The organism is Glycomyces sp. NPDC049804, from assembly GCF_040674615.1.
Lineage (GTDB): Bacteria > Actinomycetota > Actinomycetes > Mycobacteriales > Micromonosporaceae > Glycomyces > Glycomyces niveus.
On the sequence record NZ_JBFAMQ010000021.1, the window covers coordinates 1 to 54,112 of the forward strand.

General features: G+C 70.4%; 50 protein-coding genes and 3 pseudogenes. 30 read left to right on the forward strand and 23 right to left on the reverse strand.

The features are described 5' to 3' along the window. Nucleotides 1-552 (forward strand): annotated as a pseudogene (locus tag AB0K52_RS23155) (hypothetical protein); the annotation flags it as partial. A 477-nt stretch (nt 553-1,029) separates the two neighbouring features. On the opposite strand, the pseudogene AB0K52_RS23160 reads toward AB0K52_RS23155, so the two are convergent. After that, a pseudogene (locus tag AB0K52_RS23160) lies at nt 1,030-1,173 on the reverse strand (DUF397 domain-containing protein); the annotation flags it as partial. Nucleotides 1,174-1,259: 86 nt separating this feature from the next. Between AB0K52_RS23160 and AB0K52_RS23165 the strand changes: the two are divergent. Continuing rightward, the gene (locus AB0K52_RS23165; RefSeq protein WP_363536028.1) at nt 1,260-1,688 is read left to right on the forward strand and encodes a hypothetical protein; all 429 of its coding nucleotides are present in this window, start codon (nt 1,260-1,262) and stop codon (nt 1,686-1,688) included. Continuing rightward, nucleotides 1,688-2,146: a hypothetical protein gene (locus tag AB0K52_RS23170; RefSeq protein ID WP_363536030.1), complete on the forward strand. Its 459-nt coding sequence runs from the start codon at nt 1,688-1,690 to the stop codon at nt 2,144-2,146. The genes AB0K52_RS23165 and AB0K52_RS23170 overlap by 1 nt, the downstream gene beginning before the upstream one ends. A 233-nt stretch (nt 2,147-2,379) precedes the next feature. Here AB0K52_RS23170 and AB0K52_RS23175 read toward each other — a convergent pair whose 3' ends face one another. Further along, nucleotides 2,380-3,495: a hypothetical protein gene (locus tag AB0K52_RS23175; RefSeq protein WP_363536033.1), complete on the reverse strand. Its 1,116-nt coding sequence runs from the start codon at nt 3,493-3,495 to the stop codon at nt 2,380-2,382. A 278-nt stretch (nt 3,496-3,773) separates the two neighbouring features. Between AB0K52_RS23175 and AB0K52_RS23180 the strand changes: the two genes are divergently transcribed. From AB0K52_RS23180 to AB0K52_RS23190, 3 genes are read left to right on the forward strand one after another with little or no spacing between them, the layout of a single operon-like run. Next, nucleotides 3,774-4,751, forward strand: coding sequence for an MBL fold metallo-hydrolase (locus AB0K52_RS23180; RefSeq protein ID WP_363536036.1), 978 nt, complete (start codon nt 3,774-3,776; stop codon nt 4,749-4,751). A 44-nt stretch (nt 4,752-4,795) separates the two neighbouring features. Then, nucleotides 4,796-5,710 carry a hypothetical protein gene (locus AB0K52_RS23185; protein ID WP_363536039.1) on the forward strand — a complete coding sequence of 305 codons (915 nt, stop codon included), beginning with the start codon at nt 4,796-4,798 and terminating at the stop codon, nt 5,708-5,710. A gap of 47 nt (nt 5,711-5,757) precedes the next feature. Continuing rightward, a complete protein-coding gene (locus AB0K52_RS23190; RefSeq protein ID WP_363536041.1) occupies nt 5,758-6,981 on the forward strand; it encodes a hypothetical protein in 1,224 nt (407 codons plus the stop codon). A 48-nt stretch (nt 6,982-7,029) separates the two neighbouring features. Here the strand turns inward: AB0K52_RS23190 and AB0K52_RS23195 are convergent, their stop codons facing one another. Continuing rightward, entirely contained in the window at nt 7,030-7,884 is an 855-nt protein-coding gene (locus AB0K52_RS23195) for an NAD(P)-dependent oxidoreductase (RefSeq protein WP_363536044.1), read from the reverse strand. A gap of 98 nt (nt 7,885-7,982) precedes the next feature. On the opposite strand from AB0K52_RS23195, the gene AB0K52_RS23200 reads away from it, so the two are divergent. The 4 genes from AB0K52_RS23200 to AB0K52_RS23215 all read left to right on the forward strand — a co-directional run bounded on the left by AB0K52_RS23200 (nt 7,983) and on the right by AB0K52_RS23215 (nt 11,536). Then, nucleotides 7,983-8,822 (forward strand): MBL fold metallo-hydrolase, encoded by an 840-nt coding sequence (locus AB0K52_RS23200; protein WP_363536046.1) that lies wholly within the window; start codon nt 7,983-7,985, stop codon nt 8,820-8,822. A gap of 15 nt (nt 8,823-8,837) precedes the next feature. Next, entirely contained in the window at nt 8,838-9,494 is a 657-nt protein-coding gene (locus tag AB0K52_RS23205) for a nucleoside/nucleotide kinase family protein (RefSeq protein WP_363536157.1), read from the forward strand. 303 nt (nt 9,495-9,797) lie between these two features. Beyond that, on the forward strand, nt 9,798-10,166 hold the full coding sequence (locus AB0K52_RS23210) for a helix-turn-helix transcriptional regulator (RefSeq protein WP_363536049.1): 369 nt from the start codon (nt 9,798-9,800) through the stop codon (nt 10,164-10,166). A gap of 2 nt (nt 10,167-10,168) precedes the next feature. Then, nucleotides 10,169-11,536 (forward strand): permease prefix domain 1-containing protein, encoded by a 1,368-nt coding sequence (locus AB0K52_RS23215; RefSeq protein ID WP_363536052.1) that lies wholly within the window; start codon nt 10,169-10,171, stop codon nt 11,534-11,536. Nucleotides 11,537-11,575: 39 nt separating this feature from the next. Here AB0K52_RS23215 and AB0K52_RS23220 read toward each other — a convergent pair whose 3' ends face one another. The 7 genes from AB0K52_RS23220 to AB0K52_RS23250 are packed head-to-tail and all read right to left on the reverse strand — an operon-like array spanning nt 11,576 to nt 19,218. After that, the gene (locus tag AB0K52_RS23220; protein ID WP_363536055.1) at nt 11,576-12,577 is read right to left on the reverse strand and encodes a sugar phosphate isomerase/epimerase family protein; all 1,002 of its coding nucleotides are present in this window, start codon (nt 12,575-12,577) and stop codon (nt 11,576-11,578) included. Further along, nucleotides 12,570-13,415 carry a sugar phosphate isomerase/epimerase gene (locus tag AB0K52_RS23225; RefSeq protein ID WP_363536058.1) on the reverse strand — a complete coding sequence of 282 codons (846 nt, stop codon included), beginning with the start codon at nt 13,413-13,415 and terminating at the stop codon, nt 12,570-12,572. Before AB0K52_RS23225 ends, AB0K52_RS23220 begins: the two co-directional genes overlap by 8 nt. Further along, entirely contained in the window at nt 13,412-14,608 is a 1,197-nt protein-coding gene (locus AB0K52_RS23230) for a substrate-binding domain-containing protein (RefSeq protein WP_363536060.1), read from the reverse strand. Before AB0K52_RS23230 ends, AB0K52_RS23225 begins: the two co-directional genes overlap by 4 nt. A 17-nt stretch (nt 14,609-14,625) precedes the next feature. Continuing rightward, entirely contained in the window at nt 14,626-15,615 is a 990-nt protein-coding gene (locus tag AB0K52_RS23235; RefSeq protein ID WP_363536063.1) for an ABC transporter permease, read from the reverse strand. Continuing rightward, on the reverse strand, nt 15,612-16,628 hold the full coding sequence (locus tag AB0K52_RS23240) for an ABC transporter permease (RefSeq protein ID WP_363536066.1): 1,017 nt from the start codon (nt 16,626-16,628) through the stop codon (nt 15,612-15,614). The genes AB0K52_RS23235 and AB0K52_RS23240 overlap by 4 nt, the downstream gene beginning before the upstream one ends. Then, nucleotides 16,625-18,124, reverse strand: coding sequence for a sugar ABC transporter ATP-binding protein (locus AB0K52_RS23245; RefSeq protein WP_363536068.1), 1,500 nt, complete (start codon nt 18,122-18,124; stop codon nt 16,625-16,627). The genes AB0K52_RS23240 and AB0K52_RS23245 overlap by 4 nt, the downstream gene beginning before the upstream one ends. Beyond that, nucleotides 18,121-19,218, reverse strand: a complete 1,098-nt coding sequence (locus AB0K52_RS23250; RefSeq protein WP_363536071.1) for a Gfo/Idh/MocA family oxidoreductase — start codon at nt 19,216-19,218, stop codon at nt 18,121-18,123. Before AB0K52_RS23250 ends, AB0K52_RS23245 begins: the two co-directional genes overlap by 4 nt. 124 nt (nt 19,219-19,342) lie before the next feature. Between AB0K52_RS23250 and AB0K52_RS23255 the strand changes: the two genes are divergently transcribed. Both AB0K52_RS23255 and AB0K52_RS23260 read left to right on the forward strand, forming a co-directional pair. Then, nucleotides 19,343-20,536, forward strand: a complete 1,194-nt coding sequence (locus tag AB0K52_RS23255) for an ROK family transcriptional regulator (protein ID WP_363536074.1) — start codon at nt 19,343-19,345, stop codon at nt 20,534-20,536. A 2-nt stretch (nt 20,537-20,538) separates the two neighbouring features. After that, nucleotides 20,539-21,468, forward strand: a complete 930-nt coding sequence (locus AB0K52_RS23260) for an aldo/keto reductase (protein ID WP_363536077.1) — start codon at nt 20,539-20,541, stop codon at nt 21,466-21,468. 48 nt (nt 21,469-21,516) lie between these two features. On the opposite strand, the gene AB0K52_RS23265 is transcribed toward AB0K52_RS23260, so the two are convergent. Continuing rightward, entirely contained in the window at nt 21,517-24,771 is a 3,255-nt protein-coding gene (locus AB0K52_RS23265; protein WP_363536079.1) for a DUF4132 domain-containing protein, read from the reverse strand. 52 nt (nt 24,772-24,823) lie between these two features. Further along, nucleotides 24,824-25,450 (reverse strand): TetR/AcrR family transcriptional regulator, encoded by a 627-nt coding sequence (locus AB0K52_RS23270; RefSeq protein WP_363536082.1) that lies wholly within the window; start codon nt 25,448-25,450, stop codon nt 24,824-24,826. Nucleotides 25,451-25,529: 79 nt separating this feature from the next. On the opposite strand from AB0K52_RS23270, the gene AB0K52_RS23275 reads away from it, so the two are divergent. The 5 genes from AB0K52_RS23275 (at nt 25,530) to AB0K52_RS23295 (ending at nt 27,547) form a co-directional block, all read left to right on the forward strand. Continuing rightward, nucleotides 25,530-25,907 carry a DUF1761 family protein gene (locus AB0K52_RS23275; protein WP_363536085.1) on the forward strand — a complete coding sequence of 126 codons (378 nt, stop codon included), beginning with the start codon at nt 25,530-25,532 and terminating at the stop codon, nt 25,905-25,907. A gap of 20 nt (nt 25,908-25,927) precedes the next feature. Next, entirely contained in the window at nt 25,928-26,206 is a 279-nt protein-coding gene (locus tag AB0K52_RS23280) for a DUF1905 domain-containing protein (RefSeq protein ID WP_363536088.1), read from the forward strand. 276 nt (nt 26,207-26,482) lie between these two features. Continuing rightward, entirely contained in the window at nt 26,483-26,605 is a 123-nt protein-coding gene (locus tag AB0K52_RS23285; RefSeq protein ID WP_363536090.1) for a hypothetical protein, read from the forward strand. A gap of 4 nt (nt 26,606-26,609) precedes the next feature. Next, nucleotides 26,610-26,918, forward strand: coding sequence for a hypothetical protein (locus AB0K52_RS23290; RefSeq protein WP_363536093.1), 309 nt, complete (start codon nt 26,610-26,612; stop codon nt 26,916-26,918). 71 nt (nt 26,919-26,989) lie between these two features. Beyond that, complete coding sequence (locus AB0K52_RS23295) at nt 26,990-27,547, forward strand: hypothetical protein (protein WP_363536096.1); 558 nt, start codon at nt 26,990-26,992, stop codon at nt 27,545-27,547. A 140-nt stretch (nt 27,548-27,687) separates the two neighbouring features. Here AB0K52_RS23295 and AB0K52_RS23300 read toward each other — a convergent pair whose 3' ends face one another. Beyond that, a complete protein-coding gene (locus AB0K52_RS23300; protein ID WP_363536099.1) occupies nt 27,688-28,692 on the reverse strand; it encodes a hypothetical protein in 1,005 nt (334 codons plus the stop codon). Nucleotides 28,693-29,115: 423 nt separating this feature from the next. Here AB0K52_RS23300 and AB0K52_RS23305 point away from each other — a divergent pair, with 423 nt between their 5' ends. Together AB0K52_RS23305 and nucS are read left to right on the forward strand one after the other, a co-directional pair. Beyond that, a complete protein-coding gene (locus AB0K52_RS23305) occupies nt 29,116-30,651 on the forward strand; it encodes a hypothetical protein (RefSeq protein ID WP_363536101.1) in 1,536 nt (511 codons plus the stop codon). Nucleotides 30,652-30,760: 109 nt separating this feature from the next. Continuing rightward, on the forward strand, nt 30,761-31,426 hold the full coding sequence (nucS, locus tag AB0K52_RS23310) for an endonuclease NucS (RefSeq protein ID WP_363536104.1): 666 nt from the start codon (nt 30,761-30,763) through the stop codon (nt 31,424-31,426). Between the two features lie 56 nt (nt 31,427-31,482). On the opposite strand, the gene AB0K52_RS23315 is transcribed toward nucS, so the two are convergent. Continuing rightward, nucleotides 31,483-31,911 (reverse strand): hypothetical protein, encoded by a 429-nt coding sequence (locus tag AB0K52_RS23315; RefSeq protein ID WP_363536107.1) that lies wholly within the window; start codon nt 31,909-31,911, stop codon nt 31,483-31,485. A gap of 187 nt (nt 31,912-32,098) precedes the next feature. Beyond that, nucleotides 32,099-34,189 (reverse strand): alpha-galactosidase, encoded by a 2,091-nt coding sequence (locus AB0K52_RS23320; RefSeq protein WP_363536110.1) that lies wholly within the window; start codon nt 34,187-34,189, stop codon nt 32,099-32,101. 188 nt (nt 34,190-34,377) lie between these two features. On the opposite strand from AB0K52_RS23320, the gene AB0K52_RS23325 reads away from it, so the two are divergent. The 3 genes and pseudogenes from AB0K52_RS23325 to AB0K52_RS23335 all read left to right on the forward strand — a co-directional run. Then, a complete protein-coding gene (locus AB0K52_RS23325) occupies nt 34,378-35,466 on the forward strand; it encodes a sugar phosphate nucleotidyltransferase (protein ID WP_208497067.1) in 1,089 nt (362 codons plus the stop codon). A gap of 7 nt (nt 35,467-35,473) precedes the next feature. After that, nucleotides 35,474-35,995: a hypothetical protein gene (locus AB0K52_RS23330; RefSeq protein WP_363536113.1), complete on the forward strand. Its 522-nt coding sequence runs from the start codon at nt 35,474-35,476 to the stop codon at nt 35,993-35,995. A gap of 329 nt (nt 35,996-36,324) precedes the next feature. After that, nucleotides 36,325-36,576: pseudogene (locus AB0K52_RS23335) on the forward strand (WhiB family transcriptional regulator); the annotation flags it as partial. 333 nt (nt 36,577-36,909) lie between these two features. Here the strand turns inward: AB0K52_RS23335 and AB0K52_RS23340 are convergent. Continuing rightward, nucleotides 36,910-37,341: a metallopeptidase family protein gene (locus AB0K52_RS23340; RefSeq protein WP_208497065.1), complete on the reverse strand. Its 432-nt coding sequence runs from the start codon at nt 37,339-37,341 to the stop codon at nt 36,910-36,912. Between the two features lie 121 nt (nt 37,342-37,462). On the opposite strand from AB0K52_RS23340, the gene AB0K52_RS23345 reads away from it, so the two are divergent. The 5 genes from AB0K52_RS23345 (at nt 37,463) to manA (ending at nt 42,206) form a co-directional block, all read left to right on the forward strand. Further along, complete coding sequence (locus tag AB0K52_RS23345) at nt 37,463-37,891, forward strand: DUF3499 domain-containing protein (protein ID WP_363536116.1); 429 nt, start codon at nt 37,463-37,465, stop codon at nt 37,889-37,891. Between the two features lie 78 nt (nt 37,892-37,969). Next, nucleotides 37,970-39,364 (forward strand): phosphomannomutase/phosphoglucomutase, encoded by a 1,395-nt coding sequence (locus AB0K52_RS23350; RefSeq protein ID WP_363536119.1) that lies wholly within the window; start codon nt 37,970-37,972, stop codon nt 39,362-39,364. 3 nt (nt 39,365-39,367) lie between these two features. After that, on the forward strand, nt 39,368-39,541 hold the full coding sequence (locus tag AB0K52_RS23355; protein WP_205326859.1) for a Trm112 family protein: 174 nt from the start codon (nt 39,368-39,370) through the stop codon (nt 39,539-39,541). A 167-nt stretch (nt 39,542-39,708) separates the two neighbouring features. Then, nucleotides 39,709-40,905, forward strand: coding sequence for an SIS domain-containing protein (locus AB0K52_RS23360; protein ID WP_363536122.1), 1,197 nt, complete (start codon nt 39,709-39,711; stop codon nt 40,903-40,905). 152 nt (nt 40,906-41,057) lie between these two features. After that, nucleotides 41,058-42,206 carry a mannose-6-phosphate isomerase, class I gene (gene manA / locus AB0K52_RS23365; RefSeq protein ID WP_363536125.1) on the forward strand — a complete coding sequence of 383 codons (1,149 nt, stop codon included), beginning with the start codon at nt 41,058-41,060 and terminating at the stop codon, nt 42,204-42,206. Nucleotides 42,207-42,281: 75 nt separating this feature from the next. Here the strand turns inward: manA and AB0K52_RS23370 are convergent, their stop codons facing one another. Beyond that, entirely contained in the window at nt 42,282-43,316 is a 1,035-nt protein-coding gene (locus tag AB0K52_RS23370) for a GNAT family N-acetyltransferase (protein WP_363536128.1), read from the reverse strand. 353 nt (nt 43,317-43,669) lie between these two features. Here AB0K52_RS23370 and ahcY point away from each other — a divergent pair, with 353 nt between their 5' ends. Further along, nucleotides 43,670-45,118, forward strand: coding sequence for an adenosylhomocysteinase (gene ahcY, locus AB0K52_RS23375; RefSeq protein WP_363536131.1), 1,449 nt, complete (start codon nt 43,670-43,672; stop codon nt 45,116-45,118). A 133-nt stretch (nt 45,119-45,251) separates the two neighbouring features. Here ahcY and AB0K52_RS23380 read toward each other — a convergent pair whose 3' ends face one another. From AB0K52_RS23380 to AB0K52_RS23405, 6 genes are all read right to left on the reverse strand, one after another. After that, nucleotides 45,252-46,124 carry a hypothetical protein gene (locus tag AB0K52_RS23380; protein ID WP_363536134.1) on the reverse strand — a complete coding sequence of 291 codons (873 nt, stop codon included), beginning with the start codon at nt 46,122-46,124 and terminating at the stop codon, nt 45,252-45,254. A 124-nt stretch (nt 46,125-46,248) separates the two neighbouring features. Then, nucleotides 46,249-47,139, reverse strand: coding sequence for a serine hydrolase (locus AB0K52_RS23385; RefSeq protein WP_363536137.1), 891 nt, complete (start codon nt 47,137-47,139; stop codon nt 46,249-46,251). A gap of 169 nt (nt 47,140-47,308) precedes the next feature. Further along, nucleotides 47,309-48,487 carry an adenylyltransferase/sulfurtransferase MoeZ gene (moeZ, locus tag AB0K52_RS23390; RefSeq protein WP_363536140.1) on the reverse strand — a complete coding sequence of 393 codons (1,179 nt, stop codon included), beginning with the start codon at nt 48,485-48,487 and terminating at the stop codon, nt 47,309-47,311. A gap of 99 nt (nt 48,488-48,586) precedes the next feature. Beyond that, on the reverse strand, nt 48,587-49,432 hold the full coding sequence (locus AB0K52_RS23395) for a DUF3152 domain-containing protein (protein ID WP_363536143.1): 846 nt from the start codon (nt 49,430-49,432) through the stop codon (nt 48,587-48,589). Between the two features lie 68 nt (nt 49,433-49,500). Beyond that, entirely contained in the window at nt 49,501-50,487 is a 987-nt protein-coding gene (locus AB0K52_RS23400; protein WP_363536146.1) for an alpha/beta fold hydrolase, read from the reverse strand. A 5-nt stretch (nt 50,488-50,492) separates the two neighbouring features. Continuing rightward, nucleotides 50,493-52,484 (reverse strand): hypothetical protein, encoded by a 1,992-nt coding sequence (locus AB0K52_RS23405; RefSeq protein ID WP_363536148.1) that lies wholly within the window; start codon nt 52,482-52,484, stop codon nt 50,493-50,495. 173 nt (nt 52,485-52,657) lie between these two features. Between AB0K52_RS23405 and AB0K52_RS23410 the strand changes: the two genes are divergently transcribed. Together AB0K52_RS23410 and AB0K52_RS23415 are read left to right on the forward strand one after the other, a co-directional pair. Then, a complete protein-coding gene (locus AB0K52_RS23410; protein WP_363536151.1) occupies nt 52,658-53,287 on the forward strand; it encodes a TetR/AcrR family transcriptional regulator in 630 nt (209 codons plus the stop codon). Nucleotides 53,288-53,563: 276 nt separating this feature from the next. Then, entirely contained in the window at nt 53,564-53,791 is a 228-nt protein-coding gene (locus AB0K52_RS23415; protein WP_363536154.1) for a DUF3107 domain-containing protein, read from the forward strand. Nucleotides 53,792-54,112: the final 321 nt, after the last annotated feature.

A 54,112-nucleotide genomic window follows, 5' to 3' on the forward strand; every position in this document is an offset into this window, starting at 1 on the left:
GGCCGCATCCACACTGCGGGCTGGAGCGTGGAGAAGACCGGCCCCGGACAAGCGGTCATCACCCACCACGACGGCCACGACGGCCACGGCCTCGCAAGCGCCCCCGAGGAGCACTCCGGGTGCGGCTGCTCCGACTGGCGCACCGATGCCGACATGGATGCCGAGAACCAGGGCACCGAATGGGACATCTTCCCCACCGGGCTCTACCGGACCGAATGGTCCGAGGCCATGAAGCCCGACCTTGACGGCATGGCCGAGGCCATTGACCGCGATCGGGCTATTGCCGCGATGCGGGCAGCGAAGGCGAAGTGCCGAGCACGCTTCGCGGCACCAAGTCAGGCACGCCAAGCCGAAGCAGCGCTGGACCAGACGGCACCGGCCCCTGTCGACTACGGGCCGCCACCGTTCTTAACCTGCCCCAGCAGGCAGACTGCTGGGGGAAGCGCGGCAACACCAAGCAGCGCAGCCCGACCCACATGGGTTCGGGCCCCTCGGCATGCCCAAGGCCGGAATCCGGCCCCGCCACACACCCTCCCATCGCTGCCGGCTTGAACCGCAACCCGTTCCTGGCGGGGAGCCGAGGTCCGGCCCAAGCGCAATGGGACCTCGTTGTCGCTGCCCGCTTGGACCGCAAGCACCGCTTACCGGGCAGCCGATGATCCGCCCCGAGAACCCTCAGACCTCTTTGTCGCCGCCTGATTGAACCCTGGACACGCCCCGCCAGAGAGCCGGAGAGCGACCCGCGCCCTGCTGCCACCTCGTCGTCGCTGCCCGGTTGAACCCCGGACTCACCCGGCCAGGAAGCCGGGAAGCGATCCGAGCCCAACCGCCACCCTGTTGTCGCTGCCTGATTGAACCCCGTGGCCATCGCTCCGGGCAGCCGGAAATCGGCCAGGGCTGTACGAGGCCTTGTTGTCGCCCTGCGGTTCCGCACTCTCAATCGCATTCGAAGGCGCTACCTGATGGCGCCAAGAGAGAGCGGCCGTGTCGATGCACCGACACGGCCGACTCCGAACGTTGGACGCGGTCTCAGCGGGCGTGGCCCAGAAGGCTTGTCAGGTCGCCGGGCGTGAGGTCGAAGACCGGGGAGGCATTGCCGAGCTTGGAGTCACGGACATGGAACCCGTCGCCTTCCGGGCAAGCGGCCAGCTCGACGCACTCGGAGTTGTTGTCGCCACCGCTGCGCGGGCGCCATTCGCGGGGGCGCCGGGAATCCGAGTTGGAACCACCTGGTGGGCACTGCGTCCGCGTAGGAGCCCTTGCCGCTCAAAGGACCGGTCGCCTCAGTTGCGCCGAACGGCATCAGCAAGCGGCACTTCCTCGGGAAGATCCAAATGAAGAGCCCGGCCAAGGAGCAGAACACGGTCGTGCTGCCCGGCGTTGACACTGACGCGGACATCGCCGAGATCTGGAGCGGCCGGGCTACATACGTGCGTGACAATTTGTACACGATCAACGACCGTACGTACGGCGTCAAGCCCACGGGGACTGTCTATCCCGTGCGCGGCAAGGGTTTCGCAGAGCTGAACAAGCTCGAGTACACCGCACTAAAAGGGTTGAAGGAACACCAGGGAGACCGGGAAGCGGCCGAGCGAGACCCGCGAATCGCCCGATTCGCCCACCACATGACGGATAAAACATGGGAAACTGCACGAAACGTGTTCAATCAGGGACAGGAGCGGGCCTGATGCGCGACTACACGATCGTGTTCATAGAACCGGTGGACCTCGGCCTCCTTGCCGCAGAAGTCGCCGACGCCTTCGCGATTCCCCGCGATCAGATCGAGGTCTGGGACGGCAGCGCCTTCGCCGCTCCCGTGGTCGAACCAGTCCTCGCCCAGGTCGCCGCCGGTTCGGAGCAGGGCTCGTATGCGGAGTTCGTCGGCTTCGACGCGTTCGCTTCACACGCGGGCGAACCCGAGCTCCTCGATGTGGCCGTCGAGCTCGCCACGAGAACGAAGCGCCGGGTCCTGTTCGGGCCGGAGACGGCAGAGGAGTTCCGCTGGACCCTCGTCGCCGCCGACGGCAGCCACGGCAAAGTCGTGCTCGATGACGACCGTTTCGACGACGGCGAGATCGCGATCGTCGGCACCGTCGAACCCATAGACGGCGCACCCGACCTGCCGCGCGTACCTGAGTCGATCTGAGCCCTGGACCTGAGCCCTGCCACTACCCTCGGCGCTGCCTCGCATCGCCTTTCCTTAACGCGCAACGGCAACGGCAACCGCAACCGCAACCACAACCACAACCACAACCACAACCACAACCACAACCACAACCACAACCACAACCACAACCACAACCACAACCGCAACCGCAACCGCAACCGCAACGGGCCTAGTACCGGCACCGGCAGGCAACGGCATCGGCTGCGGTGCGGCTACTTGCCGGCGAGGTACTCCTGCGCGTTCGCCAGGTACCCCTCGATCTGCTGCTCCCAGGCATACACCTCGGCCTCGCGGTCGATGACCTTCGCGACGCTCATGCGCGCCCACGCCTTGTCGGCGCCCTCACGCAGGCCGGCCTCTTCGGCGCACTGCGCGAAGTCGAGGGCCATGGCGAACTCGAAGGCGACCGGGTCGTCGGCGTCCTCGGCCGCGTCGGTGAGCGGCGGCACGCCCTCCGCGCCCCCGGTGTCGTTGCCGTACAACTGGTCCATGTAGGACCCGGTCGGCAGCCACCCGAAATCGTCGAACTCCCACTCGCCGTGCCCGCGTTCGCCGACGCAGACGAGGAAGTCCTGCTCCTGATCGGCGTAGTCCGCCGAGAGCTCGGCGTACAGCTCGCCGTCGCCGATCCACGTGAGCGGGCTCTCCGTGTCGGGCCTCGCCCAGTACTCATCGCCCTCGGTCTCGTGGTGGACCGGTCCGCCGTAGACGATCTCGATCGTCTCCAGCTCGCAGCCGCCGAAGGGCGGCTGCGAGCCGACGTCGATGTCCTCGAACTCCGCGTCGGAGTCGGCCTCCTCGAACGCCTCCGACAGGGCCGCGTCATAGGCGGCGCGCTCGGCGCCGACGAAGGCCGCGGTCCACTCCTCGTGGTACTCTGCGCCCATCGCCTGCCACTCCTCATAGGACTCGTCCTCGGCCTCCGAGAGCCATCCCATGTCGTCGGCGGTGTAGGCGAGGTAGTCGACGTCCTCGCGCATCGCCAGGGCCGCATCGGAGTCCGTCGCCCACACCCAGGTGCCGAAGCCGAACTTCTCGGCCTGCGCGACCGTGGGGATGCGCGCGTACGGGGCGTCGAACCCCTCGAAGCGGTTCGGGATCATCCTGCCGTGCAGGCGGTTCGTGTCATGCACCGTGAACCCCTCGTCCTGCATGCACATGCTCGCGACCCGCGTCTCGGCCTGGGTCAGCTCCCAGGCCAGCGTCGAGCCGTTCACGAGGCTCGCCTCGATGGCGGCGATGTCCTGCTCGGTGACCTCGGTCTCCGGTTCGCTGCAGGCGGAGAGGACGAGCGCTCCGGCGAGCGCGGGAATGAGGAGGCGACGCATCGACCTGGCTTTCTGCGGGGAGGCGGGAACGCATGGAATACGCCGTTGCCGCGGGACGGGGTTGCCCGGGTTCGGGTGAAATCTGCCGCCTCGTTCCAGGCGGGTGGAGGCGCGGCTCCGACCGGGGACGGACCCGTCCTGCGACTTTGGTCGAGACTAGTTGGGGCGCAGTTCATTCCGAGAGGCGAGGTACGGCGGCGCCAGGCCGGTGAGACTGGGTTCCCGCAGCCGCGGGCCGGGACCGGCCCCGCGGCGATGCGGAGTCGATCGGAGTCGCCGTGACCGTTGCAAGCCGCCGTTCCGTGCTCGCCGCCGGGGCATTGAGTACGCTCGCCGCCGGGGCCGCCGCATTCCAGGCGGGGCCCGCGTTCGCTGAGGAGGAGACCATGTCGCATCGACCGGTGCGGTTCCGTCCGGGCGGGTGCGTGCCGGATCTGGAGGTCGACTGGCACGCGGGCTGGCCGTCGCCCAAGCACGATCCGGCCCCGGAGATCCAGTCGCACCACGCCGACGAGCACACGGTGATCATGCGCCAGAACAAGTCGGTCAACTACGAGGCGCCCTTCATGTTCCTGCTCTTCGGCAATGACGCGGCACTGCTCGTCGACACCGGGGCGACGCCGGAACCGGAGTACTTCCCGCTGCGCGCGATCGTGGACGCGCACATCGACGACTGGCTCGCGAGGCATCCGCGGAGCGGGTACCGGCTGATCGTCGCCCACACCCACGGACACGGCGACCACAAGGCCGCGGACGCGCAGTTCACGGACCGCCCGCACACCACTGTGGTCGGTCCCGGTCTCGATGCGGTCAAGGCGTTCTTCGGGTTCGCGGACTGGCCCGCGACGCCGCGCGAGCTCGACCTGGGCGGGCGCGTGGTCGACGTCGTGCCGGGGCCGGGCCACCACGCCTCGGCGACGGTGTTCTACGACCGGTGGACGCGGCTCCTGCTCACCGGCGACACCTTCTACCCCGGCCGCCTGTACGTGCAGGACTGGGACGCCTTCGCGGCCACTGTGGACCGACTGGTGGCCTGGTGCGACGAGCACCCCGTCTCGCACCTGCTCGGCTGCCACGTCGAGATGTCCGTCCAGCCGGGCGTCGACTACCCGCGCGGGTGGACGTACCAGCCCGACGAGGCGGCGCTGCCGATGCGGGTCGATCAGCTGCGGGCGCTGCAGGAGGCCGTGCGCGAGATCGGCGGGGCCCCCGGCATCCACAAGTACGACGACTTCCACGTCTGGCACCAGGTCTGACCCGCCCGCCGCACCCGCTGGAGGCGGCGTCGTAGGGTGGCCGCATGAGCGACACCCCTGCCGCACCGCTGCCGGTCCGCGGCCACGACGACCGGGACCGGCGCTTCGCGCACCCCACCGCGGACGCCCTCGCCGACCGGGTGCGCGGACTGGACGACGGGTCCGCCGAGTGGATCGTCGTCCAGCGCGTCCCCGACCTGCCGCACGACTGCATCCAGGCGGCGGGCGACGAGGGCTCCGGCCGCGTCGAAGTGTCGTTCCGCGTCGGCGACGAGCCCTGGATGGAGGCGTCGCTCGACGTGGAGGCGGCCGCTGCGGTGTTCGTGGCCTGGGCGCGCGACGAGACCGGTTGGGAGGGCGCGCATCCGTGGGAGCCCGCGAAGTGGTGGCACCCCGAGCCCGTGCCCGCGCCCGCCCCCGCGACGGCAGCGGAGACGACCGTGCTCGCGGCCCGGTACCTCTCCGAGGGCTACCTGTCGTTCGACGAGATGGTGGAGTCGCTTGTGGACATGTCGGAGGCCGATCCGCCGGTCACCAAGGCGCAGGCGCGCGAGATCCTCGCGCCGATGTGGCGCGAGCGCGTCGCCGAGCAGGCGGACTGGGGCGTGACGGACTGCGACCGGCTGACCGAGGCGTTCGCGGCGATCAGCCGCGGCGGCATCGTCGCCCGCGAGCACTTCGCGTGCTGCCAGAACTGCGGCACGGCCGAGATCTGGGCGGAGGCCGGCCCCGAGGACCGCGGCTACGTCTTCTTCCACATGCAGGACACCGAGACCGCGGGCGACGGCGTGCTGTACCTCGCGTACGGGTCCCGGTCGAACGCTCCGGAGGACACCGTCGCGATCGGTCGCGAAGTGATCGAGGCGCTCGAGGCGCACGGGTTCCGGACCTCCTGGGACGGTTCGGCGAAGACCCGGCTGCGGATCACGGACCTCGAATGGCGCAAGCGCCTCGGTTAGTCCGCGGCGCAGGCAACCGCGCCCGCGGCCCGCGGCGTCTCCGGCGTATGCGGAGAACAGAACGGAACGGCCGCCCCGCGCCGCGCTGGCGGCACGCGGCGGCGCTGATCGGGGTCCTGGCCGCCGCGGCGGCGTGCACCGATGCGGGCGGCGGCTCCGACGAGGCGACCGACAAGGCGGAGGGCGACGCGGTGGACGCGGCCGGGATGCTCGATATGGCCAACGAGAACATCCGGCTCACGAACGAGCTGGACGCGGCCGAGGACCGGGTGATCGCCGACTGCCTCGAGGAGCAGGGCTTCACCGTGCACGACCAGCGCGAACTGGGGCAGCACGAGCCGATCGAGCTCCTCTCGCTCGTCGACTACTACCCGACCCGGGACTTCCTGCCCGAGGCGGGCATCGCGGCGGAGTGGGGCTTCGGCTGGTGGGCCGAGACCGAGGAGATGTTCGACTCCCAAGAGACGCAGGACTACTACGAGGCGACGTTCCCCGACTCGTTCACGGACGACGCCCCGGAGTTCGACAACTCGGCGTTCGAGTCGCTGCCCGACGACGAGCGGCGGGCCTGGAGCGTCGCGTACCAAGGCGAGGAGGCCACTGCGGCCCTTGAGGGGACGTGGACGCCGGAAGACGGCACCGGGTCCTCAGAGGACGGTTCACTGGACTTCGGGGACGGCGTGACGCCGAGCGGGCCGAAGCCCGGCGGCTGCCAGCTCGAGATGATCGAGGCGCTGTACGGCGAGCCGCGGCAGGTCGAGATCGACATCGACGGCGGCTACCTCGCCTGGCAGTGGCGGCCCGCCGAACCGTCCGTGGACCTCGACGCGATCGAGGCCGCGTACGCGGAGCGAACGGCCGGCTCCCAAAGCGGCTTCCTCGACTGCATCGGCGAGGCCGGCTACCCCGGCTGGGAGTTCGACGACTCGGGGCGGCTCGCGATGCTGGACTACTCCGCGATGCTCTACACCGGCGAACCGTTCGACCCCGGTTTCACGCCCGAGAGCGGGACCGCCGCGGACACGCGCCCGCCGGTGCCGGACCTGCCGCGGGACGTGCCCGCCGACTTCGAGGGCAAGCGCGCGTACGAGGTCGACATGGCGATGGCCTTCGCCGCGTGCGGGGATGAGACCGGCTACCGCCGCACTGCGGACTCGACCTACGACGCGATCGTGGCCGAGCAGTACGCGGCGATCGAGACCGACACGTTCGCGTGGCAGGAGGAGATCCGCGGCTACACCGCGAAGGCGCAGGAGCTGATCGCGGGCTGAGGGAACGGGAGCGGGCGGGACCGCGGTCCCGCCCGCTCCCGTCGCCGCTCAGACGTGGTCGCGCCAGGTGTGCTTCGGGTCGTAGCCGAGGATCCGGCGGGCCTTGTCGATCGAGAGCAGCGTCTCGTGGCCCTCGACGGGGCGCTTGAGCTCGAGGCCGGGGTAGTGGGCCTGCACGAGTTCCGGTGTGGGCGTGGACATCACGGTGTCAGGGGAGGCGATCACGAAGACCTCCTTGCCGGTGCCTTCGCGTTCGAGGCCGAGCCGGATCGCCAGCGCGCCGTCGCGGGCGTCGATGTACGACCAGAGGTTCCAATTGCGCAGGGCCGGGTCGTGCTCGAAGCCGGTGAAGGCGGCGTAGTCCTCGACGTACATGACGTTGGAGAAGCGCAGGCCGGTCGCCTTGAGGGCGGGGTTCCAGCGGCAGAACTGGCCGACCATGGCCTCTTCGAGGGTCTTGACGAGCGAGTAGGTGGATTCGGGGCGCGGCTCGTACTCCTCGTCGACGGGGAGGTAGGGCGGCGGGGTCTCGAAGGGGAGGCCGAGCACGGTTTCGCTCGAGGCCCAGACGATGTTGTCGATGCCGGCGGTCTTGGCGGCGGCGAACACGTTGTAGGTGCTCAGCATGTTGTTGCGGAAGGTCGCCGAGTCGGGCCGCAGGCCCGGGGCGGGGATGGCGGCGAGGTGGACGACGGCGTCGAGGCGGTCGTAGCGGTCGTCGACGCCGGTGAGGGCGGAGGCGACCTGGCCGTAGTCGGCGAGGTCGATCTGGACGCAGGGCGCCAGGTCGTCGGGGGAGGGCGCGCGGTCGAGGTTGACGACCTCGTAGCCGTGCTCGATCAGGTCGCGGACGCAGGCGCGTCCGAGTTTGCCGCTGCCGCCGGTCACCGCCACGCGTGTCATGGCCTCGCCCCCTCTGGTTCGGTGTTACCGCTCGCAGCCTACGACCTGGAGTGGACTCCAGGGCAAACGGGCCGGTCCGGGCGTGGCAGGATCGCGGCATGACCCCTGTGATCCGCCTCGGCTCGACCGAGATCATCGCCCTCGCCGACGGCGAGGGGACCTTCCCGTTCGCTTCGAGGGACGCGGCGTTTCCCGCGGCCGAGGCCGGGCAATGGGCGGCGGCCGACAGCTTCGATCCCGGCTCGGTCAACGCAGCGGGCCGCTGGGTCCTCAATTTCCGCGCGTTCGCGATCCGCGGTCCGCAGGGGATCACGGTGGTGGACGCCGGGATCGGGCCCGCCGACAGCCTGGCCGCTTGGACGCCCCTGCCCGGCAGGCTCCCCGAGTCCTTGGCGGCGGCCGGCATCGACCGCGCCGAGGTCGACTCCGTGGTGCTCACGCACCTCCACACCGACCACGTGGGCTGGGCGGTCGTGACCGAGGAGGCCGTCACCACGGGCGGCGCCGGCCCGAGCGGTGACCGGAGCCCGTTCTTCCCGAACGCCGAGTACGTGTTGCAGCGGGCCGAGGCCGATGCCGTCGACGCTCTCAACCCCGAGTTGCGGGCGGCCCTCCTCGAACCGCTCCAGGCGGCCGGGCAGCTGCGACTCCTCGACGGCGACGCGCCGCTGCGCGACGGCGCGCGGGTCGTCGCCACGCCGGGCCACACCCCGGGGCACCAGAGCGTGCTCGTCGACTCCGGCCGCGAGTCGGCGGTGGTCACCGGCGATCTCCTGGTGCACGCGGTCCAGCTGCTCTACCTGGACCTCGCCTACGCCTATGAGATGGACCCGGACGAGGCACGGCGCTCGCGGGAGCGGGTGCTGCGGACCGATGGGCGGCTGCACGTGGCCTCCTCGCACCTGACCGAGCCGTTCGTGTCGTTCCCGGTCGGATAGGTTCGGCGCGTGGACATCGCAGACGACCCTCAGCTCCTGCTCGACCGCGTGCGGACCCTGCGCGCGGGAGGCGGGCGCGTGCTCATCGGCATCGCCGGCTGCCCCGGGGCGGGCAAGTCGACCGTCGCCGCGTGGCTCGCGCACGCGCTCGACCCGGCCGGGGAGCGCGCGGTGCAGGTGCCGATGGACGGGTTCCACCTCGCGAACGCCGAGCTCGTGCGGCTCGGCCGCCGCGCGCGGAAGGGCGCGATCGACACGTTCGACGGGCACGGATACCTGGCGCTCCTCGAACGCATTGCGGCCCACTCGGATTCGACGGTGTACGCGCCGGAGTTCGACCGCCGCGTCGGCGAGCCGGTGGCCGGGTCGATCGCGGTGCCGCCGAGCGCCGAGGTGGTGGTGACCGAGGGGAACTACCTGCTCGACGAGTCCGGCCCCTGGCCGGAGGTGCGCAAGGCGCTCACCGAGGTCTGGTACTGCGAGACGCCGGAGCCGCTGCGCCTCGCGCGGCTGGTCGCGCGGCACGAGCGGTTCGGGAAGTCGCCGGAGCACGCGCGGTCGTGGGTGGCCGAGGTCGACGAGCGCAACGCCGAGCGCATCCGCGCGGCCCGGCACCGGGCCGATCTCGTCATCGATTTCGAGCGGCTGCGGATCGGCCGGCCGGAGGCCTGAGCCGCTCCCGCGGACGCGGCCGGGCGGCCCTCGCGGCCGAGCGCGGCCCTTGGCGGGCGGCGCCGCCTTGCGCGGCGCGCTCGCGCGCGGGCGTACGGGTGGCCCCGGGTACCCGCCCGTTCCCACCTTCACCACTACCAGCGAAAAGACCACCATCCCACAGCGGTCCGACAAGAAGTCGCCGTCGCACGTGACGCGACGACGTTTCGCGTTTCCGGGCGGAGTTGACGGTCAGCGAACCCTAGCGCTACGATGCATAGAACCTCAAGGCATAGAACTACTAGGGTTAGGAGGCACCCCCTCATGCACATCGCCAAAGACCTGGTCGCCGCCTCGGCAACCCCCCTGGTCCTCGGCATCCTCGCCGAGGAGGAGAGCTACGGGTACGCGATCCTCAAGGAGATCAGCGAGCGCTCCGGCGGCCGCCTCGAATGGACCGAGGGCCTGCTCTACCCCCTCCTCCACCGCCTCGAACGGCTCGGCTACGTCGAGGCCCACTGGCGCACCCCCGAAGGCGGGCGCCGCCGCAAGTACTACGCCATCACCCCCGAAGGCCGCCGCGAACTCGCCGAGCAGCGCAAGCAGTGGGACGCCGTCACCGAAGCGCTGCAAGACATCTGGAACGCCACCCGATCGATCGGCCCGATCGCGGCGCCCGCACTGGAGGGGTGAACATGACCGAGAACGAGAACGACACCGAACTCGAGACGCAGATAGCCGAGTGGCGGACGTACATGCTCCGCCGCCGCGCCGTCACCGACTCCGATGTGGACGAACTCGAGGACCACCTCCGCGAGCGCGTCGCCGACCTCACCGCCACGGGCCTCCACCCCGACGAGGCCTTCCTCATCGCCGTCAAGCGCATGGGCCGCATGGACGAGCTCTCCCGCGAGTTCGCCCGCGAGCACTCCGACCGGCTCTGGAAGCAGCTCGTCCTCACCGACGAGGACGCGTCCGCCGCCGCCGAGCGCCGTCGCGGCCTCCTCGTCATGGTCGTCTGCGCCGCCCTCGGCGCGCTCGCCGTGAAGCTCCCGGCCCTGTTCGGCTTCGGCTTCGACGACAGCGCCGAGTTCTACGTCCGCAACCTGGGCATGCTCGTGCTCGCCCCGCTCGCGCTCTACTTCGCGCTGCGGCGGGACACCGGCCGCGGCACCGCCGCCGCGCTCATCGGGCTGTTCGCCCTCGGCGCCGTCGCCGCGAACGCCTACCCGTTCGACACCGATTCGCAGTCCATAGTGCTCACCGCGATCCACCTGCCGATCGCGCTGTGGCTCGTCGTCGGCATCGCCTACGCCGCGGGCGACTGGCGCTCCGGGCAGCGCCGCATGGACTTCATCCGCTTCACCGGCGAGTGGTTCATCTACCTCGTCCTCATCGGGCTCGGCGGCGGCGTGCTCACCGGCATCACCGTGGGCACCTTCAGCGCCATCGGGATCGACGCGGAGACCTTCATCAGCGAATGGCTCCTCCCCTGCGGCGGCGCGGCCGCCGTCGTGGTCGCCGCCTGGCTGGTCGAGGCCAAGCAGAGCGTCATCGAGAACATGGCGCCCGTGCTCACCCGCGTCTTCACACCGCTGTTCGCGGTGACGCTGGTGGCCGTGCTCGTCGCGATCGCGGTGACCACCAACGCGATCGACGTCGAGCGCGACATGCTCATCCTGTTCGACCTGCTCCTGGTGGTCGTGCTCGCCCTGGTCCTGTACTCGATCTCGGCCCGCGACCCGGGCGCGCCCGCCGGGGTCTTCGACTGGATGCAGCTCGCGCTCGTCGTCGCGGCCCTGCTCATCGACGTGCTCGTGCTCGTCGCGATCCTCGGGCGCATCACCGAGTTCGGGTTCACCCCGAACAAGAGCGCGGCGCTCGGCGAGAACCTCGTCCTGTTCGTCAACCTCGCCTGGTCGGCGTGGCTGTACTGGGCCGTCGTCAGGCGGCGCGGGCGGTTCGCGCGGCTCGAGCGCTGGCAGACCGACTACGTGCCGGTGTACGCCGCTTGGGCGTGGGTGGTCGTGCTGGTCTTCCCGCCGCTGTTCGCCTTCGCGTAGCAGTATCCCGGGCCGCCGAGGCGGCCCGGGATACTCGTCCTATTCGGAGCTGAAGGCGGCGTCGAAGGACGCCGCCGGCCGCTCGAAGTTCAGGTCCCGCACGTACGCGAGGGCTTCGGGCGCGCCGCGCAGGCGGTCCATGCCCGCGTCCTCCCACTCGATCGAGATCGGCCCTTCGTAGCCGATCGCGTTGAGGACCCGGAAGCAGTCCTCCCACGGCACGTCGCCGTGCCCGGTCGAGACGAAGTCCCAGCCGCGCCGCGGGTCGCCCCACGGCAGGTGCGATCCCATCCGCCCGTTGCGCCCGTCGAGCCGCTTCCTGGTGTCCTTGCAGTCCACGTGGTAGATCCGCTCCCGGAAGTCCCACAGGAACGCGGCCGGGTCGATGTCCTGCCACACCATGTGGCTCGGGTCCCAGTTGAGCCCGAACGCGGGCCGGTTCCCGACCGCCTCGAGGGCGCGCTGCGTCGACCAGTAGTCGTACGCGATCTCGGAGGGGTGGACCTCGTGCGCGAACCGCACGCCGACCTCGTCGAACACGTCGAGGATCGGGTTCCAGCGCGCCGCGAAGTCGTCGTAGCCCGCCTCGATCACCGCCTCGGCGACCGGCGGGAACATGGCGACGTACTTCCACACGGCCGAGCCGGTGAACCCGATGACGGTGTCCACGCCGAGCTTCGCGGCGGCGCGCGCGGTCGCCTTCATCTCCTCGGCGGCGCGGCGGCGGACCCCTTCGGGCTCGCCGTCGCCCCACACCCGGGACGGGACGATCGCGCGGTGGCGGTCGTCGATCGGGTCGTCGCAGACCGCTTGGCCCACCAGGTGGTTCGAGATCGCCCAGAGGCCCAGGCCGTGGGATTCGAGGAGCTTCTTGCGCTCGGCGACGTAGTCGTCGTCCTCGGCGGCGCGCACCACGTCGAGGTGGTCGCCCCAGCAGGCCACTTCGAGCCCGTCGTAGCCCCACTCGGCGGCGAGGCGGCACACCTCCTCGAAGGGCAGGTCGGCCCATTGGCCCGTGAACAGGGTGATCGGTCTAGTCATCGGTGAGACTCCTCAGAAAGGTCAGTCCGTCGACGGTGAGGGCGTCTTGGGTCGGCGCGAGCGGCCGCCAGATGGAGGCGGCCGTCGCGATAGTGGCATTGTGCGCGGTGAACGATTCGATGACAAGGGGTCCGGTGTACCCGGCGAGGTCGAGCGCGTGCAGGATCTCGCGCCACGGCAGGTGGTCGCGGCCCGGCGCGCCCCGGTCGTTGGCGCACACCTGGACGTGCGCGATCCGGTCCCCGGCGCGCACGATCGCGGCCGGGATGTCGGTCTCCTCGATGTTCATGTGGTAGACGTCCAGCGCCAGCGCGGTGCCGGGCAGTCCGTCCAATGCGTCCAGTGCCTGGTCGACCGTGTTGATGAGGCTGGTCTCGTAGCGGTTCAAGGGTTCCACGGCGACGGTGACGCCGCGTTCGGCGGCGTACTCGGCCACGGGTGCGAGGTTGGCGCGCAGTTCGCGGTAGGCCGCGGCGCGGTCGGGGAGGCGCCAGGCGCGGCCGACCGAGGTGTAGGCGGGTCCGGCGATCACCTTGGAGCCCACGGCGACGGCGGTGTCGACGACGCGGCGCAGGTACTCCTGGGTCTCGGCGACGACGGCGTGCGGGGCGTCCACGAGTTCGCGGCCGGGTCCCATCACGAGCACGACCGTGGCGTCGAGTCCGAGTTCCCGCAGGAGTTCACCGGCGCGGTGCGGGTCCCAGTCGCCCGGCGACTCGACGGGGAGTTCGATCGCGTCGAACCCCCAGTCGCGCACGCGGGGCGCGAGCCGGGCCAGGGCCTCGTCGTCGAGCGGCGAGACCCAGACCCAGGTGTTGACGCCGAGCGCGCGCGTCAACGGTCGCGCCAGGCGTCGGGGAAGCCTGGCAGGTCCTCGCCGCCGAACTTGGCGTAGTGGAGCGAGGGCATGTCGGCGTTGCGTGCGAGGTAGTCGTCCAAGTCAGCCTCCGTGATCGGCTCCTGCGGCAGGATCCACTCGGCCGGGACCTGCTCGCCTCTGAGGATCATGGTCGCAGCCAGGACGGGCGTGCGCCACTGGAAGTTGGAGTAGACCGGGGCGATCGCGGTCATGCCGGTCTCGTCCCACTTGCGCAGGAAGGAGAGTTCGTCCTCGCCGGCCATGACCGGGTAGGGCTTGCCGGCGTCCTCGAACGCCTCGACGGCGGCCACGGCGCCGTCGCCGGCGTCCATCCAGATGCCGTCCACGTCGCCGCGCTGGAGGTACTGGGTGACGATGTTCTTGATCTCGGCGGCGTCGCCGCCGGTGAACTCGTCGCCGAGGACTTCGAGCTCGGAGTCGCCGAAGATCTGCTGCGCGGCGGCCCAGCGGTGCTCGAGGACGTCGACGCCGGGGAGGATGCGCAGGGCGAGGACGGTCGAGCCGGGTTCGAGGTTGTCGACGAGGAACTCGGCGGCGTCGGCGCCGTACGCGTAGCCGCCGATCGGGTGGATGAAGGTGGTGGCGCAGTCGGTGTTGACGCCGCGGTCGAAGACGATCACGGGAATCCCCGAGGCGCAGGCGGTCTCGACGGCGGGCGTGAGGGTGGCGGTGGTCGAGGGCGAGATGATGAGGGCGTCGCATTCGCCGGAGTCGACGAACGCCTGGATGTCGGAGATCTGCTGGTCGTCGTCGTCGCCGGCGTCGGAGGTGCGGAACTCGCCGATCTCGCCGGCCGCTTGGAGGACCTTCACCTGCTCCTGCATGGTGATCCAGCCGGTGACGCGCCACGGGTTGGAGACGGAGGCGTTGGAGAAGCACACGGTGGCGTCGCCGCCTTCGCGGGTGAACTCGCCGGTGTCGACCCATTCGGGTTCGATCGCCTGCAGCCAGGGGGTGGCCGGGTCGCCTTCGGGCGCGATGTCGCGCTGGGCGAGCTGGGCGTCGTACTCGGCTTGGACGAACCACTCGTCGCCTGATCCTTCGGTGGTCGCGTCGTCGGCCGGTTCGGTGGGGGTGTCGGTGGTGCAGCCGGTGGCGAGGAGCAGCCCGAGGGCGGCCGCCGCGGCGAGGGCGAGGCGTGTCGTCTGCATGGTGCGGAACCTTCTTCTCATGAGGGAGCGGCAGTAGGTTGCGGTGCGGGTCGGATGCGCCGCCGGGCCGCGTAGGCGACGGCGGCGATGATGATGGCGCCCTGGACCGCGGGCCGGAGCGTCGCGGGCAGCGCCATCTGGTTGAACAGGGTGAACAGGGCTTCGATGGCGAGCGCCCCGGCCATGGCGGCGAGGGCGGTGCCGCGCCCGCCGCCGAGTGCGACGCCGCCGAGGACGACGGCGGTGATGACGGTGAACTCGAGGCCTTCGCCCACTTGGGCGCTGACGCCCGCGAACCCTCCGATGAGGATGCCCGCGATGGTGGCGGAGACACCGGAGAGGACGAACGCGGCCGTGCGGGCGGCCTCGACGCGGGCTCCGGAGAGCCGCGCGGCGAGCTCGTTGTCGCCGGAGGCCATGAGGACGCGGCCGAACCTGGTGCGCATCAGCAGGATCGCGCCCGCGCCGACGGCGAGCATGATGAGCAGCGCCCACGGGATCTGGCCGATGAGCGGCACGCCGGTGATGCCGAGCCGGCCGGGGGTGCGGAACGCCTCGGAGAGGTCGCCGGTGGGCGCGCCGCCGGTCCAGAGCCGGATCGCGCCGTACAGGACGAGGAGCATCCCGAGGGTCGTGATGAACGACTGGACCTTGAGGACGGTGGTGACGAGGCCGTTGACGAGTCCCACGCCGATGCCGAAGGCGAGCATGACGAGCATGACCGGGACCGTTCGGGACTCGACGCCGTCGATGAGCCGGGCGGCGATGACCACCTGCGCGCCCACGAGCGCGCCCACGGAGAGGTCGAAGTTCCCGGAGACGACCACGAAGTACTGCCCGGCGGCGAGGACGACGAGCGGCGCGGCCTGCTTGAGGAACGCCATGACCGAGGGGGCCTCGAAGAACCCGGGGTTGACGACGGCTATGGCCGCGAAGGTGAGCGCGAGCAGGAGGAACACGGTGCCGGCGCCGTGGAGGGCGGCGCCGAGGGCGCGGAAACGCGTCATGACCGCCTCCCTGGGGTCGCGGCGAAGCGGGGTCTGCGGGCGGTGCGGTCGAGCTGGCGGCGGGCGTAGAGGGCGACGGCGGTGATGATGACGGCGCCGCGCAGCACGTCCTTGGCGAACGGGTCGATCTGCATCACGTTGAACACCGAGTCGAGCACGGCCAGGATCGCGACGCCCGCGACGGTTCCGGCGACGCCGCCCTTGCCGCCGAGGAGGAGGGTGCCGCCGAGCACGACCGCGGCGATCGCGTCGAGCTCGTACAGGTTGGTGTAGGCCTCGGCAGAGCCGGTGCCGAACCGGGCGGCGAGCAGCAGTCCCGCGAGCCCCGCGCACATGCCGCACAGGACGTGGGCGGTGAGCAGGACGCGGGTGGTGCGGATGCCGGACATGCGGGCCACGTCGATGTCGCCGCCGACGGCGTACATGTGGTGGCCGGTGCGCGTCGAGCGCAGGAACCAGATCGCGGCGGCGGCGACCGCGAGCATCACCAGCGCCGAGACGGGCACGAACGCGATGCGCGTGTACCCGAACTGCTGGAAGACGGCGGGCACGTCCCCGGCCGGGCCCTGGTACTCGGTGTCGAGGTAGCCCTTGAGGATCAGGCCGGTGCCGAGGGTCGCGATGAACGGGTTGACTTTGAGGAAGGCGACGATCGCGCCGTTCGCGGCCCCGATGAGCCCGGAGACGAGCAGCACCAGGCCGACCGCGAGCGGGACGTTCGCGGCGCGCCCGTCCATGGTGGTGGCGGCGACCAGGCTGGAGAGGGCCGCGACGTAGCCGACGGAGAGGTCGAGGGACCGGCACAGGATCACCAGGGTCATGCCGATGGCGAGGAACCCGGTGAGGCTGGTGCGGGTGAGCATGTCGACGAGGTTCGCGGTGGCGAAGAGGTTGCCGCCGTCGAGGGCGACGGCCGCGCCGCCGACCGCGAGGACCGCCGCGAGGGCGAGGTAGATGAGGGCCGTGGTGGAAAGGCGGCGCGGGGCGAGGCGGCGAGGGGCGAAGGCGGTCATTCCTGATGCGCCCCTTCACGTCTGCCGGTCGCGTAGGCCATGACCTCCTGCTCGGTGGCGCCGCCGGGGAGCTCCCCGGCGATGCGGCCGTCGTGGAGGACCGCGATGCGGTCGGCCAGGCCGATGACCTCGATGAGCTCGGAGGCGATGAGGAGCACCGCGAGGCCTTCGGCCGCGAGCGAGCGGATCACCGAGTACAGCTTGTGCTTGGCGCCCACGTCGATCCCGCGGGTCGGTTCGTCGAGGACGATGACGCCGGGTTCGGCGGCGAGCCATTTCGCGACGACGACTTTCTGCTGGTTGCCGCCGGAGAGGAACTGGACCTCCTGGTCGCCGCCGCGCGCGACGAGGTCGAGGCTGGAGAGGATGCCGTCGACGCGGGCGAGGCGCTCCCGGGAGTGGACGCGGGCGTTCGCGTCGAGGACCATGCGGGCGTTGGCCTTCACCGACTGGCGCAGCGCGAGCCCCTGGGCCTTGCGGTCCTCGGTGACGAGCGCGATCCCGGCGGCGATGGCCTTGCGGGGCCGCGTGATCCGCACCGGTCGGCCGTCGACGGCCATGGTGCCGCGGGTGAACGGGGCGATGCCGAAGACCGCTTCGGCGATCTCGGTGCGGCCCGAGCCCTGGAGTCCGGCGAGGCCGACGATCTCGCCCGCGCGCACTTCGAGGTCGATGCCGTCCACGTAGTCGTTGCCGCCGCCGTCGATCCGCAGCCGCACCTCGCCGCGCTCGGTGCCCGGCAGCGGGGGCGGGAACTGGGCCTCGATGCGCCGCCCGACCATGCGGGTCACCAGCTCGTCGGGGGTGAGGTCGGCGGTGGCGACGCTGTCGACGAGGCGGCCGTCCTTGAGGATCGTGATCCGCTCGCACAGGTCGAAGATCTCCCGGAGCCGGTGCGAAACGTAGAGGACGGCGACGCCGCGCTCGCGCAGCCGCTCCACGAGCCGGTACAGCAGCGCCACTTCGGCGTCGGCGAGCGCGGCGGTCGGCTCGTCCATGCAGATGAGGTCCGCTCCTTGGGAGAGGGCCTTCGCGATCTCGGTGATCTGCTGGTGCGCGACCGAGAGCGAGCCCACTGCCGCGGTCGGGGCGAGGTCGGGGACGCCGAGGTCGGCGAGGGCCGCGGCGGCGGCGCCGTTCATGGCGCGGCGGTCGATGCGGCCGCGGCGGCGCGGTTCGCGTCCCAAGTGGATGTTCTCGGCGACGGTGAGCTCGGGCAGGAGGTTGAACTCCTGGAACACGGTGGCGATGCCGGCGCGCTGGGCGGCGGCGGGGTGGGCGAAGGAGGCGGCGCGGCCGTCCAGCTCGATGGTGCCGGCGTCCGGGGTGTGGACGCCCGCGAGGATCTTCATGAGCGTGGACTTGCCGGCGCCGTTCTCCCCCACCAGGGCGTGGACCTCGCCGCGGCCGACCGTGAGGTCGACCCCGGCGAGGACGGGCACGCCGAGGAAGGCTTTGCCGATGCCGCGCATGGCGAGCAGTGGCGCGTCGGTCATCGCGGCACCTCCGCCCAGTCGCGGGTGCGGGCCGAGGCGGCGACGGCTTCGGCGAGGCGGGCGGCGCGGAGGCCGTCCGCGAACGCCGGGAGGCCGTCGGGGGCCTCGCCGTCGATGGCCGCGCGGGTGTCGGCCACGAAGGCGTCGAAGCAGTCCTGGTAGCCCTGGGCGTGCCCGGCGGGGACGCGGGCGAGCCGGGCGGCGTCGGGGTGCAGGTGGTCGGGGTCGCGCATGAGGACCGCGTTCTGGTCGCGGCCGCCGACCCAGAGGGTCTCGGGCCGCTCCTGGTCGAAGGCGAGGGTGGATTCGGTGCCGGAGACCTCGAGCAGGAGCCGGTTCTTGCGACCGGCCGAGACCTGGCTGATGACGGTGGAGCCGACCGCGCCCGCGGCGGTGGCGAACTGCAGCGTCACGATGTCCTCTGTGGAGACTTCACGGCCGGAGCGTTCGCGGTTGGCGGTGGCGAGCTGGGCGTTGACGGCGGTGATGCGGTCGCCGGTGACGAACTCGAGCAGGTCGCACCAGTGGGACCCGATGTCGCCGAAGGCGCGCAGCGCCCCGCCCTTGTCGGCGTCCACGCGCCAGTTGTCGTCGTCGGGGCGCAGGAGCCAGTCCTGGAGGTAGGAGCCGTGCGCGAGGGTGACGCGCCCGATGCGTCCGCTGGCGACCCTCGCGCGGGCCTCGCGGACCATCGGGTGGAAGCGGTAGACGAACGGGACCGTGGCGACGACGCCCGCCGCGGCGGCGGCCTCGGTCATGGCGAGGGCGGTCGCGGCGTCGGTGGCGAGCGGCTTCTCGCAGACGACGTGCTTACCGGCGGCGATGGCGGCCAAGGCGATCGGGGCGTGGAGGTGGTTGGGGACGCAGACGTGGACGACGTCGGCGGCGGCGATGGCCGCGTCGGGGTCCTCGAAGACGGCGGCGGCGCGCAGGTCGGCGGCGGCCTCACGGGCCTTGTCCGGTGTGGACCCCGCGATCCCGGCGACCGATCCTCCGGCGGCGGCGATGGCGCGCGCGTGGACGCGCCCCATGAAGCCGGTGCCGATGACCGCTGCCCGATAGAGGGTCGGCGGGGTGATCGTGACGTGAGCCATATGACGACGGTAGGACAGACTTATGACAGAACACAAGCAAAAGTTGTCGGCGTTATGAAACAGTTACGTCATGACCTCGTCCAAACCCGTGTGGTTCACTAGTCCTGTGACAGATGGTTCTCCCGTGCCCCGCCGTCCCGCCCCCGGGGCCTCGGTCGGCGCCGGAGCGCTGCTCCAACTCCTGCGCGACGGCACGCCCCGGACCCGCTCCGAACTCTCGGCGATCACCGGCCTCGCCCGCTCCACCGTCACCGGCCGCGTCGACGCCCTCCTCGCCTCCGGCCTCATCGCCCCCACCGGCGAGACCGCCTCCACCGGCGGCCGGCCCCCCGCCACCTTCGCGTTCAACCCCGCCGCGCGCATCGTCCTCGGCGCCGACCTCGGCGCCACCCACGCCCGCCTCGCCGTCACCGACCTCGCCGGGAACGTCCTCGCCGCCGCCACCGCCGACCTCGACATCGCCCTGGGCCCCAAGGCCGTCCTCGACTGGACCGTCGAACACGGCCTCGCGCTCCTCACCGAGGCCGGACGCCCCGTCGGCGACCTCCTCGGCGTCGGGATCGGCCTGCCCGGACCGGTCGAGCACGACACCGGCCGCGCCGTCAACCCGCCGATCATGCCCGGCTGGGACGGCTTCGACGTCCCCTCCTACGTGCGCGAGCGCATCCCGGTGCCCGTCATGGTCGACAACGACGTCAACATCATGGCCCTCGGCGAGCACTTCACCGCCTGGCGCGAGCACGAGCACCTGCTGTTCATCAAGGCCGCCACGGGCATCGGCTGCGGCATCATCGTCGGCGGCCAGGTCTACCGCGGCGCGCAGGGCGCCGCCGGCGACATGGGGCACATCCGCGTCGCCGGCGCCGACGACGTCCACTGCCGCTGCGGCAACACCGGCTGCCTCGAAGCCGTCGCCTCCGGCGCCGCCATCGCCAAGCGCCTCACCGACCAGGGCATCCGCGCGGGCGGCTCCCTCGACGTCGTCGAACTCGCCCGCTCCGGCTCCGTCCCGGCCCTGCGCCTGGTCCGCCAGGCCGGCCGCGACATCGGCGAAGTCCTCGCCGGGGCCGTCAACTTCTTCAACCCGTCGATCATCGTCATCGGCGGCTCCCTCGCGCTCGCCGGCGACCACCTCATCGCGGGCGTCCGCGAGGTCATCTACCAGCGCTCGCTCCCGCTGGCCACCCGGCACCTGCGCATCGCCGCCGCCCGCACCGGCGAGGGCAGCGGCGCGATCGGCGCGGGCGTCATGGTCATCGAGCACGCCCTCGACCCCGCCCGCCTCGACGCGAGCACCGATTTCAAGACGAACGGATGATGATGCAGCGCAACACCCTCGGCCGCACCGGCCTCGAAGTCACGCCCCTGTGCATCGGCACCAGCACCCTCGCCGGGTTCGACGCGGTGTACGGCTACGAGGTGGACGACGAGCGGGCCGTCCAGACGATCCTCGCCGTCTTCGACAGCGACGTGAACTACCTCGACACCGGCAACAACTACGGCAAGGACGGGCTCTCCGAGCGCCGCATCGGCGAGGCCATCCGCCGCCGCGGCGGCCTCCCCGAGGGCTTCGTCCTGCAGACCAAAGTGGACGCCGACCCGGAGACCCGTGACTACTCGGGCGACCGGGTGCGCCGCTCGCTCGAGGAGAGCCTGGAGCGGCTCGGCGTCGACCGCCTGCCGATCCTCGCCCTGCACGACCCGGAGTTCATGAGCCAGGACGGCTTCGCGCCCGGCGGCGCGCTCGAGGCCCTCGTCGAGATCCGCGAGTCCGGCGTGGCCGAGCACCTCGCGGTGGCCTCGGGCGACGTGCGCCTGAGCCGGCGGTACCTCGACACCGGCGAATTCGACATCGTGCTCAACCACAACCGGTACACCCTGCTCAACCGCGAGGCCGAGGAGCTGTTCACCAAGGCCAGGGCCGACGGCCTCGGCGTCCTCAACGCCGCCCCGTACGGCGGCGGCATGCTCGCGAAAGGCCCGGCGCAGCAGCCGAAGTACTGCTACGGCGAACGCGACGAGTCCATCGCCGCCGCGGCCTTCAAGATGGCCGAGGCCTGCGAGCGCGCCGGGGTCCCGCTCATCGCGGCCGCGCTCCAGTTCTCGACCCGCTCGCCGCTCGTCGACTCCACTGTGGTCGGCATCTCCCGCCCGGAGCGCGCGGCCGAGACCATCGCGCTGCTCGACGTCGAGATCCCCGAATCCCTGTGGGAGGAGCTGGAGGCGCTGGCTCCCGACGCCCGGATCTGACCGATCTTTGGAATGAGGGCGCCCCGCGGTCGCGGGGCGCCCCTGCCGCTATGAGCGGCTGAGCCGCGCGATCACGAGCATGACCTCGGACATCAGCACCTGATCGATCCCGCTCTCAGGAAGCGAGACCTCGACGTTCTCGAGCTTGTGGTCCCCGCTGTTGTCGTACCCGTACCCGTAGCCGGGGTGGACACCCGGGCTCGCGTCGATGTAGACCCAGCCGCCCCCGGGCAGGTCGCGGTAGATGCCGTAGCCGCCGCGCCCGGCGGGACCGCCGAACTTCCAGCCGCGGTTGAGCAGGCCGAGCAGCGGCCCGCCGCCGGTCGTGGCGCCTTCGAACCGGCTCAGGCGCCCCGCCTTTCTGTCCTCTTCAGTCATTTCGAACACCGGTCGGGCGAGCTGGTCGAACGGCTGCAGGATCTCGTAGTCGGCGAACACCTCCGCCCAGGCGGTGACCTCCTCGCCGAGGGTGAGCGGGTGCGCCAGGCGCACCACGGCGTCCTCGGGCAGCGCGAACGGCTCGTCCTCGGCGTCCGCGAGCGTGCGGTCCTCGGCGATCCGGAACGACGTCCCGCCGGCCTGCCACACCAGGCGGCTCGAGAGCTGCCGCATGAGCGGGTGGTCGACCAGGAACTCCTGGAACTCCGCCCGGGACCAGGTGCGGCCCGCGGCCATGGCCGCCTCGAGCCGCTTGACCTGCTCGGCGGCGGTGGCCTTGAGGTCCTTGCGCAGCGCGGCGAACCGCTCGTACGCGGGCTGCGCGATCTCCAGGTCGTCCTTCGCGTTCGGCTTGGGGGCGCTGGCGCGCCGCTTGCCCTTGTCGTCGATCACGTAAGGCTTGAGCGCCTCGTCGAACTTGATCGTGAAGGACCGCGGCCCGTAGTCGAGGACCAGGGACTCCTCGGCCAGGCCGAAGTCGGGCACGAGCCGGTCGCCCAGCTGCTCGAGGGTGAGCTCCAGCCGCTCGGCGATGACCTCGATCTGCTCGGTCGCGGTCTTCTTGAGCGCCTTGAACTTCGCCTTCTGGGCGATGGCGTGCACCGCGCGCAGCGCCGACTCCGAGCCGACCCCGCCCAGCACCTCCACGCCGCGCACGGCCTTGCGGTTCTGGCTCTGGCCGGGCCATTCGCGGATGAGGTCGGTCAGGCGCCGCACCGCGTAGTCGTCGGCGAAGCGCCGCAGCTGGTCCATCGCCCACGCGTCCTTCGACGGCGCGCCCGTCGAGAGCCACAGTTCGAACAGGCCCCACGAGAACGCCGCGAGCGAGGCCGGGTCGCACTCGGCCGCAAGGGCGTCGACGCCCGGGTACGGCCGCTCGGGCGCGTCCATCGCGAGCGCGGTCATGAGGGTGCGCACCGCCGCGTCCGGCAGCGCCGCGGAGCGGTCGGCGAGCAGGACCTGCGGGAGCAGGTTCGGGTCGGCCCAGGCGCCGGGCTTGGGGATGCGCGGCAGCTGCGGGTCGAACGGGTCGGCGTCGAGCAGCGCCGCGACGGCGGCGGACGCCTCGTCCCCGTGCACCGCGGCCTGTGCCTCCACCACGGACCGGTCGAGGTACCGGAGCGCGTCGTTGGCGGTCTTGCGGAACTTGGGGTCCTTGCCGACCGCGTCCGGGACGAGGAGCGCGGCGGCCGCTTCCGCGTGGCGGTCGAGCCAGGCCTTGGCGGCGGTGCGCTCGTTGCGGGAACGTGAGAGCCAGCCCGCGCACAGCCGCGCTATGTCGAGGTTCACGAAGGGCGACAAGGCGTCGCGGAGCGAGGACTTGCGCTTGAGGAGCGCTGTCGAGCGCGCTTTCGCCTCGTCGCCGTAGCGGGCGATGATCGCCTGGAAGGTCTGGACGGTGAGGTAGTCGGAGTTGCCGTCCCACTTGTCGAACGCCTTGCGCGAGCGCTCTTCCGGGCCGTAGGCGACGAGCTGGTTGTAGTAGTAGTGCTTCGGGTCGTCGAGTTCGCCGTGGCGGTACCGGCTCCACACCTTCGAGTCGCGCCAGTACCCGGCGTGCTCGTTGGCGTCCAGCCACGACTGCTGTTCGTCTGCGGCCCAGCGCAGTTCGTCGATCGCGGGGGGCGTGAGGCCCAGTGCCGCCCGCTTGGACGCGGGCTTCGCGTACGGAGCCCAAGGGGGCGTGGCGAAGTGCTCGGGCAGGGACGCGGCGTCGGGGTGGCGGCGCTCCACCAGGGCGGTGACGAGCTCCCGTTCGGCCTTGCTCAAGGCCTCGGCCCGGTCGAGCAGGCCGTTCCCGCGGGCGAACCCGGCGAGGCGGACCCTGGTGGCGGCGTGGGCGTTCGGCGCGAGCGAGGCGACCGCGCGCAGGTACCGGCCCGGGAACCGGCGGGCGCCGTGGACCGCCGCCGCGGCCGCGAGCGGGTTGGTGAGGTGGTCGAGGAGGTACGCGGCGGCCGCCTCGGAGGGCAGGCGGCCGATGGTGTCGAAGAGGAGTTCGCGCACTTCCGCGTCGGGCCGGTTCTCGCCTTCGAGGGTGTTGACGAGCACGGCCAGCGAGTCCGCGCCGAGCGCGTCGACGAGCAGTGCGGCCCGCTCGGCGACCTTGCCGTAGACGCCGAGCACGCGCGCGCCCGCGAGGTCGGCCTGCTCCCGGTCCTGGGCGATCGCCCAGACGAGCCCGTATCCCCATGCGCCGTTGCGCGACCCGTAGTGGAGCTTGAGCGCTTCTTCCGCCCAGTCCGCCTGGTCGGGCATGAGCAGCGCGGCGCCGAACCGTCTCGCTTCCGAGGTGCGGTGCGCCGCGACGGCGTCGCGCACTGCCTCGTACTCGCCGTCGGGAAGGGCCGCAAGGAGGGAGCGCAGCGTGGCGATGCGCTCCACGTGGTCCATCATGAGCGCCACGCGCTCCACAGTGGGCTCCATGATCCGCACGCGGATCTGGTAGTGCCGCGCGGTCGGGTAGTGCACGTCGAAGCCGATGAGCTCGGTCATGGCCTGGCACGCGAAGGCCAAGCCGTGCATGCCGATCCACGCGTCCCAGCCGATCGCCTCGGTCGCGCGGCGGACCCCCGGCGCGATCTGCGCGAGGAACAGCAGGGCGAGCGCCGCCCCCTGCGGGTCGGCCTCGCCGGCCATGCCGGCGCGGATCGCCGCCGCGTGCCCGGCGACCTCAGGGCGGGCGGCCACCTCCTCCATCGCCTCGGCGTGCTTGGCGAAGAGCGCCTGCAACCGCTGCGGCGCATCGGGATCGACGGCGACCGGTCGGGGCGTGCCTCGCCCCCGCCGGTCGAGCGTGAGTTCGCGCCACTCGTCGGGGAAGTCGACGCGGTCTTCGGAGATCGAGGGATCAGTTCCATTCACGCACAAGAGCATAGGAACCCAGTACGACACCGCCCCCGTCGAACACCGGCGCCTAGGTCCCGTACCCGGCGAGGAAGAGGTCCACCGCGTCCGCGACGGGGGCGGCGTCCTCCCCCGCCCCCTCGGCGCCGGTGAGCAGGCACCGGTTCAGGGGTGAGCCGATCACGAGCCAGGTCAACTGGTCGGCGGCCGCGACCGGGTCGCGCAGGCGCAGCAGCCCGCGGCCTTGGAGGGCTTGGAGCGCGTCGGCCAGCGCCCTGATGTTCCGCTGCCAGCTGTCCTCGAGGTATCCGGCCGCGACCTCGGACAGGCGCTTGGCTTCGCTGGCGACCAGGCGGCGCATGTTCAGCACGTCCCGGCCGAGGACGCCGGCGCGCATGGTCTCGCCCAGGGCGATGAGGTCGGCGCGGAGGTCCTCGCCGTCGACGAGCCGCGCCAGGTGCGGGCGCATGGCGTCGCGCCCGGCCTCGGCCCAGGCGCGGACGACCGCGGCGAAGAGCGCGTCCTTGGAGGGGTGCTCACGGTAGAGCGAGGCCTTCGAGATGTGCGCGCGGGCGGCGACCTCGTCCATCGTGGTGCCGCCGTAGCCGCGTTCGAGGAGCACTTCGCGGGCGGTGTCGATGAGGTCGGCGCCGGTGCGACCGGACGGGCGGCCGCGTCGGCGGGCGGTGTCGGGCATCCCCGAATTTTAGTACTTGACCGGACTGAAAACTAGGTCTACATTTTGAGTACTACCTAGTACCGAAAAGGAGGACGCCATGGTGCTCGCCATCGCCGTCGCCGCCATCGCCTCATTCGTCTTCAGCGCGGTGCTCTACGGCGCCCCACCGGTCGCCGCATACGTCCAGCGCCACAGCAGACCCCGGCCGGGCGTGCCCGTCGCCGCCCAGATGGCCGCGGTCCTCCTCCGCAGCGTCGTCGCCGCATGCCTGATCGCCGGACTCATGCAGGTTGCCGACTGGGACGGCCTCGGCCCCGGCGCCCTCCTCGGCCTGGCCCTGGGCGCACTGCCCGCCGCGATCCTCTCGGGCGCGATCGTGCACGAAGGCGTCCCGGTGCCGCTCGCCGCACTCCACGCCTTCGACTGGATCGCGAAACTCACCCTGATCGGCGCCCTCATCGGCCTGCTCGGCTGACACTGGACCAAGGAGGCATCATGACCACACCGCTCGACATCGCGTTCACCGCCACCCTCGGCAAAGTCCGGCCCGGCGACACCTGGACCTGCGTCCAACTGCCCGATTCCGCGACGATCTTCGGCACCCGCGGCCTCGTCAAAGTCGCCGGAACCGTCGACGGCGTGCCCTTCCGAGGCGCCTTCATGGCCCTCGGGGACGGCACCCACAAACTCCCCGTCGCCGCGGCCATCCGCCGGCGACTCGGCAAGACCGACGGCGACACCGTCGAAGTCCACCTCACCGAGCGCCTCAACTAGACAGACCTCGGCAACGCGGCCGGAAAAGTGGAGGGCGGGGACACGGAATACTTTCGAGTCCCGGGCCGGCTGCCGGGGACCTTCTCTACCCGCCCTCCATGGCCGCGAGTCCCTTGCGATCTCCGTCCGGCCCAACGCCGAGAACCGTACGCGCCCCCACCGACAACACACCTGTGCAGCCACCACGAGCACCCCGAGAACCACCGCTCATCCGCACGTCTCACGCCGGCACCGGGTTCGCGGCGCGTACGAGACCGCACCTGTAGGGTGCTGGGCATGCGTTTGTTGGTGGCACGGTGCCAGGTTGATCACACGGGGCGGCTTTCGGCCCACCTGCCCATGGCTACCCGGTCGATCATTAGGAAGGCGGACGGGACCGCCACCGACATCCAGGCCTGAGACGATGCGCGAAGGCGAGGTCTGGGCCCTCCACCACGGCGACCGCATCATCGGTCGCATCACCATTGACAACGCCGACTTCCCGTGGCTCGAAGGCGAATTCGAACCCCTGCAGGGCTTCGAAGCCTTCAAGCCCCTCTTCGACCGCAGCCTTGAACTCGTCGAAGACCACCCCGAAACATGGGAAACGGTCTACACCGAAATCGAGACCCAGCTCGATCTCCACTCCGAAGACGGCCCCGCAGCCGAATTCCTCCTCCACATCGATAACGACCGCGCCTGGTTCCGCTGGAGCGACACACCCTTCGACTGAGAACCCTTGGGCCGGCCAAAGTCGACTCGGCCTACAGGCGCTTCATACAACGGGGCGGCTAGGTTTGGCCCGTGTTCCACGCCCCTCATGAAGACCGGCAGCGTTGGCTTCGTCGCGGAGTGAACGTCTGCCTGGTAGTTGCCTGGCTTGCTTCGCTGATGTGGCTCATGTCAGATGCCGCTTTGGCTTGCGTGTATCCCGACCCGCTTCCGGGCGGGTGCCCTGCCGACGAAGCCCGCGCACGAGCCCGCTTCGAGTTCTGGTTCGCGCCATTGTTGCTGATCGGTCCTGCTGTGATCCTCGGGGCATCGGCCGGGTTCAGTCCTCAAGGGCGAAGATACAAGCCGCTGTGGTACGCGCTGGCAATCCTGTTCTTCTGCGCAGCACCAGCCATGCTCGTCGAAGCCGCCACGACCGGCTTCGCCGTCGTCGACCGTGACCTCACCCAAGCCGAGCACCACATCATCATCCTGCGCCTGGCCTGCGGCGCAGCCGCCGCGATCGGGGCTCCCGCGGGTCTGGCCTACCTCGCGCACCGCCGAGGCCGCAGAACATACGCGAAAGCCTGGGCAGCGTGCTCGGTCATCACCGCAGTATTGTTGCTGGTCGTGCTTCTATCGACAATCTAGATTCGGGCCGAGGTCCGGTTCTGGAGCACGACCTCGAAATCCGAACCGTCCTCGAAGACCAGCCGGAAATACAGGCTGCCTTTCACACAACAACGCCGAGCCCCACGGTCGCGCGGGACGGTCCCGCAGCCTTGCTGCACCTAGAACATTTCCGTGCGGCCGGTGTGGTTCTCGGATTCGGGGCAGTAGTACAGCTGGAGTGTGTACCCACGTCCGATCGTCACCTCGACCGGGTCCGAGTAGCTGTAGCCGGTTCCGGCTTCCTCGATCGGCTGCCAACTTCCCGTTCCGCCATCGAACTCGCCGCTGGGGGCGGTGAACAGCGGCAGCTGCTCGGCACCGCAGTCACACAGGATCGGGTACGGGTCGATGATCCCCCAGATGCCGCCGTGCCCCATGACCTTCCAGCCGGGAGCGAAGGCGACGTTCCAGTTGTACGCCGAGGACAGGTTCTGCTTCTCCGCCCATTCCTTGATGCGCTTGGCGAGCGAATCGGGCAGGTCCGCCGCGTTCGGGTACTCGGTCACCACTTCTGGATTGACGACGCACACATTGGGCACATACTCGCCGCTGCAGACGACCGGGAGCGGCGGATCGTTCAACCTTTCGGCGACCTCTTCGGTTCGGCGCCAGCGAAGCTGGAAGACCGGGTTCCAGGGGGTGTCGCAGTCCGGGTGGTCGCGTGGGCACCAGAGCACCTGGAGAAGGTCGTATCGGTCGGGCCAAGGCAGGCCCGGCACGTCACGGTAGTACAACTGCGCGACCGAGATGAGCGGCTGCGGCGCGTCCTCGTCGTAATCGGGATGGTAGTCGCTGGAGTGCTCCAGGCGCAGCTGATGCAAGCGTTGGCGCTCGACCTCCCAGTCGAGCTTCTCCCCTTGTTCCTGCCGGCGGTCGCGGTCTCGCAGGTACTCCCGTTCCGCCCGAACGTAGTCGAAAGGCTCGTCGCTGCAGTCCTCGTGCTCGAGGTCGCATGTCGGCCAGGGCTCGTCAGCGGGCCAAAGCACGGGGCCGCCCAGCGAGCTCTCGTCGACACCGGGGTTCCCGAGGCGGGGATGGAGCCGCACCGCGGACCTGGAGTGCGCGGCGAGTTCCGGGAACGGCGCGAGGATGTCATAGGGGCGAGGCGGGGTAGTGAGAGCCATAAGCTGGGTTTCATCTATCAGTGGCGAGGATGTAAGAATCGTAGTGCCAGCCGCTGACACCCGTCGGCGTAGCTCCGGGTCTCATCTCGTGTTCTTAGGTGCCCCATTGCCAGATCGGAATGAGAGCGGCTAGATTGTCGACATGATGTTCAACGAAACGAGCACTTCAGGTTCATGACGGGGCCCGGCGAGCGCAGTGCGCTCGACGTAGACCTCGTTCCCATTCACCAGTGCATTCGTACACTCCTGCTTCGTCATCCCGACACCCCCATCCCGGACAGCGCGATCAAGGCGCTCCAAAGCGCTGCCGCACGACCGAGACCCGGCAGTCGCCAGCTCATTCCCGATCGCTCAGTACGCGGCCGGAACGACCTCAAGGCCGCCCGCAGCGATCGCCGCGCAGGACGCGCAGCGGTGAGAGACATGATCCAGGCCGCGGCGGGTGCCGTTGAGGATCTCGATCGGCTCTGCGAGCAAATGCGCACTATCCAGTACCACTGGGGCCTACGGCTCGAGAACGCCGATGGCGAACTCGGACTCGAACCGGAGACGATCCGCACCATCGCGCTCCACCTGCTCCGACGAGGTGTGACCACCCTCGAGCTCATGACCGGACTCGACCTACTGAACGCCGTCGTAGCCGACGAGGACATCGAGCTCATCCGCGAGATCGCCTTGCTTCAAGGCGATTTTGGTTACGCCGCATCGAAGCTGCTCAAGACCCGCTCGCATCCCGGGCAGTCCCTGCATTGGCTGGCCGTACGCTCCTCGTTGCCAGACCAAACCACGTACACCGACGCGCTCGCGGCGCTCTCCGCCGAGGACATCGAGTCGCTGCTTGCGGTGCTGGACGTCGCGGATCTGGTCGAGCTCCTCCGGATGATGAGTCATCGAAGCCATACTCCCACTTGGATCAAGGGCAGCAAGCAGTTCACCTCTGCTTTGGCCCTTGCCGCGAAGCGGCCGGAGCTGTTCGGTCCGGGCCCCTCCGGGCTCACGGGAATCGCGCAGGTCCGCGATGATCTCCTCTACGGGCACAGCGCCTTCCTCGACATCGAGCAGGGCTTGCGCGCCAGCATCGCGCGCGACCTTCTCGCCGCATTGCAAGCCCCTGAGGCCTGTGCACTCGTGTCAGCGGCACTGGCGCTCGATCCCCATGACAGCGACGCGATCTGGCTGCACCAGTACATCGAACGGGCCAACGACAACGAGGGCGACTTCCCCCCTGGATTGGCTATTCGCATCGCCGTACCGGCTCCAGCCACTAGGCAGCCACCTCGGACACACCTGGTTGCCGACGGCGTTCCCCTGGTCACGAGCATGTTCGACCTCGGCGTGCCGGATAACCCTCTGCGTCTGCTCCATCGGAAGCAGGGCCTGCGGGCGCTGGCCGAAGCACACGAAGTCTGGCTCTCCGAAGCCGACTGCACAGAAGGCTGCTGCGGCGTCCTGGCTGCGCAGATCCGCAGAGACGAGGCTATGGGCCAGGTGCTCTGGGAGGTGAGGGCGACGCGCAGTCGCTCAGAACCTGCGCGGTTCGCCTTCAACGCGGACGAGTACGACGCCGAGGTCGCCCGTGCCGAAGAGGACCGCTCCTGGGAATGGCCCGCTCTGCGGACGGCTCGGCTACTCAATCAGCGACTGCGCGAAGAACCCTCGCTCCTGAGTCGCTGGGACTGCCGCAATGGTGGTGCTGGCTCATCGAACTCCGACCGCTCGATCATGGGGTTGTTCCTTTGGCACCCTGAACCGCCAAGTCGTGATCGCCCATGGCTTCAGTTCGAGTACCAGGTCGAGGTCCTCGACTCGATCACTATCGACTCCGGCGCCGTCGCGGACCAGGTCGAGGAAGTCGTCGAGAATCTCCGCTCCACAGACCCGAAGTCTGTCGGCCGGGTCTGCGGCGGTTCCCAGAAGCACGCGGAAGCCCTTGGATACCCGTGGCCGCCATCCCGCTGACCTGACCGAAGCCCACGCCTTCGGGCCGCTCCGACAGCGGCCCGAAGGCCCGATCACCAAGCTGCCCGCCTTGATGGTCGACCACCACGCCGCGGGTAGGGTGCTGGGCATGCGTTTGTTGGTGGCAAGGTGCCAGGTCGATTACACGGGGCGGCTTTCGGCCCATTTGCCCATGGCTACCCGGTTGATCATTTGGAAGGCGGACGGGAGCGTGCTGGTGCACGCCGACGGGGGGTCGTACAAGCCCCTGAACTGGATGACGCCGCCGTGCACGGTGGTCGAGGCGGCCACGGAGTGGACGGTGACGTCGAAGAAGACCGGGGACCAGTTGAAGATCACGATCGAGGAGGTCTTCCACGACTCGAGCCACGAGCTCGGCGTCGACCCCGGGCTGCAGAAGGACGGCGTCGAGGCGCACCTGCAGGAGCTGCTGGCCGCCGACACCGCGCCGCTCGGGAAGGGCTGGTCGCTGGTGCGCCGCGAGTACCCGACCGCGATCGGGCCGGTGGACCTCATGTGCCGGGACTCGGATGGGAAGCACGTCGCCGTGGAGATCAAGCGGCGCGGCGAGATCGACGGCGTCGAGCAGTTGACCCGGTACCTGGAGCTGCTCAACCGCGACCCGCTGCTCGCCCCGGTCGACGGCGTCTTCGCCGCCCAGGCCATCAAGCCCCAGGCCCGCGTCCTCGCCGAGGACCGCGGCATCCGCTGCGTCGTCCTCGACTACGACGATCTGCGGGGCGCCGTGGACGAGAGCCAGCCGAGGCTGTTCTAGACGGATGACGAAGGGCCGCAGCGCAACCGCTGCGGCCCTTTTCGTGTTTGCGGGGGTTACTGCTCGAGCTCGAAGTCCTCGGCGTCGTCCCAGAGCTGCTGGCACTCCGCCTCGGTGCCGTAGCCGGAGTCGACGCAGTCCTGGATCGTGTCCTGTTCGATCTTGTCGGCCTCGTCCTTGAACGCGTTGAACACGAAGACGGTCATCGCGATCGCGCCGATGATGGCGACGAGGCCCAGGATCAAGCCGGTGCCGCCGGTGCCTTTGCCCTTGCCGCCGCGCGAGCCGGCCTTGGCCAGCGCGACGATGCCGAAGATGACGGCGAGCAGGCCGAGCGGGATGGCGGTGAACAGGTTGATCCCGGGGATCCACGAGAAGATGAGCAGGCCGACGAGGCCGAGCACGAGTGCGGTCACGCCGAAGCCGTTGCCCTGCTTGACGGGGACGGGCGGGGCGACGGGGGCCGGGGCGGGCTGGTAGGCCACGGGGTATCTCCTATTGATGTTGGTCGATCGGGTTGTTCGGGCGGAACAGCGTGGAGTCTAGGGCAATGGCGCAAATCGGCGAACAGTAGCCAACCGGCCGATACCCGAGATACTGCTCACTTCAACCCTTAGGACCAGGATCATCACCGAACGTGTGCGTCCTATTAGCAATCACGCAGAGGAGGCGTTACTCGACTCTGCGAAGTCGCAGGATCGCCGAGTCCCAGTCCGCGCCGCTCCATCGCAGTGGCAGTCCGGTCACGTTCAGTGTTGCTCCCCAGTGGACATCACCTGTGTCCTCGTCCAGCCAGCGCGAATCCGCCGCGACGCCCTCGGGCCGCAGCGGCGCCAGCGCCCGGTTGGCGTGCCAGGGGGTCTTGAACGCCAGCACCGCGATCCGGTCCCCGTGCACGTACTGCACCCCGGTGAGCGGCGAGGCCGCCGGGTCGCCGAGGCGGTACTGGACGCCGTGCTGCACGACGGGCCGCAGCCGCTTGTACAGGGCCACATGCGCAGCGGCCTCCTCCAGCTCGGCCTCCGACCACTCGGTGAGGTTGCCGCCCACCGCGAGCACGCCGGCGCTGGCGACGTGGAAGCGGAACCGGAGCGAGGTGGTGCGGCGGTTGAACTCGCTGGGCTCGTCGGTGATCCAGGTGTCCATGACCCGCGCGGGGTAGGCGTGGCTGAAGCCGTGCTGGATGCCGATGCGGTCGCCCGCGTCGGTGTTGTCCGAGGTCCACACCGAGTCGACGTGGCGGAGCATGCCGGGGTCGACGCGGCCGCCGCCGCCCGCGCAGCCTTCGATGCGCACGTGCGGGTGCGCCTCTCGCAGCCGCTCTTTGACGGAGTAGACGGCTTCGACGTGCTCGAACCAGGCTCGGTCCGGGTCGGGGTCGCCGGGGCGGCCGACCTCGGTGAAGGGCCGGTTGTGGTCCCATTTGACGAAGTCGATCGCGTTGCCGCTCAGCAGCTTGTCGAGGCTGCCGTAGGCCCATGCGGCGACTTCGGGCCGCCCGTAGTCGAGCACCATCTGGTGGCGCCGCTGCGTGCGGTCGCGCCCGGCCTGGTGGAGGACCCAGTCGGGGTGGGCGCGGTAGAGGTCCGAGTCGGGGTTGACCATCTCGGGTTCGACCCAGATGCCGAACTTCATGCCCTTGGCGTGCACGGCGTCGATGAGCGGCGCGAGGCCGTCGGGGAACCGGTCGGGGTTGGGCTCCCAGTCGCCGAGGCCGGCGTGGTCGTCGACGCGGCCGCCGAACCAGCCGTCGTCCACGACGAACTGCTCACAGCCGATGCGCGCGGCGAGGTCGACCAGCGGCAGCTGCTTCTCCACCGAGACGTCGAAGTAGACCGCTTCCCAGGAGTTGAACAGGACCGGAGCGTCCTCCTCGGGCGTGGGCAGGATGTGTCGGCGCAGGTGCTCGTGCCAGGCGCGCGAGGTCCCGCCGAAGCCGGCGGTGCTGCAGAGGCCGGAGTACACCGGGGTCGTCCAGGTCTCGCCGGGCCGCAGGCGCCATTGGAGGCCTTCGTGTCCGGCGCCGCCGGTGATCGAGACGCGGCCCTGCGGGGAGCGGCGCAGCAGGACGCGCCACGAGCCCGACCAGGCGAGGTTGGTGGAGTAGACGAGGCCGGCGGTCTCGGTGGCGGTGCCGTCGTCGAGCGCGGTCCACGGGTTGGCCTGGTGGCTGGTGGAACCGCGCCGGGAGCCGATAGCGGTCTCCCCCACCGGGAGCGGGACGCGGTGGAGCTGCCATTCGGCGGCCCAGTCGCCGTTGAGGTGCGTGAGCCGGTAGTCGGCCCAGTGCGGGAGGGTCCACGCGGCCGAGTCGAAGCGGGTCACTTCGACGGGCGCGCCGGCTTCGAGCGAGGCCCACCGGTCGAGCACGCCGGTGTCCCACAGCCGGTAGTGCAGGGTCAGCACGAGGTCCCGGTCGGTGAACGCGATCGCCAGGTGGTCGCCGTTCGCGGCGCTCTCGGTGATCCGGTGGTCGCGGTAGTGCCAGTCGAAGCCCTTCGCGCCGTCGGGGTGGCGCAGCTGCAGCGACGGCGTGGCGAACTGGGGGCCGAGCTCGCCGAGGAGTTCGGCGCCGGTGTGGAGCGCGTCGTTCCAGGAGACGCCGTTGTCCTGCACTGAGGCGAGCGAAGCCACGGCCTCGTCGGGGATCGCCTCACCCCAGTGCAGCTGGCGGGGTAGGCCGTCGCGGATGCCGACGACGTAGGAGAGGCCGGTCCCGGCGAGGTGCCAGGCGAGGGCGGCTTCGTCGAAGCGGATGGGCATGGAGTCTCCTCAAGGTCTTGATCGGCTCCAGTCTGCCCCGGGGGCCGCCTCGTATAGAAACCGGTATCACATGCCGAGAGCGCGCCTTGTTGCCCGGTTCTTCACGCCGCCGCAACTCCAGCGTCACCGCACCGGCCCCGCCGCAGGTGGTGAACGGGCACGTGGGAGCGGCATGCAAGACTATTGGCATGCTTCACGCGGTGGTCCCCGCGGGCGGTTCCGGAACTCGGCTCTGGCCCCTGTCTCGCGCGCAACGACCCAAGTTCCTGCTGCCCCTCACGGGCACTGACTCGTCGTTGCTGCAATCGACCGTCGAGCGCGCCCGGCTGCTGTCCGACCCCGACCACGTCTACGTCGTCACCGGCGCGGCGCACGCCGTCGACGTGGCCCGCCAGCTCCCCGAGGTCCCCGGCGACAACATCCTCGTCGAGCCCTCGCCCCGCGACTCCGCCGCCGCGATCAGCCTCGCCGCCGCCGTCATCGCCGAGCGCGAGCCGACCGCGATCATGGGCTCCTTCGCCGCCGACCACCTCGTGCTCGACGGCGAGGCCTTCGCCAAGACCGTGCAGAAGGCCATGGAGCTGGCCGCGACCGGCCTGCTCATGACCATCGGCATCACCCCCACCGGCCCCGACACCGGCTTCGGCTACCTGCGGCTCGGCCCGCCGGTCGGCCCCGGCTACCAGCTGGGCGCGTTCGTCGAGAAGCCCGACCAGGTCTCCGCGGTCGAGTACGTCTCGGCCGGGAACTACCTGTGGAACGCCGGCATGTTCGTGTGGCGCGTCGACGTCTACCTCGCCGAGCTCAAGCGCCACCGCCCCGCCCTCCACGACGCCGTGCGCACCCTCGCCGCCGCCTGGGACTCCAACCGCCGCGAGGCCCTGTTCGCGCAGCTGTGGCCGACCCTCGAGAAGATCTCGATCGACTACGCCGTCATGGAGCCCGCGGCCGCCGCGGGCCGGGTCGGCGTCGTCCCCGGCGACTTCGAATGGCACGACGTGGGCGACTACAACACCCTCGGCCAGGTCCTCAAGGCCAACGACAAGGTCGGCAACGTCGTCGTCGAGCCGCGCGGCTCCGGGCAGGCGCTGCTGACCGAGTCCAAGCGGAACGTGGTCGTCCCGGCCGCCGGGCGGCTCGTCGCCACCGTCGGCGTCGACGACCTCATCATCGTCGACACGCCGGACGCGCTCCTGGTGTGCCCCAGGGACCGGGCTCAGGAGGTCAAGGGCCTGGTCGAGGAACTCAAGCAGGCCAATAGAACCGATCTGGTCTAATGGCGCCATGAAGCTCCGGTCACGCCAGCGGTCGGTCCTCGCGATCGTCCTGCTCGCCATCGCGGTCGTCGTCATCGCGGTCGCCCTGTCCCAGTGGCTCTTCGGAGTCGGCCTCGACCCGCGCGACGATACGATCCGCCGGGCCGCCGGCATCGGCTTCACCGACGACGCCCGGAGCACCCTCTTCTCGATCCTCCCGGTCGCCCTGCCAGCGGTTGCGGCGTTCCTCGCCCCCGACACGCGACCCGGACGGGTGAGTGTCCGCCTTACCCGTCTCGTTTATGTCGCCTACCTCGTTATCGGTGTACTGCTGGCACTGTCGGCAGCCCGGTACGGATTCGACGACGCCAGGCAATTGGCTGAGGAAGGGCAGGTCTTCATCGACACCCGCGCCGCCGTCGAGCGACTGCTGCTCGACACGGCTTGGCTGACACTGGCCGGCATCGGTCTTGTCCTGGTGCGATGGAACGGAAAGCGCGAGCGATCCTCCACTCCGGAACCTGTCAAGTTAAGTCCCCCACAAGCGTGAGTCTGAGGGGTCCTTCCATCATTCAGTTCACTGTGCGCTATCGTCTGATATCGAACCGTGACCGAATAGCGATGAACACTCATCGTCCATAGCGACGAGTAATGGCGGTGCGGCCCCATCAGCAGGCCGCCCGCGGGCACCGGGCTTCACCAGAAGCACGACCAATGCAGGACAGGCAACAGCGGACCGCCGGCGGGTCCGCAGCAGGGCCGTACGCGTTTCAGGGGAGGTAACGCGTCCAGCCCGCCATCCGCATCCCGGTGCAGCGCAAGTGATTGCAAGGGGGGAGCACCGGTACTACCGGTGCGCGAACGAGGAGGCGGACGTATATGGACGGCCGTGACTACTTGGCCGACCTGTTGGGTAACGTTCCGGAGTGGCAGGCTCGCGCATTGTGCGCGCAGACCGATCCGGAGGCGTTCTTCCCCGAAAAAGGGGGTTCCACGCGGGATGCGAAACGCATCTGCGCGCGGTGCGAGGTCAAAGAGAACTGTCTGCAGTACGCACTCGACCACGATGAGCGCTTCGGCATCTGGGGCGGGCTGTCCGAGCGGGAGCGCCGCAAGATCAAGCGCCAGGCGCGCGAGGCGGCACGGCGGCGCACCGAGCGCCTGCCGGTGGTGGTGTGCTTCCCGAGCCCGATGATCAACCCCGCGCTGGCGTCCGAGGTCGTCTTCGCGGCCGAGCAGCGCCACGCCGAGCCCGTCCTGGTCGGCAGCGGCATCGGCGGCCAGGTGGGCCTGCTGGAGGAGCTGGTCGGCGGCCGCCTGCCCGCTCCGATCGGCGAACTCGCGGAGGAACCGGTGGTGCAGGAGCGCATTCCGGTCGCCGCGTAAGCACATCCCTACGAGCGAGCGGCGGGGGCGGGACGTCGGAGTCCCGCCCCTGCGCCATGCCAAGTCGAGGCCGGACGGCTAGAACTCCAGGTCCTCCGGCGGCAGCCCCAGGAGCGACCCGAGCTGCTCGGCCAGCACCGAGCGCACCAGGCCCTCCATCTCCGCCTTGCCCTCGGCTCGCAGCTCGATCGGCCTGCGGTACAGCACGATCCGCGGCGCCGCCGCGACCGTGCCCGGCTGCGCCGGGTACAGCTTCGAGAGCGGCACCCCGCGGTCCTCCACGATGTCCGCGTCGTAGTGCTGGGACTCCGGCGGGACCTCGTCGACCGCGAACTCGATGTGCCGCAGGTCGGTGAACTTCGAACCCAGGGAATCCGCGAGGCGGCGCTCGATCTCGGCCACCGAGTCCATCACCAGGGTGTCGAACTGCTCGACCGGCGTGCGACGCAGCGGCAGGGCGCGCGGCGCCAGCGGCCCCCGCATCCCCCGTCCGTGTCGATCTCTGCGCATGGGGAAACCATAGCCTTAGCGACCGACGATTTCGGTCCCCGTGATCCCGATCTGGACAATTCCGCATCGGACCACAGTTCAGCGCCGCTGACTTCGCCACAGCGAGTGGTAGTTTCGTGGAGTGAGGTCGGATCGGCGTTGCTCCCGGAACGGCTGCCGCCAGCCTGCGGTGGCCACTTTGACATATATCTACTCGGATTCGACGGCTGTGGTCGGACCGCTCTCGACGACTCGGGAGCCCCACAGCTATGACCTGTGTGATGCGCATGCCCGGCGCCTCACCGTGCCCCACGGCTGGGAACTGGTCCGCCACCAAGGCGACTACACCGTGCCCATGCCCACCGACGACGACCTGGTCGCCCTGGCCAACGCCGTGCGGGAGGCCGCCGTCGGCGACCGGCACGAGGTCGAGCCCGACCCCGCGCCGCGGCCCGGGGGCCAATTCGAGCCCGATACGGCTCCGCGGCAAGGGTTCCGCCCCTCCACGCCCCAGGTCGGTGCCCGGCGTCACCTCCGGGTGGTGTCCGGCGACGAGGACCTACAGCGCTAGTCTCGTCACGGGGAAGCCTTGGCGAGGGTGCCGAACGTCTCCCCACCGGACCCGCAACACCGGAAAGGCGGCAACTGAGTGGCTCCCAAACTCAGCGAATTCGTGAAGGCCTACGACGTGCGCGGACTCGTCGGTTCGCAACTCACGCCCGAGGTCATGGAGGCCATCGGCGCGGCGGCCGTGGCCGTCACCGGTGAGAAGACCTGGGCCGTCGGCCACGACATGCGCGACTCCGGCCCCGGCTTCGCCGAGGCCTTCGCGCGCGGCGCGACCGGGATGGGCGCCGACGTGATCGAGGCCGGGCTGTGCTCGACCGACATGCTCTACTTCATCGCGGGCAAGCGGAACGTCGCCGGCGCGATGTTCACCGCCAGCCACAACCCGGCCGAATACAACGGATTGAAGATGTGCCTGCCCGCGGCGCGGCCCATCGGCCTCGACACCGGCCTCGCGGACATCCGCGACATGGCCCAGGCGATCCTCGACGGCGGCCAGGAAGTCGGCTCGATCATCGAGGAGCCCGAACGCATCGGCACCATCACGAGGGAGGACTTCCTCGCCGCCTACGCCGAGCACATGCGCGACCTCGTCGACCTCTCCAAGATCCGCCCGCTCAAGATCGTCGTCGACGCCGGCAACGGCATGGGCGGCCACACCGTCCCCGCCGTCCTCGGCGACCAGCTCCTCGCCGGGCTCCCCCTCGAGATCGACCCGCTGTACTTCGAGCTCGACGGCACCTTCCCCAACCACGAGGCCAACCCCCTCGAACCGGCCAACATCGTCGACCTCCAGGCCCGCGTCAAGGAGATCGGCGCGGACCTCGGCCTCGCCTTCGACGGCGACGCCGACCGCTGCTTCGTCGTGGACGCCGACGGCGAGCCCGTCACCCCGTCCGCGATCACCGCGCTCATCGCCACCCGCGAACTCGCCAAGCACCCCGGCAGCGCCATCTGCCACAACCTCATCACCTCGAAGGCCGTCCCCGAGATCGTCGCCGAACACGGCGGCCGCCCGATGCGCACCCGCGTCGGCCACTCCTACATCAAGGCCGTCATGGCCGAGGTGGACGCGGTCTTCGGCGGCGAGCACTCGGCGCACTACTACTTCAAGGACTTCTGGTTCGCCGACACCGGCATGCTCGCGGCGATGCACGTCCTTGCGGCCGTGGGCGAAGGCGACCGCAGCGCCGCCGAACTCGCCGACGAGTTCGTGCGCTACGTGCCGTCCGGCGAGATCAACTCCAAGGTCACCGACCCCCACGCGAAGATCGAAGAGGTCGCCGACCAGTACGCCGCCCGCGACGACGTCACGATCGACCGCCTCGACGGCCTCACCGTCACGCTCGCCGACGGCTCCTGGGCCAACCTGCGCCCGTCCAACACCGAACCGCTGCTGCGCCTCAACGCCGAGGGCCCCGACCAGGCGTCCATGGAGTTGCTGCGGGACGACATCCTCCGCACCGTAAGGAACTAGCCCATGCCCGCCACCGCGCCGAAGCCAGTGCTCCTCGAGCTGCTGCGCTGTCCCGAGCCGCACCACGCCCCGCTCTCCTACGACCGCGAGGCGAACGCGCTCACCTGCTCGGAGTGCGCCAAGGTCTTCCGGGTCGAGGACGGCATCCCCGTGATGCTCCTCGACGGCCCGGAATAACCGCACCGCTCGGCCTCCGGGCCGAGTAGTGCGCGCACAGCGAGGCACGGTCCGCGAGCGGCGGCCGAGCAGAGCGAGCCGCCGCAGCGAAACCCGCGAGCCGTGCATCCGTTACCGCCCGGCAAGAAGCGAACCGTCTAGGCCGCAGGCCAAGGAGGAGTTACAGCATGGGTCTTGAGGACGACGGCCTCGCCGGGATCACCGGCGACCGGCTCCCCGACGAGCGCCGCATCGAAGGCGACCTGAGCGAGTCGATCCGGCCCGGCGGCGCCCTGTGGGCGCTCGCCTCGGCCGGGCCGCAGCTGCGCGAGTCCGCCGCGCTCGCCGCCGACGCCGGCCTCACCGCGCTCGCCGAAGAGGGCCGCCCCCGGGCGGTCGTGGTCGCGGGCGTCGGCACCGCCGCGCGCACCGGCGACATCCTCGCCACCGTGGCCGGGCCCCGCTGCCCGGTCCCGATCCTCGGCCACCGCTCCGCCGGCGTCCCCGGCTGGGTCGGCGCCGCTGACGTCGTCATCGCCGTCTCGGCCTCAGGCCGCAGCCCCGAGGCGCTCGCCGCCGCCGAGGCCGCCGCCCGCCGCGGCGCGCGCCTCGTCGCGATCGGCGCCCCCGACTCGGAGCTGCAGGCGCTCGCCGAGCGCGCCCGCGCCTCGTTCGTGGCCGTCCCGCGCCGCGCTCCCGCGCGCCTGAGCCTGTGGGCGCTCACCGTCCCGGTCCTCATGGCCGCCAGGGAACTCGGGCTCGTGAACCTGGTCGAGGCCGACATCGCCGAGACCGCCCGCCGGCTCGACGAGGACGCCGAGCGCTGCCGCCCCGACGCCGACGCGTACGTCAACCCGGCGAAGGAGCTGGCGATGAACCTCGCCGGGTCCATCCCGGTCGTGTGGGGCTCGAGCCCGCTCGCGGGCGTCGCCGCCCGCCGCTTCGGCGACATGCTCGCCGCGAACTCCCGCTACCCCGTTGTCTCCGGCGAGCTCGGCGAGGTCGGCCGCGGCCGCGTGGGCCTCCTCGACGGCGTGTTCGGCTCGCTCGCCGAAGGCCAGACGGACATCTTCGCCGACCCCGAGGACGACGACCAGCTGACCCGCCTGCGGATCGTGCTCATGCGCGACGACGGCCTCGACGGCGACGACTCCGGCCCCAAGCCGGACGTGCGCCGCGCCGACGCCGTCGCCGACCTGGCCGCCCGCCGCGGCGTCCGCTGCGACGTGCTCCCCGCCGAGGGCGGCTGCGCCCTCGAGCGGCTCGCCTCCCTCATCGCCGTCCCCGACTTCGCCTCGGTCTACCTGGCGCTCGCGCACGGCCTCGACCCCATGCGCGTCCCCGCCGTCTCCGAGATGAAGGACGCCATGCTCGGCTCCGAGTAGCCGAAACGCAAGGGCCGCAAGGCTTGCGAGGCCGCGCACGGCACTGCCGCGCGCGGCCTCCGCCATTCCGTGCTCAGGCGGGCCGGGGTGGCGGGCCGCGCTTGCCGAACCGTTAGAGTTGAGGCCTTCAACCCGAACAGTGAGGAGCGGCGGTGCAGGGGCTCTACGGTGTCATCCGCAACTACGCGTGGGGATCGCAAGTCGACATCGCTCAGTTGCAGGGCCGGGAGGTGCCCGCCGACCTTCCCGAAGCCGAGGAGTGGCTCGGGGCCCACCACAGCGCGCCCTCGACGCTCCACGACGGCCGGCCCCTCGACGACGCCATCGCGTCGGCCCCCGCCGCGATGCTCGGCCAGCGCGTCCTCGACCGCTTCGGCCCCAAGCTCCCGTTCCTGCTCAAGCTGCTCGCGGCCGGGAAGCCCCTGTCGCTGCAGGCGCACCCGAACCTGCGCCAGGCCAACTCGGGCCACCAGCGCGAACTGCGCATCGGCATCGACGCCGCGTACCGCAACTACGTGGATGACAACCACAAGCCCGAACTCCTGGTGGCGCTCACCGAGTTCCGCGCGATGTGCGGCTTCCGCGACCCGCTCGAGGCCGCGGCCGACATCGAGGCGCTCGGCGTCCCCGAGCTCGAATCGCTGGCCGCGACCCTGCGCGACCCGAAGGCCGGGCTGCGCCGGGCCGTGCCCGACCTGCTGGGACTGGGACGCGAGGAGTGCCGGGGCATCATCGACGCCGCCGCGAAGGCGGCCGCCGAGCTCGCGACTCAGGACGCGGCTGACCTGGTGAACTTGGCGCGCACCTACCCGGACGACCCGGGCGTCCTGGTGAGCCTGCTGCTCAACCACATCACGCTCCAGCCGGGCGAGGGCGTGTACATGCCCGCGGGGAACCTGCACGCGTACCTCAAGGGCTTCGGCGTGGAGATCATGGCCGCGAGCGACAACGTGCTCCGCGGCGGCCTGACGAACAAGCGGGTCGACGTCCCCGAGCTGCTGCGGGTCCTGGACTTCAACGCGATCGACGAGCCGCGCGCCCTCATCGAGGACGCCGGGCCGGTGCGCTCGTGGCCGGTCCCGATCGAGGACTTCGCGCTGCGCCGCGTCGAGCTCACCGGCGAGCCGCAGACGGTCGTGATCGACGGCCCGCGGATCTGCCTCAGCACCGGCGGGAGCGTCACCGTGGCGGACGACGAGGGCGAAGTGTCCCTCTCCCCCGGCCGCGCGGCGTTCTCGGCGGGCACCGCCGGCCCGATCGTCGCGAGCGGCACGGGCGAGCTGTTCATCGCCAGCGCCTGACACCCCCAATGCGAAAGACCGGCCCCGGAGCTGTGCTCCGGGGCCGGTTCCCATTGCAACGCGGGAATCCCGGTGTCAGGAGAGCTTCTTCTGCACGTCGAGGTCGCGGCACAGGGCGCGGTAGCCCATGGCCTCGTTGATGGCGATCATGTGGTCGTTGACCTCGGCGTTCCAGGTGTGGATGTAGCGGATCTGCGGGCGGTACTTGCGCAGCAGGCGCTGGTTGGCGATCTTGAGGATCATGCCGAGGCGGTGGCCGCGGTGCTTCTCCTCGACGATCGTGTCCTCCTGCCAGGCGTGCAGCTCCTCGCCGGGGACGGTGCCGAGGCCGGACATGCCGGCGACCTCGCCGGACTCGACGTGGACGACCGCGGAGATGAACCGGGCCTGGCCGCGTTCGGCCGTGGTCCACTCCAGGTTGCGGATGCGCGCGGCGTCGTAGACCGCGGGTCGGATGTCGAGCTCCTCGCCCATGGGCGGGTCGGTGTACATGCGCTCGTTGAGGGCGGCGTACCCGTCGATGATGTCGTCGGGGCAGGCCCCGGTCCACTGCACCAGTTCGTATCCGGCGGCCTTCTCCCACGCGTCGGCGTAGAGCCTGGCGAGTTCGTCGTCGGCGACGAGGGTGAGGTCGTTTCGGCGGTGGATCTCCTGGTCGACGGTCTTGTAGCCGCGGGCCTTGGCGAAATGCTGGCCCGAGTGGTCGAACTGCGGCGCGTCGGGGAGGGAGTCGACGGCGAAGGCGAGGATCGTGTCGCGGCCGAGTTCGGCGGCGCGCTGCTCGGTGAATTCCACGAGCCGGGTGCCGATGCCCTGGCGGCGGCGGTCCGGGCGGACGTCGAGTTCGAGTTCGAGGAGGTGCTGGTTGTCCTGGTTCGGCATCGAGAACTGGAGCGAACCGACGACCTCGCCGTCCTGGACCGCCACGTATCGCTCGACATCGAGGGAGTCGGGCCACAGCAGGAGCCGGAGGCGCTGGAAGGCGGGGCTCGGCAGCGGTTCGCCGGGCTGGTCGTGCTCGACGACGGCGCGCTGGGCGCGGATCCAGCCGTTGACCTGGTCGCGGCGCAGCGGATCGATCGGCAGGATCTGAAGGTCAGGGTTGCTCACATGCCGACTGTCCCGCAGATCGGGACGGTGCGCAAACGAATTTCAGGACCACGCTTGCCACCGTGCACCCGAAGACCAGCGCACAAAAATGTGCCGGGCGGCCACCCCAGACCGCCCGGCACTCCCCCCGGTTTGGTATTCCCCGGCGTCTCGGTGAAGGTTCTGGACCCTGTGGGCCCTCCCGCATCTCCGTGACGCTGTGTATCTGCAATATTACCCACAGCCTCGGCAGTGTCAAGCAGAAACACGCGTTGCTGGAAAATTTTTTTCCGTGGCGTCCGCCTCAGTGCTCCAGGCGTCCGCCGCGGTGGCGTTCTTCAGGTCTCAGGGGCGTGGCGCGTAGCATTTCTGCCATGACGAACACGCTGCGTGCCGACGACTACAAGGTCGCCGACCTCAAGCTGGCCGACTTCGGCCGCCACGAGATCCGCCTGGCCGAACACGAGATGCCCGGCCTGATGGCCTTGCGCGAGCGTTACGGCGCGTCCCGCCCGCTGGAGGGTGCCCGCATCACCGGGTCCCTACACATGACGATCCAGACCGCCGTGCTCATCGAGACGCTGACCGCGCTCGGGGCCGACGTCCGCTGGGCCTCGTGCAACATCTTCTCCACTCAGGACCACGCCGCCGCCGCGATCGCGGTCGGCCCGAACGGCACTCCCGAAGCGCCCCAGGGCGTCCCGGTGTTCGCCTGGAAGGGCGAGACCCTGGAGGAGTACTGGTGGTGCACTGAGCGCGCCCTCGACTGGGGCGACGAGGAGCCGAACCTCATCCTCGACGACGGCGGCGACGCGACGATGCTCGTGGTCAACGGCGCCAAGTTCGAGGCCGACGGGGTCGTGCCCGACCTCTCCTCCGCCGAGAGCGAGGAGGAGGGCGTCGTGCTGGCGCTGCTGTCCCGATCACTCAAGCAGGACCCGACCCGCTTCTCCCGCAAGGCCGCCGCCGTCAAGGGCGTCACCGAGGAGACCACCACCGGCGTGCACCGCCTCTACGAGCTCGAGCGCGAAGGCCGCCTGCCGTTCCCGGCGATCAACGTGAACGACTCGGTGACCAAGTCGAAGTTCGACAACAAGTACGGCGTGCGCCACTCGCTGCCCGACGGCATCAACCGCGCCACCGACGTGCTCATCGGCGGCAAGGTGGCGGTGGTCTGCGGCTACGGCGACGTCGGCAAGGGCTCGGCGGAGTCGCTGCGGGGCCAGGGCGCGCGCGTCATCGTCACCGAGGTCGACCCGATCTGCGCGCTGCAGGCGGCGATGGACGGCTACCAGGTCCTCACCCTCGAGGACGCGGTCGAGTACGCCGACATCTTCATCACCACCACCGGCAACCGCGACATCATCTCGATCGAGCACATGCGCCGCATGAAGCACCAGGCGATCGTGGGCAACATCGGCCACTTCGACAACGAGATCGACATGGCCGGCCTCGCCGCCGAGCCGGGGATCAAGAAGCTCGAGGTCAAGCCGCAGGTGCACGAGTGGCAGTTCGCGGACGGGCACTCGATCATCGTGCTCAGCGAGGGCCGCCTGCTCAACCTGGGCAACGCGACCGGCCACCCCAGCTTCGTGATGAGCAACAGCTTCACCAACCAGGTGCTCGCCCAGATGGAGCTGCACACCAAGCTCGACGAGTACCCGATCGGCGTCTACACCCTGCCGAAGAAGCTCGACGAGGAGGTCGCCCGCCTCCACCTCGACGCGCTCGGCGTCAAGCTGACGAAGCTGTCCAAGAAGCAGGCCGACTACATCGGCGTGGACGTGGAAGGGCCGTTCAAGCCTGACCACTACCGGTACTGAGCGAAGCGAAGGGACGGTAGCGGCCAGCACAGCCGGTACTGAGCGAAGCGAAGGGACGGTAGCGGCCAGCACAGCCGGTACTGAGCGAAGCGAAGCGGCCCGGACCCCGTCGGTCCTGGCCGCTTCCGCGTGTCTAGAGCACGGCCTTGTTGATGACCGAGCGGGAGATCTTGGCGATCTCCTTGACAATCGCGACGCCCTTGGTGTGGTTGGGGGCCTTGCTGGTCAGGATCGCCATGCGGATCGCGGTCTGGTTCGGCACGTTGATGACGCCGCACGAGTTGACGACCCACAGCCCGCCGAGCGAGGTGCGGGAGTCCCAGCCGTTCTTGATCCAGACCTTCTCGCCGGTCTTCGCCGCCGCGCTGATCCCCCACGCCTGCGAGGAGGCGACGCCGCCCATGAGCCAGCGCGCGTGGTCGACCTCGGCCTGCGTGAGCCGTCCCTTGTAGAGGAGCTGGTTGATGATCTTCAGCTGGTCGGTGACGTTGGTGGTGGTGAGCCCCCAGCGGCAGTCCGCGGAGGACTTCGTGTACTGCAGGCCGTAGCGGGTGTGCGCCGCCGAGAGCTTGCTGCAGCCGCCGAGGTGGTTGTACACCTTGGTGGTCGAGTCGTTGTTGGACCAGATGATCATCTGCCGGGCGTGCTCGCGGATGTTGGAGGGGATCGCGCTGATCCCGTTGTACTTCTCCAGGAGCATCAGCAGGATCTCCATCTTCACAATGGAGGCGGTGTCGTGGATCTTGGTCTTGTTGGACGTGATGAGGCGCGAGCCGCGCTGGACGGCGACCGAGGCGATGGTCTGCGTCCCGGTGGTGGCCAGGTAGGTCTTGACGCGCGCGGCGAGTTCGGCCGAGAGCTCGGTGTCCGTGGGCCCGGCGGCGGAAGCCGTTGCGGCGCCGAAGAGGGCGGTCCCGCCGGCGAGGGCCACAGCGGCGGGGATGCCGGCGCGCAGGAAGGTGCGCCGGGAGGGGATGAAGGGGTGTCGTTCCGGGGCGTGCGTCATGGCGCAAGCGTATGAGACCCTCTCGCGTGCAATGGAGGTGGCCCCGGTCTCCTCCGGACGCGCGGCGGGCGCCCGGCCGGAGCCGGACGCCCGCGCAGTTCGCTTGCGCTGCAGTCGGTTCGGACTACTCGGTCTCCACGACGTCGCGGGCGATGCGGGCGATCTCCTCGACGACCGGGATGCCTTCGACGTCGTCGACCGCGCCGCTGGTGAGGACGACGAGCTTCACCGGGTCGTCGCCGTCGCCGCCGAGCACGCCGATGGAGTTGACGACCCAGAGCCCGTCGAGCTGCGACTCCACGTCCCAGCCGTTCTTGAGCCAGACGGTCTCGCCCTCCTTGGCGGCGGCCGAGATCCCCCAGGCCTGCTCTTCGACGACCGCGCCCATGAGTTCGCGGGCGAGCTCGACCTGCTCGGCGGCGAGGACGCCTTCGTAGAGGTTGAGGTCGGTGATGATGAGCTGGTCCGGCGCGCTGGACCAGCCGACGCCCCAGCGGCCCTGGGCGTCGACGGTGGTGTTCTGGAGGCCGTAGCGCTCGTGGGCGGCCTCGAGGGCCGCGGCGCCGCCGAGGAAGTTGTAGAGCGCGCTCGCCGAGCTGTTGTCGGACTCGGTGATCATGAGCTCGAGGTCTTCGCGCTGGTCGGCGGGGATGGCGTCGACCGAGCCCCAGTACTGCTGGACCATCGCCATGATCTCGGCCTTGACGATGGAGGCGGTGATGTGGGTCTGTTCGGCGTTGTACTCGAGGTGCCGGTCGCCGCGCTCGATCGCGACGGAGGCTTCGATCGCGGTGCCGGTGCCCGCGAGGTAGTCGTCGATCCGGGTCTTGAGGTCGGCCTCGAGCTCTTCGCGGGAGGGGCCGAAGAGCGAGCCGATGCCGCCCTCGGCGGCGTTCGCGGCGACGGTGGCTATCGCCCCGCCGCCGACGAGCACGGCGGCGGGCACGCCGATGCGGAGCAGGTTGCGGCGTGTGGGCGTGAGGCGTCGGGAGGTGGCTTCGCTTTTGCGGATCATCCTTGCGAGGGTACGGAACCGGTCAAGCGTGAGTCAATGCCCCATCAATGAATTCAGCGCCCGGCAGGGGTTCGAAATCTCATATCAGGCCGAGGCAACCAAATGGCACTGCGGAAGGTACGGAAAGGGCGTGCGGCCTGCAGCCGCACGCCCTTCGATGCCGTTCGCCCTAGTACGCGGGCAGGCTCGGGTCGACCTGGTTGATCCAGCCGAGCACGCCGCCCTGGACGTGGACGGCGTTCTTCAGGCCGGCGGCCTTGGCCGCGGCCAGCGCCTCGGCGGAGCGGACGCCCGCCTTGCAGTAGAACACCGCCTGCCTCTCGGTCGGCAGATCGGCGAGCGCGGCACCGGAGACGATGTCGCCCTTGGGGATCAGCCGGGAGCCGGGGATGCGCACGATCTCGTACTCGGCGGGCTCGCGCACGTCGATGAGGTCGATGTCGCGGCCCTCCTTGATCCACGTCTCCAGCTCGCGCGGGGTGATCGTGGAGCCGATGACGGCCTCGGCGGCCTCGTCGGTGACCGAGCCGCAGAAGTCCTCGTAGTCGATGAGCTCGGTGACCGTGGCGTTGGGGCCGCAGACCGCGCAGTTGGGGTCCTTGCGGACCTTGATCTTGCGGTAGGTCATCTCGAGCGCGTCGTAGACCATGAGCGAGCCGACGAGCGGGTCGCCGATGCCGGTGAGGAGCTTGATGGCCTCGGTGACCTGGATCGAGCCGATCGAGGCGCAGAGGACGCCGAGCACGCCGCCCTCGGCGCAGCTCGGGACCATGCCGGGCGGCGGGGGCTCGGGGTAGAGGCAGCGGTAGCACGGGCCCTGGTCGGCCCAGAAGACCGACGCCTGGCCGTCGAAGCGGTAGATCGAGCCCCACACGTACGGCTTGCCCAGCAGCACGGCCGCGTCGTTGACCATGTAGCGGGTGGCGAAGTTGTCCGTGCCGTCGATGATGAGGTCGTACTGCTCGAAGATCCCGAACACGTTGTCGTTGTCGAGCACCGTGTTGTGGATGACGACGTTGACGTGCGGGTTGATCTCGCGGACCGAGGCGGCGGCCGACTCGGACTTGGGGCGGCCGATGTCGGACTGGCCGTGGATGATCTGGCGCTGCAGGTTCGACTCGTCGACCGTGTCGAACTCGGCGATGCCGATCGTGCCGACCCCGGCTGCGGCCAGGTACATCAGGGCGGGGGACCCGAGGCCGCCCGCGCCCACACAGAGCACTTTGGCGTTCTTGAGTCGTTTCTGACCGTCCATGGCGACGTCGGGGATGATGAGGTGGCGCGAATAGCGGCGCACCTCGTCGACCGACAGCTCAGAGGCTGGTTCGACCAGCGGCGGCAAACTCATATGGTCAATAATGCATGTCCACGGGCTGGATATTCCACCGGGAAGCCCAGTGTGCGGTTCTTCACGCGCATGGGACAGCTGGTCCCATATGGCGGAACGCTACTGGTCGACGAAGTCGTCCGGCGGGAGGTCGGGGCCGTTGTAGTCGCCCGCGGGACCGGAGACGTAGGTCGTGCCGTCGGGGTAGGGCCAGGCGTTGCCGACGCAGCCGGCGAGCTGGTAGGTCTGCTGGGCCATCACCGGGGAGAGCTCGCCCTCGGAGGGGCAGACCTCGTGGCCGTGGCCGAGCCGGTGGCCGACTTCGTGGTTCACGGCGTACTGGCGGTAGGTCTCGAGGGTGCCGTCCCAGTGCTCGACGCCGGTGATCCAGCGGGCCGAGTTGATGACGACGTTGTCGCCGTTGCGGCACGAGACCGTCGTGTTCTGCGAGCCGCACAGGTAGGCGCGCTGCTCGGGGCTGGCGAGGTAGACCGTGAAGTCGGCGCCGGCGCCCTGGGGCACCTGCTCGAACCGCCATGCGCCTCCGGCGGTCCAGGACCGGGGGTCGGCGAGGGTGGCGTTGACGAACGCGCCGAATTCGGCGGCGTCGAGCTCGAGGCCGTTCTCGACGGCAACGTCGTACTGCAGGAGGGTCCCCGAGTCGCCGACGACCGCGTTGTTCACGGGTTGGGCGTAGGTCCAGGTGCCGGTGCCGGAGAAGTAGAGCGGGGTGACCGGGGTTTCGGGGCTGGGCGAGGGGGCGGTGGGCTCAGGGGAGGTGGGGTCGGCGATCGTGGTCGGGGAGGCGACCGGCTCCTCCTCGTCCAGGGCCTGGGGTTTCTCGGAACCGCCGACGCCGAAGGCGAAGTAGAGTCCGGCGCTCGCCATGAGGACGAGGATCGAGAGGAACACGAGACGGCGCCGCCTGCGAAGCCTGCGCTTGCGATCCAGCCGTCCCTCAGTCACCCCGCGAGTCTAAGTCAGACGGAGCTCCGGGGGGCCGACACCTGAGTCTCCTGTGGCGCGGTTCTTGTTCACAATACGGACATAGCGTTATCAGTGGGGTCCAACGGTTGCCGGGCCTCCTCGAACATCGCCGCCATCGCGCGGGCCACGGCCTGCGGGCGCTCCATCATCGCCACATGGCCGGTCTGGTCGAGGATGAGCAGCCGCGAGTCGGGGATCGCGAGGGCCGCGGGCGGGGCCTGGCGCACGTCGATGACCCGGTCCTGCTTGCCCCACACGACCAGGGTCGGGCACTCGATGTGCCTGGCGAGGCGCCACAGCGAGTGCGTGCCCGGCACGAACGCCTGGAAGAACGAGGCCATGAGGCCCCGGTAGGTCTGGATGTAGGCGCGGGAGTTCCACGGGACGGAGAGGCGGCGGCGGGCCTCGGCGATCGCCTCGCGGCGGCGCTGCGGGTGGATCAGATCCGGGTCGGCCCAGGTGCCGAGGACGATGTCGTCCACGACCTGCTCGGGCGTGCGCCCCCTCATCGCCCGGTCGGCGAACCACGCCATGCGCGGGACCGCGAGCATCGCTACGTACCGCGCCTGGTGCGAGCGGCGCGGGTTCGCGAACGGCATCGCGGGCGACACGAGCGTCAGCGTGCGCACCAGGTTCGGGCGGGTCGCGGCCAGGTAGACCGAGACGGCCCCGCCGAGCGAGTGCCCCGCCAGGTGCACGGGGGCGCGGCCGGACTCGACGATCCACGCGGCCACGTCCTGCGCCAGGAGCGGGACCGTGACGCGCGGGGCCGGGGCCGAGTGCCCGAACCCGGGCAGGTCGATCGCGTCGACCGAGAGGTGGTCGGAGAGCGCGTCCGCGAGGTCCGTCCAGTTCTGCGAGGATCCGCCGAGCCCGTGCACGAACACGGCGGGCTCGGCGCCCCGCGCGGTCGGCGGCGTGTGCCTGATGAACAGCCGGCGGCGGCTGAGCTGGTGCTCCATGCCCGGGAACGGCGGGTGCGGACGGGCCGGAGTGCGAATCTCTCCGACCTCGGCAAGCCGTGCCCGTTTCATGGGACCTAGTGTGTCACTTCACCGGCCAGCGCGCCCAATGTAGCCGAAACCACCGCGCGGGAGCGCTCGGCGGTTACCACGGAGGCGCCCGAGAGGCGGCGCACGGAGCGGCCGTCGAGCCAGAGGATGACGACGACGGCGGTCTTCACCGGCCCGGTGGGGACGATCGAGGCGTGCTCGACCTCGACGCGGACGTCGTTCGCGCCGAGGCGCGGGCGCAGGGCCTCGACGGTGGCCGCGGCGGCGGCGTGCTGGATGTGCCAGTCGATCGGCGGGACCGCGACCTTGCCCGTGGACTCGACGTCGCCGAGCGCGAGGGTCACGCTGACCTCGGCTTCGAGCCCGGCGGACTCGATGTCGACGCGGCGCAGCTCGACCGGGCCGACCTTCGCGACCTCGATCTCGGAGGACGGGGACTCGACCTGGTCGTGGACCTCCGGCTCGTCGGCGGTCTGGGGGCCGGGCTCGACCGCGCGCTGCTCGGCGACGACGGCCGAGACGACCGCGTGGACCTCGTCGGGGTCGACGCCCTCCTCGAGTTCGAGGCGGAGGCTGGAGTTCCCGTCGGGGGCGGTCACGTGGAAGGCGTCGCGGACGCCGGGGACCTGGCGCACGGCGTCGACGAGGCGCGCGGATTCGGGGTCGTTCACGTCTTTCTCTACTGTCGCGGGAGGCGTGGGCTCGGCGAGCGGCGGGCGGTTCGCCGGGGCCGTGCGCAGCGGGGCCTGCTCGGTGACGGGCGGACTGGGGACCGCCGCGGGCGAGACCTCGGTGACCGGCGCCGGGGGCTGCACGATCGGGAACTGCTCGGTCTGCTGCTCCGCGTTGGGGATCGCGTGCGGTGTGGGCGCGCTCGGCGCGGGGGGCGCGGCCTGCTGCGGGAGCTCGATCGGGCCGGTGTGCTGCTGCGGCGCGGGGGTGCGGACCGGCGGCGGCGCGGTCGGCTCCTGCGGCGCCTCAGGCGCCGGGGCCTCCTGCGGGGTGGCGGGCGCGGCGCTGTACTCCTGCGCGGAGGCGGCGCCGTTCGCGCTCGGGGGCGCGAGGTACTCCTGCGGGGCGCTGAAGTCCTGCTGCTGGCCCGGCTGCACGCCGAACTCCTGGGGCGGGCCGAACTGCGGGTTCGCGGGCGGCGCGCTCGGCGGCATCTGGCGGGGGGCGCTGTAGAACTGCTGTGCGGGAGCGTTCGGGTCCTGCGCGGGCAGCGCGTGCTGCTCCTGGGCCGGGGCGGAGCCGTTGGCGCTGGGGGCGGCGAACTCCTGGTTCGGTCCGGGCGGCGCGTACTCCTGGTTCATGCCGGGCGGCGCGTTGAATTCCTGGTTCGGTTGCGGCGCAGCCTGGTTGGGGTGCTGCTGCGGGGCGGCGTAGTCGCCGGGCAGCGGCGGGGCGCTGTAGCCGGGGTGCTGCTGCGGCATGCCCTGATCCTGCGCGGTAGGGGCGCTGTACTGCTGATCAGGCTGCGGCGCACTGTACTGCTGGTCGGGACCGGGGGGCGCGTTGTAATGCTGGTCCGCGCCGGGCGGCGCACTGTACTGCTGGTCCGCGCCGGGCGGCGCACTGTACTGCTGGTCCGCGCCGGGCGGCGCACTGTACTGCTGGTCCGCGCCGGGCGGCGCGAACGGCGACTGCTGGGGCTGCTGCTGGTCGCCCGGAAAGCTTTGGGGCGCTTGGGAATGCTGCGGGGCGGGCGGGATCGGCTCGAACTGCTCGCCGGGCGAAGGGCGGCGGGTGGCCGGGACCATCGGGCCGGTCTCGGCGATCTCCACGGGCACGTTCGGCACCTGCCCGGTGGGGTCCTCGCTGTAGCGGTGGCGGCGTCCCCGATCCGGGTCGAACCGGTACTGCTCGGGCGCCTGGCCCATCCCCTGCCGCGACTCCTCGGCGGGCTCGGGAGCCTCCTCGGCCGGCGGTCCCCAGGACCTGCCGATGCGCCTGCGGGCGGCCCGTTCCTCCCCGCTCGGACGCTGCGGCTCATCCGGACGGTTCTGGTCATACACCACTAGACAACTCCTTCATATTCCCGCCCTCAAGGTACCGTGGCGTGCCCAGTGACTCGAACCCGCGTTTGTCGCCCCCGTACGCTGGGAGACTGTATTCAGGTTTCCGTAAACTTCGTTCAGGTCGCAAGAGCGGGCTACTGACGGATGGCCGACATGTGCCGAGGAGAGGTGCCGTGGTGAACAGCGCTGGTGAGGGCCGGGTCCGACTGCCCAGGAGCGAACGCCGGGCGCAGCTGCTGCGAGCCGCCCAGGACGTCTTCGTGTCGAAGGGCTACCACAGCACCTCCATGGACGACATCGCCGAGAACGCCGGCGTCTCGAAGCCCGTGCTGTACCAGCACTTCACGTCGAAACTCGAGCTGTACCTGGCGCTCCTCGACGGCCGCGCGGCCGAACTCGTCGGACAGGTGCGCGACGCCCTTTCGTCCACTGAGGACAACAAGGAGCGCGTCAACCGCGCCATGCGCGCCTACTTCGAGTTCGTGGACGCGCAGGGAGAGGCGTTCCGCCTGGTGTTCGAATCCGACCAGCGCAACGACCCCGAAGTCGCCGAGCGGGTCCTGAAGATGGAGGCCGACTGCGTGGCCGCCATGGCCGAGACGATCATGGGCGACACCCACGTCGACAAGGCCCGCGCCGAACTCCTCGCCACCGGCCTGCTCGGCATCGCCGAGATCTCCGCCCGGAAGTGGATCGCCTCCGGCCGCGCCATCCCCAAGGACGAGGCCATCCAGCTCATGAGCACCCTGGCCTGGCGCGGGATCTCCCACTTCCCGCGCGAAGGCGAAGCCGAGCACGGGTAAAGGAAAGCAGCGCCCCCGCGCGAAGGCGAAGCCGAGCACGGGTAAAGGAAAGCAGCGCCCCCGCGCGAAGGCGAAGCCGAGCGCAACGACGCAGCACCCCCGAAAATGCGGAGAGCTCCGGTAGCCGAAGCGCCTTCAAAGCAACTCACGTGAGCCTCGCCACGTCCGTTTCGCGGCCGCGTTCGCTCTCGGCGCACTGCGCCGCGCCGGTCCCGGGCGGCGCCCGCGAGTAGTCTTGCCACCGAGACGTCACAGTATTTCGATTGAGGAGGGCCCGTGGAGGTCAAGATCGGTGTCCAGTACGCCCCACGCGAACTGGTGTTGGAGAGCAAGCTGTCGCCGAAGGACCTGTCCGAGACGATCGAGCAGGCCGTGACGAACGGCGGCGTCCTCCGTCTCGAAGACGACAAGGGCCGGCAGGTGTTCATCCCCGTGGAGAAGATCGCCTACGTCGAGGTCGCCGCGACCAACGTGCGGTCCGTCGGTTTCACGGTCGGCGCCTGAGCTTGCGAAGGCGACGAGCCGTGAACAAAAAGCGCAGCACGGTCGGCGCCTGAGCTTGCGAAGGCGACGGACCGTGAACAAAAAGCGCAGCACGGTCGGCGCCCGAGCCTGCAAAGGCGACGGACCGTGAACAAAAAGCGCAGCACGGTCGGCGCCTGAGCCTGCGAAGGCGACGGACCGTGAACCAGAATCACGGCACCGTGGGTGTGTAAACACAGCGACCGCGAAGGCCCGGGGCGAATGGCGGATTCTAGGGGTGGTGGCAACACTGCTGTTAGATGTTGCTTTCGGCCAGGAGCTTAGCAAGGCGCTCGGCTGGGG

Excerpts from the sequence above, each read along its gene's own strand:
- AB0K52_RS23325 (WP_208497067.1), top strand. The coding sequence starts at position 34,378 with ATGCTTCACGCGGTGGTCCCCGCGGGCGGTTCCGGAACTCGGCTCTGG.
- AB0K52_RS23385 (WP_363536137.1), bottom strand. The coding sequence starts at position 47,139 with ATGATCCGCAAAAGCGAAGCCACCTCCCGACGCCTCACGCCCACACGC.
- AB0K52_RS23305 (WP_363536101.1), top strand. The coding sequence starts at position 29,116 with ATGATCCAGGCCGCGGCGGGTGCCGTTGAGGATCTCGATCGGCTCTGC.
- nucS (WP_363536104.1), top strand. The coding sequence starts at position 30,761 with ATGCGTTTGTTGGTGGCAAGGTGCCAGGTCGATTACACGGGGCGGCTT.
- AB0K52_RS23320 (WP_363536110.1), bottom strand. The coding sequence starts at position 34,189 with ATGCCCATCCGCTTCGACGAAGCCGCCCTCGCCTGGCACCTCGCCGGG.
- ahcY (WP_363536131.1), top strand. The coding sequence starts at position 43,670 with ATGACGAACACGCTGCGTGCCGACGACTACAAGGTCGCCGACCTCAAG.
- AB0K52_RS23270 (WP_363536082.1), bottom strand. The coding sequence starts at position 25,450 with ATGCCCGACACCGCCCGCCGACGCGGCCGCCCGTCCGGTCGCACCGGC.
- AB0K52_RS23400 (WP_363536146.1), bottom strand. The coding sequence starts at position 50,487 with ATGAAACGGGCACGGCTTGCCGAGGTCGGAGAGATTCGCACTCCGGCC.
- AB0K52_RS23170 (WP_363536030.1), top strand. The coding sequence starts at position 1,688 with ATGCGCGACTACACGATCGTGTTCATAGAACCGGTGGACCTCGGCCTC.
- AB0K52_RS23235 (WP_363536063.1), bottom strand. The coding sequence starts at position 15,615 with ATGACGCGTTTCCGCGCCCTCGGCGCCGCCCTCCACGGCGCCGGCACC.
- AB0K52_RS23260 (WP_363536077.1), top strand. The coding sequence starts at position 20,539 with ATGCAGCGCAACACCCTCGGCCGCACCGGCCTCGAAGTCACGCCCCTG.
- AB0K52_RS23360 (WP_363536122.1), top strand. The coding sequence starts at position 39,709 with ATGGGTCTTGAGGACGACGGCCTCGCCGGGATCACCGGCGACCGGCTC.
- AB0K52_RS23245 (WP_363536068.1), bottom strand. The coding sequence starts at position 18,124 with ATGACCGACGCGCCACTGCTCGCCATGCGCGGCATCGGCAAAGCCTTC.
- AB0K52_RS23380 (WP_363536134.1), bottom strand. The coding sequence starts at position 46,124 with ATGACGCACGCCCCGGAACGACACCCCTTCATCCCCTCCCGGCGCACC.
- AB0K52_RS23175 (WP_363536033.1), bottom strand. The coding sequence starts at position 3,495 with ATGCGTCGCCTCCTCATTCCCGCGCTCGCCGGAGCGCTCGTCCTCTCC.
- AB0K52_RS23195 (WP_363536044.1), bottom strand. The coding sequence starts at position 7,884 with ATGACACGCGTGGCGGTGACCGGCGGCAGCGGCAAACTCGGACGCGCC.
- AB0K52_RS23285 (WP_363536090.1), top strand. The coding sequence starts at position 26,483 with ATGCGTTTGTTGGTGGCACGGTGCCAGGTTGATCACACGGGGCGGCTT.
- AB0K52_RS23200 (WP_363536046.1), top strand. The coding sequence starts at position 7,983 with ATGACCCCTGTGATCCGCCTCGGCTCGACCGAGATCATCGCCCTCGCC.
- AB0K52_RS23215 (WP_363536052.1), top strand. The coding sequence starts at position 10,169 with ATGACCGAGAACGAGAACGACACCGAACTCGAGACGCAGATAGCCGAG.
- AB0K52_RS23250 (WP_363536071.1), bottom strand. The coding sequence starts at position 19,218 with ATGGCTCACGTCACGATCACCCCGCCGACCCTCTATCGGGCAGCGGTC.
- AB0K52_RS23275 (WP_363536085.1), top strand. The coding sequence starts at position 25,530 with ATGGTGCTCGCCATCGCCGTCGCCGCCATCGCCTCATTCGTCTTCAGC.
- AB0K52_RS23220 (WP_363536055.1), bottom strand. The coding sequence starts at position 12,577 with ATGACTAGACCGATCACCCTGTTCACGGGCCAATGGGCCGACCTGCCC.
- AB0K52_RS23355 (WP_205326859.1), top strand. The coding sequence starts at position 39,368 with ATGCCCGCCACCGCGCCGAAGCCAGTGCTCCTCGAGCTGCTGCGCTGT.
- AB0K52_RS23340 (WP_208497065.1), bottom strand. The coding sequence starts at position 37,341 with ATGCGCAGAGATCGACACGGACGGGGGATGCGGGGGCCGCTGGCGCCG.
- AB0K52_RS23210 (WP_363536049.1), top strand. The coding sequence starts at position 9,798 with ATGCACATCGCCAAAGACCTGGTCGCCGCCTCGGCAACCCCCCTGGTC.
- AB0K52_RS23185 (WP_363536039.1), top strand. The coding sequence starts at position 4,796 with ATGAGCGACACCCCTGCCGCACCGCTGCCGGTCCGCGGCCACGACGAC.
- AB0K52_RS23230 (WP_363536060.1), bottom strand. The coding sequence starts at position 14,608 with ATGCAGACGACACGCCTCGCCCTCGCCGCGGCGGCCGCCCTCGGGCTG.
- AB0K52_RS23330 (WP_363536113.1), top strand. The coding sequence starts at position 35,474 with ATGAAGCTCCGGTCACGCCAGCGGTCGGTCCTCGCGATCGTCCTGCTC.
- AB0K52_RS23290 (WP_363536093.1), top strand. The coding sequence starts at position 26,610 with ATGCGCGAAGGCGAGGTCTGGGCCCTCCACCACGGCGACCGCATCATC.
- AB0K52_RS23190 (WP_363536041.1), top strand. The coding sequence starts at position 5,758 with ATGCGGAGAACAGAACGGAACGGCCGCCCCGCGCCGCGCTGGCGGCAC.
- AB0K52_RS23240 (WP_363536066.1), bottom strand. The coding sequence starts at position 16,628 with ATGACCGCCTTCGCCCCTCGCCGCCTCGCCCCGCGCCGCCTTTCCACC.
- AB0K52_RS23280 (WP_363536088.1), top strand. The coding sequence starts at position 25,928 with ATGACCACACCGCTCGACATCGCGTTCACCGCCACCCTCGGCAAAGTC.
- AB0K52_RS23300 (WP_363536099.1), bottom strand. The coding sequence starts at position 28,692 with ATGGCTCTCACTACCCCGCCTCGCCCCTATGACATCCTCGCGCCGTTC.
- moeZ (WP_363536140.1), bottom strand. The coding sequence starts at position 48,487 with ATGAGTTTGCCGCCGCTGGTCGAACCAGCCTCTGAGCTGTCGGTCGAC.